Raw genomic sequence first — 56,260 nt, 5'->3', positions numbered from 1 at the left:
GACGCCATCCGTGCCGCGCTCGCGGTGACCGTCGACGGCGAGCCCCTTTTCCGCACCGTGCAGTCGACGTACAACGTGCTGGACATCTCCGCCGGGCCCGCGCTGGCCGAGGCGCACGAGGCCGGACTCACCGTGATCGTCAAGGAGGGCATGGCCAACGGCCGCCTCGCGGAACCCCACGCGCCCGGCGCCCTCAAGGCCGTCGCGGAGGAGACGGCCCTGGGCTGCGACGCGGTCGCTCTCGCGATGGTCCTGCGGCAGCCCTGGGCCGGTGTCGTCCTCTCCGGCGCCGCGACCGTGAACCAGCTCGGCTCGAACCTGCACGCCGCGGTCGTCGACCTCGACGACGACCAGGTGGCCCGCCTCGGCGCACTCGTCGAGGAACCGCGCGCCTACTGGGAGCGGCGCGGGCAGCTGCCCTGGCACTGAGCCTTCACCGAAGGGCGCTGCCGAGCAGGCGGCCCCCGCCCACCCACCGTGACTGACCCCGAGAGATGAGAGGTGAGTCACGCACATCCCGGGTGAGACGAAGATATCTCACGTGGGTTATCGTTGTCTCATGGCTGTTGATCGAGACCAGGTGCTGCGCAGCGCCGCGGCCCTGCTGACCCGCAGGGCCACCGCGACCATGGACGAGGTCGCCAGGGCTGCCGGGCTGAGCCGGGCCACGCTGCACCGGCACTTCGCCGGACGTGACGCCCTCGTCCGGGCGCTGGAGTCGCTCGGTATCGCCGAGTGCGAGGCCGCCCTCGACGCGGCCCGTCTGGACGACGGGCCGGCGACCGACGCGGTGCGCCGGCTCGTGCGCGAGATCGAGTCCGCCGCCGGTCTGCTCGCCTTCCTCTACACCGAGAACCAGCTGTTCGAGGGCGAGGAGCAGAACGAGGGCTGGGCCCGCATCGACGCCCGGCTGGCCGCGGTCTTCCGCCGTGGCCAGGAGAGCGGCGAGTTCCGCATCGACCTCACCCCGGCCTGGCTCACCGAGGCGCTCTACGGCCTGCTGGCCTCCGGCGCCTGGGCGGTGACCGAGGGCCGCGTGGCCCGCAACGACATGTCCCACATGGTCGTCGAGCTGCTGCTCGGCGGCGCTGTCCGAAGAGAGAAACCATGACCCGCACCCTGCAGCCGGACCGTCCGACCGAGGCGGTGAAGCGTCCCGGCCGCTGGCTCGCGCTGTCCGTCCTCGTGCTGGCCGTGCTGCTGGTGGCCGTCGACGCGACCGTGCTCGGTCTCGCGACCCCCTACATCAGTGAGGACCTCGCACCCACCGGCACCCAGCTGCTCTGGATCGGCGACGTCTACTCCTTCGTCATCGCCGGTCTGCTCGTCTCCATGGGCAGCCTCGGCGACCGCATCGGCCGCAAGCGGATCCTGCTCATCGGCGCCACGGCGTTCGGCGCCATATCCGTGCTCAACGCCTACGCGTCCACGCCCGAGCTGATGATCCTCGCCCGGGCCCTGCTCGGCGTCGCGGGCGCCACCCTGATGCCCGCGACCCTCGCCCTGATCCGCAACCTCTTCCACGACCCGCGCGAACGCAGCCTCGCCATCGGCATCTGGGGCGCCGCGGCCTCCGCCGGCATGGCGGTCGGCCCGGTCGTCGGCGGATTCCTGCTGGAGCACTTCTGGTGGGGCTCGGTCTTCCTGATCAACCTGCCCGTGATGGCCGTCCTGGTCGTCGTCGGCGTCAAGCTGCTGCCCGAGTCGCGCAACCCGAATCCGGGCCCGTGGGACCTGCTCAGCGTCACCCTCTCCCTGGCCGGCATGGTCGGCATCGTGTACGCCGTCAAGGAGGCCGCCGCGCACGGCTTCGCGTGGGCCACGCTCGCCGCGGGGCTGCTGGGCGCCGCCGCGCTCTACGGGTTCATCCGCCGTCAGCTGACCATGCCGACACCGCTGCTCGACATGCGGCTGTTCCGCAGCCGTGGTTTCAGCGGCGCGGTGCTGGCCGACCTGCTGACCATCCTGGGCCTGTCGGGGCTGGTGTTCTTCCTCTCCCAGTACCTGCAACTCGTGCAGGGCAGGCGTCCGTTCGAGGCGGGCCTGGCCGAACTGCCCGCCGCAGTCGGCGCGGTGGTGGCCGGTCTGATCGCCGGCCGCGCGGCCCGGCGCTTCTCGGTGCGTGCCGTGGTCTCCGGCGGACTCGCCGCCGTCGGTCTCGCGCTCGCCGCGCTGACCGTCATCGACCAGAACACCGGCTATCCGCTGCTCGGCGGGGTCCTGCTGGTCGTCGGTGTCGGCGCCGGATTCGCGTTCACCGTCACCGCCGACGTGATCCTCTCCAGCGTGCCCAAGGAGCAGGCGGGCGCCGCCTCCGCGGTCTCCGAGACGGCGTACGAACTCGGCGCCGCCCTCGGCATCGCCGTGCTCGGCTCGATCGTGACCGGCGTCTACCGCGGCTTCACCGGCCCGGACGGCACCCCGGCCGCGGCGCACGAGTCGCTGGGCGGCGCGGTGGAGGCGGCCTCCGGCCTCCCGGCCCAGCCGGCCGAGGCCCTGCTGGACGCCGCCCGCCAGGCCTTCGTCGACGGCCTGACCCTCGCGGCGGGCGTCGGCGCGGCCGTCCTCCTGGCCGCCGCGGTGGCCTCCTGGTTCCTGCTGCGGGGCCAGCGCCTGGAGGACGGGGTGGAGCACCCGTAGCGGTACTGCGCGTACGGGGGGCGACACGCTCACCGGCACATCGGCACCCCGGCGTTCGGCACACGAAGACGGCGGGTCGCTCACCGAGCGACCCGCCGTCTTCGTGTCCGTCCGCGTCCGTACGTTCCGCCGGCCTACGCCGCCTTCGCCTTGCTCGCGTACATGTCCACGTACTCCTGGCCGGACAGCCGCATGACCTCGGTCATCACGGAGTCGGTCACGGCCCGCAGGACGTAGCGGTCGCGGTCCATGCCCTCGTAGCGCGAGAACTCCATCGCCTCGCCGAAGCGCACCGTGACCTTGCCCGGCCGGGGCAGGCCGGCGCCGCCCGGCTGGAGCTTGTCGGTGCCGATCACGGCGAACGGGACGACGGGGGCGCCGGTCATCAGGGTGAGCCGGGCGATGCCGGTGCGGCCGCGGTAGAGACGGCCGTCGGGGGAGCGGGTGCCCTCGGGGTAGATGCCGAAGACCTTGCCCTCGTCCAGTACGCGGCGGCCGGTCATCAGGGCCGCGACTCCGCCCCGCCCGCCGTCGCGGTCGACCGGGATCATGCCGACGCCGGTGAAGAACCAGGCCATCAGCCGGCCCTTGGGGCCCTTGCCGGTGACGTACTCGTCCTTGCCGATGAAGAAGACCTGCCGGTCGCAGGTCAGGGGCATGATCACCGAGTCGATGAAGGTGAGGTGGTTGCCGGCCAGGATCACCGGGCCGTCGCCCGGGATGTTCTCCACGCCCTCCACCCGTGGGCGGAACATCAGGCGCATGATCGGGCCGAGCACTGCCTTGATGAGCGCGAAGCGGGACAACGGGTCCTCCGGTGTCGGGGATGCGGTATGAGTCTGTGCAGGTGAGGACATTACTCGCGGCCGAGGGGGTCACGCACGTCGGGTCATCCGGGTCTTACCCGGTGTTGACGTGCGTTCACCTGCGGTGCAAGGTGTTGCGGCGTCGTAACGCCCACAAGAGGATGTGAGGCAGGTCGCGTCCGCAGGGGTGGGAACCGCGTGTTCGTCCTCGCCGCGCTCGCCGTGCTCTGTGTGGTCATGGCCGCCGCCGTCACCGTCCTGGTCCGCAGGGACCGGCGTCGTTGGTCCGGGGGTCCGGATACCGCACGGATCGAAGCACGGGCGACCAGCGGACTGCGCGAGGCGCGCCGCTGGAGCCGTGCCGCCGACCCCTTCTCCGTGGCCACGGGGCTCGTCCGGCACCGCCACGACGAACGCGGCCACTGACCGCGTACCCCAACCGGCCGCCGTGAAGCCGACGGCGCGTCAGACATCCTGCCCCGCCCCGCCCACCGGCCCCTCCACGCCCATACGACATCCCCGGGCACCCGCGTGTTCCGGTCGCGGTCTCCCGCTCGTCATGTACGCGCCCCTACGATCGGCCCGCACTGACGGTCAACGGCAGGAGGGCCCTGATGGGAACGCAGGAGTCGGACGAGCAGGCGGGCGGCACCGGACGGCGGGCACTTCTCGGAGCGGCGGTGCTCGGCGCGGGCGGAGCCGTAATCGGCCTGTCCGGTACGGCGAGAGCCGCCGACACCCGGCACGGCGGCGGACGCGGCGGGCACGGCGGCGGCGTGAAGAGCCTGCCCGTCCCGACGGTCATCGGACACCGCGGCGCCAGCGGCCACCGCCCCGAGCACACCTTCGGCGCCTACGAGCTGGCCCTCGACATGGGCGCCGACATCGTCGAGGCGGGTGACCTGGTCCCCACCAAGGACGGTCACCTCGTCTGCCGGCACGAGCCCGAGATCGGCGGCACCACGGACGTCGCGGACCACCCCGAGTTCGCCGACCGCGAGCGCACCAAGCGGCTCGACGGCGTCTCGGTCACCGGCTGGTTCACCGAGGACTTCACGCTCGCCGAGCTCAAGACCCTCCGCGCCACCGAGCGCATCCCGGCCAACCGCCCGCACAACACCCTCTACGACGGCCGCTGGGAGATCCCCACCTTCGAGGAGGTGCTGCGCTGGCAGAACGAGCAGACACGCAGGCGCGGCAAGCAGGTCTGGATCTACCCCGAACTCAAGCACCCCACCTACTTCCGGGGGCTGGGCCTCGGTACGGAGGAGCGCCTGGCGCGGCTGCTGCGCAAGTACGGCAAGGACCGGAAGAACTCGCCCGTCATCATCCAGTCCTTCGAACCCACCAGCATCCAGCGGATGAACCGGCTCGTCGGCAACCCCCTCGCCGTCCTGCTGTCCGGCGCGAACAGCCGCCCCTGGGACTTCGTCGAGACCGGCGACCCGCGCACCACGGCCGACCTCGTCACGCCGAAGGGCCTCAAGGAGATCGCCTCCTACGCGCAGGGCATCGGCCCGACCCTGGACCTGATCATCCCGAAGGACTCGTCCGGCCGGCTCACCGAGCCGACCACGCTGGTGCGCGACGCACACCGCGCGGGCCTGATCCTGCACCCGTACACCATGCGCAACGAGAACCCCTTCCTCCCCGTCGACTTCCGCAAGGGCAGCGACCCGGACGCCTACGGCTACGTCTTCGGCGCGTTCCGGACGTACTTCGCCACCGGCATCGACGGGATCTTCACCGACCACCCGGACACGGGCGTGCTGGCCCGCGAGGACTTCGTCAACAAGTGAGCGAGAGTCCCCAGTTGGGGTGATCTCCGGCCGCCCGGGCAACCGCGTCCCGGGCGGCCGCGTCGACCTGCATATGACGCACGACCTGGTCACCTCCCTGCGCCCCCTGCTCACCGCCGAGGTCTCCGCCGAGGCATATGCGTCCGGAGCCGAACCCGGCGACCTCGAACAGGCGGTCTGGCTACGCCTTCTGGAACGCCTGGAGGCCGACGGCCCGCCCCGCGACCTCCGCCGCTGGCTGCGCAGCGCCGTCCGCATCGAGGCCCGCCGCACCCGCCGTACGAACCGCGACGAGCGGCCGTACGAGACCGAACCCGCCGGCGCCGCCGAGCACGAGCCCGAGCAGCTCGCGCTCACCGCGGCCCGCCACCGCGCCCTGCGCGACGCCGTGCGCCGGCTGCCCGGCCGCTGCCCCCGGCTGATCGAGGCCCTGCTGTCGCCGAAGGACCTCACATACCGGGAGATCGCGGGGGAGTTGGGTATCTCACAAGGCAGTCTTGGGCCGGAACGTTCCCGATGTCTGGGATGTCTGCGCCGATTGCTGACGCCGGAGGTTGCGGCCCGCTGAGGACGGGGATAGGAGTGGGGGACCACAGGTGATCAGGTGAGCGGGAGGCATGCGCACATGGGCATGAGCGTGACCATCTCGGCGGCGTCCGAGCAGGACGCCGAGCAGATCTTCCGGCTGCAGTACCTCTGTTTCCAGAGCGAGGCGGCGCTGTACGGCAACTACCGCATCGACCCGCTCGTCCAGACCCTCGACTCCGTGCGCGAGGAGGTCGCCGACGACTGCGTGTTCGTGGCGCGGCTCGGTGACGAGGTCGTCGGCTCGGTGCGCGGCCGGGCGAGCGAGGACGGGGCCGCGTCCATCGGCAAGCTGTGCGTGCACCCCCGGCTCCAGGGGCACGGGATCGGCGCCCGTCTGCTGCGGGCCGCCGAGTCCGCCCTCGCCGAGGAGCGCGGCGCCAAGCGCTTCCGTCTGCACACCGGGCACCGCAGCGAGAGCAACCTGCGGCTCTACCGGCGGGTCGGCTACGAGAGGGTGGGCACCGCGCGGGGCGCGGACGGCGTGGCCATGATCGTCCTGGAGAAGCCGGCCGGGACGTACGCGACCACGGCCTGAGACGCCGGCGGCATCCGGGCCCGGCCGCCGCTACGCGGCGCGGGCCCGGCGCAGCCAGTACAGGGCCGACAGCGGCAGCAGCACGGGAATGAAGAGATACCCCATCCCGAAGTCCGACCACACGGTCGTGTCGGGGAAGGCGGACGGTTCCAGCAGGGTCCAGGTGCCGACCGTCAGGACGCCCACGAGTTCGGCGGCGCAGCACACCAGCGCCGCCCTGCGGGCCGTCTCGCCGCCGCGCACCAGGGTGTACGTGATGAAGCCGTAGACGACGCCCGCGACGGCCGACAGTGTGTAGGGGAGCGGCGCCCGGTCGAACTCGGTCGCGATCTGGTACGCGGACCGGGACACGGCGCCGACGACCATCACCCCGTACAGCCACACCAGCAGGACGCCCGGCCCGCCGATCAGCCGCTGCCGGGCCGGCTTCTCCTCCGTGGCCACCATCTCAGCCTCCCCAGATGTCGTACAGCCGCACCTCGAGGACGGCGAGGACGACACCGCCGGCGGCGACCGTCACCGAACCCCAGCGGGTGCGCTCGGCCAGCGACATGAACCCCGCCGCCGGGACGCAGGCGAAGGCGCCCAGCAGATACGACACGAAGATCGTCGTGCCCTGCCCCGGCTCGTCGCCACCGGCCAGCCGCACGATTCCGACCACCAGCTGGATCAGCGCCAGCACCGAGACCACGGCCATGCCGATGAAGTGCCAGTCCTTCGTCGGTTGGTCACGGTAGGCCGCCCAGCCGCACCAGGCGGCGAGCAGCAGCGCGGCGACGCCGGTCACCAGCGTCAGGACGTCAAGCATGGCAGCGACCCTATTACGCCCCAAAAGCCCCGCCGCCCCCGGCCCCGCCCGTCCCGGCCCCGCTCGCCGCCGCTCCGTACCGTCCGCCCGGGTGGGGCCGCAACGGAGGGGTCCCGCGCTTCGGGTCTCCTGCCGCGAGGAACGAGACGTTGGTCCCGTCCGGCGAGGACCTCTCGCGCCGTAGGGTCGAAGGCATGAAGATCCACGCACAAGCCCTCCTGTTCGACAACGACGGAACCCTTGTCTCCTCCCTCGAGTCCGTGCGCCGCTGCTGGACGCGGTGGGCCGGTGAGTACGGGATCACGGCTCAGGAGTTCGCGCGGGTCGAGCTGCACGGGCGGCCGGCCGCGGAGATAGCCGCCGACCTGCTGCCCGCGGACGTGGTGCCCAAGGCCGTGGCGCGGATCGAGCAGCTGGAGGTCGAGGACGTACCGGGCGGGGGCGTGCGCCTGCTGCCCGGCACCTGGGAGTTCCTCGACGCGCTGCCCGCCGACCGCTGGGCGGTGGTCACCTCGGCGACCCGCCGGCTCGCCGAGGCCCGGCTCGGCGCCGTCGGCATCCTGCCGAAGGCACTCGTCGCCGCCGACGACATCACCCGCGGCAAGCCCGACCCCGAGCCCTACCTTCTCGGCGCCCGCGCCCTCGGCGTCGACCCGGCCGCCTGCGTCGTCTTCGAGGACGCCCCCGCCGGACTCCAGGCCGGCCGCGCCGCCGGCATGACCACCGTGGCGTTGGCCACAACCCACCGGGCCGACGAACTCGACGCCGACCTCGTGGTCACCGACCTGTCGGCCCTGTCGGCACTGGTCACCGACGCCGGAGTCGAGATCTCCGTCCGGGGCTGAGCCACGCCTCCGGGGCCGTCCGCCGACCGGCCACCGTCCATGGGTGTCCAGCATCCGGACGGCGGTGTCCGATCAGGAGTACACGTCTGCTTTACTGATCGCATGAGCACGACGAGCGACCGCACCCCTGCGACCGAGGCGACGATGACGCCCGGTGCTCGTTGTATGTGTCGAATGTGCGCCTTCTAGAGGGCCCCCGCACCACCTGAGCCTCGCGCCCCGAAGCGAGCGCCCGCTCATGTCCGCCACCGCGCCCCGCGCACGCGGCTGAGTCATGCCCCGCGCACACGTTTCTCCCAGGTTTCACCGCCACCGCGCATCGCCACCGCGAGAACCGTGCCGCGTTCCGAAGGACCCCAAGCCTCCGAAGAACAACGCCCCGTGCCCGGCGCACAGCACCGCGCCGCGCACTCGACAGTGACGGAAACCCACGTGATCACCACATCGGGCCTTACCAAGGTCTACCGCTCACGCGGCCGCGAGGTCACCGCCCTGGACGGCGTCGACCTGCATGTCCGCGAGGGCGAGGTGTACGGCGTCATCGGCCAGTCCGGCGCCGGCAAGTCCTCGCTCATCCGCTGCGTCAACCTCCTGGAGCGCCCCACCGCCGGCACGGTCACCGTCGCCGGCCAGGACCTCACCGCGCTGGCCGGCCGGGGCCCCCGGGCCGGCAAGGAGCTGCGGCAGGCGCGCAGCCGTATCGGCATGGTCTTCCAGCACTTCAACCTGCTCTCCACCCGGACCGTGCGGGACAACGTCGAACTGCCGCTGGAAATCCTCGGCAAGTCCGGGAAGGAACGTTCCCGCAAGGCGTTGGAACTGCTCGACCTCGTCGGTCTCGCCGACAAGGCGGGGGCCTACCCCGCCCAGCTCTCCGGCGGCCAGAAGCAGCGCGTCGGCATCGCCCGCGCCCTGGCCGGCGACCCCAAGGTCCTGCTCTCCGACGAGGCCACCAGCGCCCTCGACCCGGAGACCACCCGCTCCATCCTCCAGCTGCTCCGCGACCTGAACCGGCAGCTCGGGCTGACCGTCCTGCTCATCACCCACGAGATGGACGTCGTCAAGAACGTCTGCGACTCGGCCGCCCTCATGGACCGGGGCCGCATCGTCGAGTCCGGCACGGTCGGCGAGCTGCTCGCCACCCCGGGCTCCGAGCTCGCCGCCGCCCTCTTCCCGGTCGGCGGCGACGCGTCCGGGGACGACCGCACCGTCCTCGACGTCACCTTCCACGGCGACGCCGCCACCCAGCCCGTCATCTCCCAGCTGTCCCGCACCTACAACATCGACATATCGATCCTCGGTGCCGCCATCGACACCGTCGGCGGCCTCCAGGTCGGCCGGATGCGCATCGAGCTGCCCGGCCGCTACGAGGACAACGTCGTGCCCGTCGGCTTCCTGCGCGAGCAGGGTCTCCAGATCGACGTGATCAGCGACGAGCCGTCGCTACTGGTGAAGGAAGGTGCCAAGTGACCTGGTCCGAGATGCAGCCACTGCTGGAGCAGGCGTCCTGGGAGACCCTGATCATGGTCGGCTGGTCCACCCTGATCGCCGTGGTGGCCGGGCTCCCGCTCGGCGTGCTCCTCGTCCTCACGGACCGGGGCGGCCTGCTGCAGAACGTCGTGGTCAACAAGGTCATCGGGCAGATCGTGAACATCGGCCGGTCCATGCCGTTCATCATCCTCATGGTCGCGCTGATGAGCTTCACCCGCTGGGTCACCGGGACGACCATCGGCAGCGAGGCCGCCATCGTTCCACTCGCCATCGGCGGCATCCCCTTCTTCGCGAGGCTCGTCGAGACAGCCGTCCGCGAGGTCGACGGAGGGCTCGTCGAGGCCGTCCAGTCCATGGGCGGCAACACCTGGACCATCGTCCGCAAGGTCCTGGTCCCCGAGGCGCTCCCGTCGCTGATCGCCAGCACCACGACCACGATCATCGCGCTCATCGGCTACTCCGCCATGGCCGGCACCGTCGGCGGCGGCGGCCTCGGCGACCTCGCCGTCCGCATCGGTTACCAGCGCTTCGAGACCGGAATGATGTGGATCACCGTCGCGATCCTCGCCGTCGTCATCTCCGCCATCCAGTTCGCCGGTGACTACGCGGCCCGCACCCTGCACCGCCGCGGCGGCCGCGGGGGCACGGCCCCCCGGCTCCGGCTGCTCAAGGCCAAGGAGCCCGCGGCCGCCGACGTGAGCAAGGTCGCGTAACCCGCACCCCCCAGACTCCCCGTCTCCACCCAGGACGGGGTCGCACCACCTCAGGAAAGGCACTTTTCGTGCGTAACACCGCCAAGATCACCACCGCGGTCCTCGCCGCCGGAGCCCTCACCCTCGGCCTGACCGCCTGCGGCTCGGACAAGGACTCCGCCTCCGACACCTCCGGCCCGCTGGTCGTCGCCGCGACGCCCGTCCCGCACGCCGAGATCCTCACCTACGTCAAGGACAACCTGGCGGAGAAGGAGGGCCTCGACCTGCAGGTCAAGGAGTTCACCGACTACGTCACGCCGAACACGGCGACGGAGGACGGCTCGGTGGGCGCGAACTACTTCCAGACCGAGCCCTACCTCGCGGACTTCAACAAGAAGAACGGCACCCACCTGAAGTCCGTCGTCTCGGTGCACCTGGAGCCCCTCGGCCTCTACTCGAAGAAGGCCGAGAACGCCGGCGACCTGAAGAACGGCGCGACCATAGCCCTCCCCAACGACACCGTCACCGAGGCCCGCGCCCTGCAGCTGCTCGCCTCGGAGGGCCTGATCACCCTCAAGGAGGGTGCCGGCAACTCGGCCACCCCCGCCGACATCACCAAGAACCCGAAGGACCTCGAGTTCAAGGAACTGGAGGCGGCCCAGACCGCGCGTTCCCTGGGCGACGTCGACGCGGCGGTGATCAACGGCAACTACGCCCTGGAGGCCGACCTCAAGCCGGCGAAAGACGCCCTCGTCCTGGAGTCCGCCGAGGACAACCCGAACGTCAACCTCCTCGTCGTCAAGGAGGGCCAGGAGGACGACCCGCGCGTGAAGAAGCTCGCGAGGCTCCTCACCTCGCCCGAGGTCGAGAAGTTCATCAAGGACAACTACGCCGGGTCCGTGCTCCCCACCTTCTGATTCGAGCCCCACGTCCCCACCGGGTCCGCTCCGAACCGGGGCGGACCCAGTGGTGTGGTCGCATGCCCGCATGCTGCATGCTGGGCAGTTCGAGCAGGCCCTGACGGTTACACAGGTTACGGAGCGGCGCATGACGAGCACCTTCCCCAACATCTCCATCAGCACGGAGCGGTTGGTGCTGCGCCCCCTCGAAGAGGACGACGTCCCCGCCCTGGCCGCCATGATGAACGACGAGCAGGTCGCCGCCTGGACCCACGTCCCGCAGCCCTTCACCGAGCAGGGCGCACACACCTGGATCGGCGAGTACGCGCCCGCCCAGCGCACGGCCGGCCGCGGACTCGACCTCGCCGTCACCGAGTTCCTCACCCAGCGGCTGGTCGGCATCATTCAGCTGACCAGAACCGACTGGCACGTACGGGCCACCGAGCTGTCCTACATCGTCGCCCCCTGGGCCCGGGGCGAGGGGTACGCCTCCGAGGCGGCGCTGGCCACCGCGCAATGGCTCTTCGCCGACCAGAAGTTCGAACGCATCGAGCTGCGCACCGCCGCCGACAACACCGCCTCCCAGCAGGTCGCCCAGCGGATCGGCTGCATCAGCGAGGGCGTCCTGCGCAACGCCTGCATAGCCCGCGTCCGTACCGACGACGGTGTCTGGACGGACGTACGCACCGACTTCATCGTGTGGAGCCTGCTGCCGGAGGACCTCGAGGGCGCGGCCGGGCCACTGACCGACGAAAACGGTTTCACCACCTTCACCGACTGGAACTGATACACCGGGGCCCGACCGCGCCGCCACCCCGCCGCCGGGCCGCACCAGGTACCCTCACGGGGCGCGCCCCCGAACGGTCCCGCGACCACGACCCGCGAACACCCTGGAGACTGACGACGATGGCCGACCGGGTCACGGTGATCGGCTGGGACGGTTCGCCGCTGACCGCCGCGGCACGCTCCGCACTCGGCGCCGCCACACTGGTGGCCGGCGCCGCCCACCACCTGGCACTTCCCGAGGTACCGCCCGCGGCCGAGCGCATCCGTCTCGGCAGTGTCGCCCTCGCCGCCCGCCGCGTCGCCGCCCACCGCGGCACGGCGGTCGTGCTCGCCGACGGCGACCCCGGCTTCTTCGGCGTCGTCCGCACCCTGCGCGATCCCGAGTTCGGCCTGGAGGTGGAAGTCGTCCCGGCGGTCTCCTCCGTGGCCACCGCCTTCGCGCGCGCCGGTATGCCCTGGGACGACGCCCATGTGGTCGTCGCCCACCCCCGCACCCTGCGACGCGCGGTGAACGTATGCCGGGCCCACACCAAGGTCGCGGTCCTCACCTCCCCGGGCGCCGGACCCGCCGAACTCGGCCTGCTGATGGAGGGCGTCCACCGCACCTTCGTCATCTGCGAAGAGCTCGGCACCACCCGCGAACGGGTCACCGTCGTCACCTCCGACAAGGCCGCCGACCACACCTGGCGCGACCCGAACGTCGTCATCGTCGTCGGCGGGAGCGTCGGCCCCGGCACCGCGACCGACGGCGCCGGCTGGATCGCCGGCCGCGACCCCGCCGCCGGGCCGCGCGGCTGGGCCCTGCCCGCCGAGGCGTACGGCGCCGGCCTCGGCGAGGGCGAGACCGACCTGCTGCGCACGGCCCAACTGGCCCGGCTCGGACCGCGCCTCGGCGACCTGGTGTGGGACATCGGCTGCGGCAGCGGCGCCTTCGCCACCGAGGCCGCCCGCGCGGGCGCCGCCGTCATCGCGGTCGACCGCGCCCAGGACGCCTGCGCCCGCACCGAGGCCACCGCGCGTCACTTCGGCGCCCAGCTCCAGATCGTGCACGGCACCGCCCCGCACGTCCTGGAGGACCTCCCCGAACCCGACGTCGTCCGGGTCGGCGGCGGGGGCGCGGCCGTGGTCTCCGCGGTCGCCGACCGGCGGCCGCAGCGCATCGTCGCGCACGCCGCGACCCGTGACGCGGCCGAACTGGTCGGCAGGGACCTGACGGAGCACGGCTACCGGGTCGAGTGCGCTCTGCTGCAGTCCGTCGGACTCGACACCCGGGCCTGGACGGAGACGGAGCGGAGCGTCGCGTTCCTACTCACCGGGGAAATCGTGCGGCGCGAAGCGTCTCGTTGAGGGGGCGGCGGCCGGGCGACGGGTGGGACTTCGTGACCGCGCCCCGTGATCGGGTTGTCATACAGCGCGGGGTAGGCTGGCGGATTGTTGTACCGCGTTCGGACACCCGGCACTTCGTCGGTCAATGTCCGTAAAAACCGGCCCGTTCCGGGCTGGACGTGGTAGGGCAGAACCGGAGGACGCGCAACGTGGCGCAGTCCACAGCGGGCCGTCGCGGATCAGGCTGTCGTGACGGGGGAACGACCGCGACAATGCCACTCAATGGCTTTGTCGTCTTTTCCGGCGGGTCGTTCGTGCCGCTGGGCACGCACGCTCGTTCTTCACTGCGGGGCGGTCGGTGCGCCGTCCCGGGTGTAGCTGGTCGTAGAAGCACTAACCGATGGGCGAGGGGTTACGCATGACCGACACCGGCCAGATCCCGGGCGAGGGGCTGCCGGAGAACGCAGGCATGGTGGAGCAGCCGGGCGTCCCCGCACCCGGCGCGTACACCTACCTCTCCGAGACCACCGCCGAGGACGAGGACCTGTTGTTGCTGCCGGGAGCCCAGAGTGCCTGGGGCAATGAGGTCGCGCCGCCCGCGCCGGAGCCGGTCGTCGAGACCGTGCACCAGCCGGGCGCGCACGAGATGTCAGGCCGCGACAGCGGCTCGGTCGACCTCGGTGGCGTCCGCCTGCCGGAGCCGGCGTCGGAGCCCGCCTCCGCCCCGGTACCGCCGCGCAGACCGCTGCACCTGGGTCCGCCGATTCCCGACACCTCCGCGAGCCCGGTCCGCTCCCTCGCCGACCGCGGCCCGGCCGACGTGCCTGCCCGGCACGCGGGTGGGCCGACCGCCGGTCCCGAGTACCTCGACGTCCCGCAGGCCGCCGCGATGCCGCCGCGGGGGGCGGCGCCCTGGGGCGCGCAGGCTGCTCCGCAGGCGCCGGAGGCTCCGGAGAACTCCGGGGCCGTGTATGCGGAAACGGTTGCTCCGGTACCGGAACAGGCGCAGGCGCCGGTGCCGGAACCCGTACAGGTGCCCGAGCCGGTGGGCGCGGCCCAGGCGCTCGTGACCCGCGTGGCGACGGAGGCCGTGACGGCGACGGGCGGGGCGACCGGGGAGACCGAGACGCAGGCCGGGGGCGTCCCTGCCCTTGCCGAGGCTCGGACCGAGACCGAGACCGAGACCGTGGCCGTGGCCGGTGAGCCCGACGGTTCTGACACCGTGCCGGGCGACGAGGTGACGCACGGCCCGGAGACGCCGGTCGTCGGTGACCAGGGGCAGGAGCCCGTGGCCGTGGACCTGGCCGAGACCGGCCCGGGTGAGGCGCCCGCGCCGGAGGCGGTGCCGGTGCCGGAGGCGGAGCATGCCACCGCGCTGCCCGCTCCGGAGGCGGAAGCCGAGCAGGTGGCCGAGCCCGGCCCGGCTCCCACCCCCACCCCCGCCCCCGCCCCCGCCGAAGAAGCCGTACCGGCTCCCGAGGTGGTCACACCGGAGCCCGCGCCCGAGCCCGTGCAGCCGCTCCAGCAGTCCCGCGAGATCGCCGAACAGCCCGTGCCGGAGGAGCCCCAGGTCGCCGAGACGACCGAGGCACCCGCGCCCGAGCCCGTCCAGGCGGTCGAGCCGGCCGAGGCTCTCGAGCCGCAGGAACCCACGCTCGCCGAGGCCTCCGTGGCCTTGGACGTCCAGGAGCCCGACGTACCCGCGGTTGTCCAGGCCCCCGACGCGGTCACCCCAGAGCCCGCTGCGTCCGCACCGTCCTCGGAGGCACCGGCCGCCACGGAGCAGCCCGCACCGGTACGGGAAGCGGCCGTACAGCCCGAGCCGGCCGTACGGCCCGAGCCGGCCGTACGGCCCGAGCCGGCCGTACGGCCCGAGCCGGCCGTACGGCCCGAGCCGGCCGTACGGCCCGAGCCGGCCGTACGGCCCGAGCCGGCCGTACGGCCCGAGCCGGCCGTACAGCCCGAGCCGTCCCTGAAGTCCGAGCCCGCCGTCCAGTCAGCGGATGCGGATACGCACCCGCAGCCGGACATGCAGCCCGCACCGCAGCCGTCCGCCACGCAGGGTGTCGCCGCACCGCAACCGGACGGTCGGCCCACGGCTCAGGACCAGTCGGCCTTCCAGCCCGCCACCGCGCACCAGCCGGACGACCGGACCGCCGCCGAACACCAGCCCCCCGTCCCGGACGACCCGCAGCCCGCTCAGGGCCCCCAGTCCCTCGTGGACGCCGGTGTACCGCACGTAGCGGACATGCCCTTCAGCGCGCCCGAGCTTTCGGAATCCGACGCGGCCCCCACGGGCGCCACCGACCCGGAAGCGGCTCACCCCGACCAGTCCGTGGGCCAGAACCCCGACCAGTCCGTGGGCCAGAACCCCGGCCAGTCCGTGGGCCAGAACCCCGGCCAGTCCGTGGGCGAGAACCCCGACCAGTCCGTGGGCCAAGACCTCGACCAGGCCGAAGGCCAGCACCCGGACCAAGCGGTAGGGACGCACCCCGACCAGTCCGCGGGCCAGTTCGTGCCGGTCGACGGCGGCCAGGTGCCCACCGCGCCGCACCTCGCCCCGACACCGCCCGAGGCTCTCGTCCCCCCCCTGGAGTCTCAGGTATCCCAGGTACCCCGGGTGCCCCAGGCGGCAGCGCAGGGGCCGGACCCCGTCGTCCCGATCCCCGCCCCGCGCGAGGCCGACCCCGAACTCGTCCAGAACGCCGACGACCTCGACACCCACGCCGCCGACCAGGAAGCCCCCGCGGCGCAGGCCGCCGAGGCGGAGCGGGCCGGCGATGCGCTGCGGGCAGCCGGCGAAGTCCAGGCAGACCCGCACGACGTGAGCACGGCCGCGGTGGCCGAAGTACGCCGGTCCACCGGCCCGGCGGCACCCGCCTACGACGACGCCGAACGCGAGGCCGTCCTGAAGGTCATGCGGGAACGCCGTGACATCCGCAACGGCTTCCGCAGCGACCCCATCCCGCACGAGGTGCTGCTCCGGGTCCTGGAGGCCGCCCACACGGCGCCCTCCGTCGGCCACTCGCAGCCCTGGGACTTCGTCGTCATCCGCTCCGCCGACACCCGCCGCGCGATGCACGAACTGGCGACGCGTCAGCGCGACGCGTACGCGAAGTCCCTTCCCAAGGGCCGGGCCAAGCAGTTCAAGGAACTGAAGATCGAGGCCATCCTCGACACCCCGGTCAACATCGTCGTCACCGCCGACCAGACCCGCGGCGGCCGGCACACCCTGGGCCGGCACACCCAGCCCCAGATGGCGCCGTACTCCTCCGCGCTCGCCGTCGAGAACCTCTGGCTCGCCGCCCGCGCCGAAGGCCTCGGCGTCGGCTGGGTCAGCTTCTTCGACGAGCGCGAGATGGTCCGCGCCCTGGGCCTGCCCGAACACCTGGACGTCGTCGCCTACCTGTGCGTCGGCTACGTCGACGAGTTCCCGGACGAGCCCGAGCTGATGCAGGCCGGCTGGTCCAAGCGCCGCCCGCTGTCGTGGGTCGTGCACGAAGAGACGTACGGCCGCCGCGCCCTGCCCGGAGAGGAACCCCACGACCTGCTTGCCGAGACCGTCGCACAGATCCGCCCGCTCGACGCCAAGGCACTCGGCGAAGCCTGGGAGCGGCAGAAGCGCATGACCAAGCCGGCCGGCGCGCTCGGCATGCTGGAGATCATCTCCGCCCAGTTGTCCGGCCTGTCCCGCCAGTGCCCGCCGCCGATCCCGGAGCCCGCGGCCGTCGCGGTCTTCGCCGGCGACCACGGGGTGCACGCCCAGGGCGTCACCCCCTGGCCGCAGGAGGTCACCGCCCAGATGGTGGCCAACTTCCTGGGCGGGGGAGCGGTCTGCAACGCCTTCGCCACCCAGGTCGGCGCCGAGGTGTGCGTCGTGGACGTCGGAGTCGCCACCGACCTGCCCGCCACGCCCGGTCTGCTGCCCCGCAAGGTCCGCGCGGGCACGTCCGACATGACCGCCGGCCCCGCGATGACCCGCGAGGAGGCCAAGCAGGCCATCGAGGTCGGCATCGAGACCGCCCGCGACCTGGTGGCGGCCGGCAACAAGGCGCTGCTCACCGGCGAGATGGGTATCGCGAACACCACCGCGTCCGCCGCGCTCATCTCCGTCTTCACCGGCGCGGACCCCGCCGAGGTCACCGGCCGGGGCACCGGCATCAACGACGAGACCCTGGTCCGCAAGACCGAGGTCGTGCGCCGGGCGCTCGAGGTCCACCAGCCCGACCCGGCCGATCCGGTCGGCGTCCTCGCCGCGGTCGGCGGCTTCGAGCACGCGGCCATGGTCGGCCTGCTGCTCGGCGGTGCCTCCCTGCGCACGCCGGTGATCCTGGACGGCGTCAGCGCCGGCGCCGCCGCCCTGGTGGCCCGCGCCATCGCACCCGAGGTCCTCGCGGCCTGCATCGCCGGCCACCGCAGCGCCGAGCCCGGACACGTCGCCGCGCTCAACAAACTGGGCCTGCGCCCCCTGGTCGACCTCGACCTCCGCCTCGGCGAGGGCACCGGCGCACTGCTCGCCCTGCCGATGGTGCAGAGCACCGCGCGGGCGATGCACGAGGTGGCGACGTTCGACTCGGCGGGTGTCACCGAGAAGTAGCCCCGCGGCGGGGGAGGGACGGCACGGCGGAGAACCGTCGCCGCCGCCCCACCCCCGCCGTACGCCGGACCCGCGTCACCAGGGACCCGGGTCCGCGGGGGCCCGTGGACCACCGCGCGTCGGCGAGTCTCACGGATACCCGCGCATCCGCACGTCTCATAGAATCCGCACGTCAGGGCCGCTCCAGAGTCGCAGCGCCCACCGCACGCGCACCGCCAGGACGAGGAGCCTCCCTCATGGCCGAACACCCCGCCTACCCCGTAGGCCTCCGCCTCACCGGCCGTCGCGTGGTCGTCCTCGGCGGAGGCCAGGTCGCCCAGCGCCGCCTGCCCGCCCTCATCGCGGCGGGCGCGGACATCCGCCTCGTCTCCCCGGAGGCGACTCCGTCGGTGGAAGCCATGGCGGACGCGGGCGAGATCGCCTGGGAGCGGCGCGTGTACGCGGAGGGCGACCTCGCGGACGCCTGGTACGCCCTGATCGCGACCAGCGACACCGAGGCCAACGCCGCCGCCTCCACCGAGGCCGAGCGGCACCGCGTGTGGTGCGTCCGCTCCGACGACGCCGACCGGGCCACGGCATGGACCCCGGCGACCGGCCACAGCGAGGGCGTCACCGTCGCGGTGCTCACCACGAACGCGCGTGGCCGCGACCCCCGCCACACCGCCGCCATCCGTGACGCGGTCGTCGAGGGCCTGCGGGACGGCACCCTCGTCGCCCCCCACCACCGCACCCGCACCGCCGGAGTCGCCCTGGTGGGCGGCGGCCCCGGCGACCCGGACCTGATCACCGTCCGCGGCCGCCGCCTGCTCGCCGAGGCCGACGTCGTCATCGCCGACCGGCTCGGCCCGCGCGACCTGCTCGCCGAGCTGCCTCCGCACGTCGAGGTCATCGACGCGGCGAAGATCCCGTACGGCCGTTTCATGGCCCAGGAGGCCATCAACAACGCGCTGATCGAGCACGCCAAGCAGGGCAAGGCGGTCGTACGGCTGAAGGGCGGCGACCCGTTCGTCTTCGGCCGGGGCATGGAGGAGGCGCAGGCGCTGGCCGACGCGGGCATCCCGTGCACCGTCGTCCCCGGCATCTCCAGCTCGATCTCGGTTCCCGGCGCGGCCGGTATCCCGGTCACCCACCGAGGCGTCGCCCACGAGTTCACCGTGGTCAGCGGGCATGTCGCCCCCGACGACGAGCGCTCCCTCGTCGACTGGCCGTCTCTCGCCAAGCTCACCGGCACGCTCGTCATCCTGATGGGCGTCGACAAGATCGGCCGGATCGCCGAGACCCTCGTCGCGCACGGCAAGTCCCCGAAGACGCCGGTCGCCCTCGTCCAGGAGGGCACGACGGCAGCCCAGCGCCGGGTCGACGCGACCCTCGCCACGGTGGCCGAGACGGTCGTCGCGCAGGAGGTCAGGCCGCCCGCCGTCATCGTCGTCGGCGAGGTCGTCGGTGTCGGCCCGCACGGGACGGTCTGACATGGGCGAACTCATCACGATCGACAACCCCGACGACCCGCGCCTGCACGACTACACCGGCCTGACCGACGTCGAACTGCGCCGTCGACGCGAACCCGCCGAGGGCCTGTTCATCGCCGAGGGCGAGAAGGTCATCCGGCGGGCCGGCGAGGCCGGCTACGCGATGCGGTCGATGCTGCTCTCGGCCAAGTGGGTCGACACCATGCGCGACATCATCGACGAGGCCCCCGCCCCGGTCTACGTCGTCGCCCCGGCGCTCGCCGAACGCGTCACCGGCTACCACGTGCACCGCGGCGCGCTCGCCTCCATGCGGCGCGAGCCACTGCCGACGGCGGCCGACCTGCTGCGCACCGCCCGTCGCGTCGTCGTCATGGAGTCGGTCAACGACCACACCAACATCGGCGCCATCTTCCGCTCCGCCGCCGCCCTCGGCATGGACGCGGTCCTGCTCTCGCCGGACTGTGCGGACCCCCTGTACCGGCGCAGTGTGAAGGTGTCGATGGGCGCGGTCTTCTCCGTGCCGTACGCCCGTCTCGACAGGTGGCCGGCCGGCCTGGAGACGGTCCGCGAGGCGGGCTTCACGCTCCTCGCCCTCACCCCCGACGAGCGGGCCAAGGCCCTCGACGAGGTCGCCCCGCACCGGATGGACCGGGTGGCCCTCTTGCTGGGCGCCGAGGGCGACGGCCTGTCCCGGCGGGCCCTGGCGGCGTCCGACGAGTGGGTCCGCATCCCGATGTCCCACGGCGTCGATTCCCTGAACGTGGGCGCGGCGGCAGCGGTCGCCTTCTACGCGGTGGCAACGGGCCGACCCTCGGCGTAGTCCCCGCCGGCCTGCCCGGCCCCGGCGGGCTGCGGGCCGGCCGTCCACTCGGCCTACGGCTGCCTTCAGTCCGGACGCCTTCGGTCCGGGCGCCTTCAGCTTGGGCGCTTATACCGAGGTGCCTACAGTCTGGGTACCTACAGCCTGGGTACCGACAGCCCGAGTGCCTGCCGTCCGGGAGCGTCGCTCCGTACGTCCGTCTGTTCCTGCTGTGTCCGGACGCCGGTCCGATCGTCGCCGAGCCCCTGCGACGGCCCCTGGCAGCCCTGCGCCGCGGCGATTCCCAGCGCGACCAGCAGCGTCACGACCACGAACACGAACAGGCGCTGCCGCAGCAGCCGCGGGTTGGCGGGCCGCCGCCAGCGGGTCCCCGTGGTCCTCGGCGCCGTTCGACCGGCTCCGCTGCGTGGGGCGGGTCGGCCGCCGCCGTCGTTGCGGGAGGTGTTCCGGCCGGTGTTGTCGCGGGAGGCGGGTGTGGGCCGTGATCCGGACCGTGCCCCCGTTCCGCCGCCACGCGAGGCGCTCTTGCCCCGGGCGGCGGATCCGTTGCGTGACGGTGTACCACCGCGCGAGGGCGTGCCGCCGCGCGACGGTGTGCCACCACGAGATGGCGTGCCACCACGCGAGGGTTCGGCACCGCGTGACGGATCACCGCCGCGCGAGGGTGCGGGGCCCCGGGCCCCCGACGTGCTCCGCGGCGCGGGCGTGCCCTGAGCGCCCGGCCGGCCCTGCGGACGTCGCTGCGTACGCTCCGGGTAGGTGTCGGCGAGCCGTCCCGTGGGAATGTCCGCCTCTCCGCCGCGCGGCGCGGGCGGCCGTACGTCGGCCAGGCCCTGGGCCTCCCGGGTGGCGATCTCTTTCAGCCGCAGCGACAGTTGCAGCGTGCTGGGCCGTTCCTCGGGATCCTTGGCCAGGCACGCCCGCACCAGCGGGGCGACGGCGTCGGGTACACCGTGCAACTGGGCCTCCTCGTGCACCACGCGGTAGAGCATCACCTCGGAACTGCCGTGGCCGAAGGGTGAGTCTCCCATCGACGCGTACGCCAGTGTGGCGCCGAGCGAGAACACGTCCGTCGCCGGTGTGACCGCCGCCCCGCGCACCTGCTCCGGCGCGAGGAACCCGGGGGAGCCGACCGCGGTGCCGACGTGCGTGAGCGTCGAGGCGCCCGTCGCCCAGGCGATGCCGAAGTCGATGATCCGCGGCCCCTTCGGGGACAGCAGGATGTTGGACGGCTTCAGATCCCGGTGCACCACCCCGGCCTCGTGCACCGCGACGAGCCCCTCGGACAGGGCGGCGCCCACGGCGGCGATGTCCGCCGCGCCGAGCGGGCCCCCGTCGGCGACCTTGTCGTGCAAGGACGGGCCGGGCACGTACTGCGTGGCGAACCAGGGCCGGTCCGCCTCCAGATCCGCGGCGACCAGCCGCGCGGTGCAGCCGCCCCGGATGCGCCGGGCCGCGGAGACCTCGCGGGCGAACCGCGAGCGGAACTCCTGGTCCTCGGCCAGATCCGGCCGGATGACCTTCAGCGCGACCCGTTGCCCCTTCTTGTCGGAGCCCAGGTAGACCACGCCCATTCCACCCGCGCCGAGCCGCCTGTGAAGCCTGAACGAGCCGACGACGCGCGGGTCCTCGCGCCTCAGGCGCATCATCGCCATGTTCATCCCCGCTGCCCGGTCCCTGTGACGAGCCACAGCTTACGTTTCCACGGCCGCCCGCGCGCAGAGGCCGCGCCCTCCGGGAGCGACGGATTGTCAGTGCGGGAGGGGAGAGTTGAGGGGCGGTCAGAGGTCGCGAGGGTGGGCCGGTCTCGATTCTCCGGCGATCTCAACCACCCGCCGAGGGCCGGGCATTGGACCGGGGGAGGACGCTCGGGGGGAGACGGTGGGAGCCGCCGCGCGGTCGCCCCGCCCGCATGGCGAGGTGGTGGACGGTGTGCCGCGCCGGGCGGGGACAGGGGTGCGCGGGGACCCGTCGGACGTGAGCGATGTCACCGGACAGCGCGGAGATACCGGGGCACGGCGGGCGCCCCCTCAGGGAAGACCCCGAGACCCGGGACCCGGTCTCCACCCAGGGGAGTACACCGCAGGTCATGGCTCATCCTCCGGGAGGCCCGGCATTCGGTACGAGGGCATGACGTCGGGCGATCGCCGGACGCATAGATTTGAGGTCAAGCGGCGGGTGCAGCACTCGTCCCCCGAGGTCAAACGCCCGCCGCTGCCAAAGACAACGGAATCGGTCAGGAGAGGGACCATGGCCCAGACGGTACCGCGGACGCTGGTCCGCACACGGGAAAGCCGCCGTCAGGGACGTCGCCATCCCTTGGTGGCGACGCTCATGGCCCTGCCCCTGGCGGCCCTGCTCCTCCTCGTCTTCGACGGGTGGGAGACAGTGGCCACACAGGCGTCGTCCGTGGGTGTGATGCTGGGGCGCTGAGCGGCGACCCCAGGCCCGGAAGAGCGGTCCGGGCGGGGACATCCATCCATGAAACCCCGTGGGGACGGGGGTGCGGCGGACGGCAAAATGCCGGCGCAGCTGGGGAGCTGCGCCGGCATTGCTCTTGCCACCGGAGCCGACGGGGCGGGGCGGGACGAGCGCTTGCGTACCACCGGGCCGCCGGGGCGGTGCGGGACGAGCGCCTGCGTACCCTCACTCCGTGACCACGGACGCCCTCCTCCCAGCCCTGACCGCCCGCGTCAGGGCGACGGCCCACACCCGGACCCCGGCCTGCCCCTGCGGCGCGACCACCCCTGCCGAGACCACCGTCTGCGACGTCACCCTCGCCGACCGCGCCGACGCCACCGTCGTCCGGCACGCCGGCACCGTCGCCAAGGCCCACGCGGCGGACGCCGACCCCGCCGAGCTGGCCCTCCGTGTCGCCGTCGCCGCGCGGCTCCCCGGCATCCTCCTGCCTCCGCTCCGCCCGACGCCCGTCACACTGCACGGGCGGCCCGTCACGTACTGGCCGTACGGCGCCCCCGTGGACCCGGAGGACCCGGACGCGGCGCCCTGGGAGGCCGCGGCCGCCCTTCTCGCCCGCCTCCACCGGGCGCCGGCCCCCGTCGCCGTACCCCCCATGCGCGGCCCCGCGAAGGCGGCCGGGGCCGTCGCCCGCCTCCGGGCCACCGCCGCGCACCACCCCGCCACCGCCCCCGTGCTGGATGCCTGGGCGGCCCTCCCCGCGTGGGCGCGCGGCGAGGAGGCCATGCCGGACACGGCCACCCTCTGCCACGGTGACCTCCATCTCGGCCAGCTCATACGCCACCCAGCGCCCGACGGGCCCTGGGTGCTGATAGACGTCGACGACCTCGGCACCGGCGTCCCGGCCTGGGACCTGGCCCGCCCGGCGGCCTGGTACGCCTGCGGACTGCTCGCCGCCGACGAGTGGCACCGCTTCCTCACCGCCTACCGCGCGGCCGGCGGCCCCGCCGTCCCCTCGCACGACGACCCCTGGCCCGCCCTGGACGTCCCGGCCCGCGCCCTCACCGCGCAGACCGCCGCCCGGGCCGTCGCCAAGGCGGTCGCGGAGGACCGGCCCCTGGACGAGGTGGACCGGTCGCTGGTCGACGCCTGCACGCGGATGGCCTCCGTCCGCCCTTCCGCCCCACGCGGTTGAGCAGAAGTTTCGCGAAGTAGGGTGCAACCGACCCGCAGCCGGACAGAGTCTGTCCTGGCGATACGCGAAGCAGGACCGACCGGCGAGGAGTTGAGCCGAGCATGCAGTGCCCCAAGTGCCACGCACCGATGCACACCTACAACCGCAACGGCGTTCAGATCGAGCAGTGCGGCGGCTGCCGCGGCATCTTTCTCGACTACGGCGAGCTGGAGTCGCTGACCCGACTGGAGGCCCAGTGGTCCCAGCCCGCTCCGCCGCCCCCGCCCGCCGCCCCGCAGGCCTACCCGGCAGCACCGGCTCCCGCCTGGGGAGCCCCGCACGCCGGCCATGGCCACCACGGTCACCACCGTCAGAAGGGCTTCGGCCGCATGCTCTTCTCCAGCTGAGCAGCTGAGCAGCTGAGCAGCTGAGCGCGGACACTGCCTGAGCAGGGGACAACCTGAGCAGGACACGACGAAGCCCCCGGCCGTACGAGACGGCCGGGGGCTTCGGTCAATGTGGACGATACTGGGATTGAACCAGTGACCTCTTCCGTGTCAGGGAAGCGCTCTCCCGCTGAGCTAATCGTCCTGGGAGTGCTACGAGTACTGCGTGCGCGATACTGGGATTGAACCAGTGACCTCTTCCGTGTCAGGGAAGCGCTCTCCCGCTGAGCTAATCGCGCGGGGATCCTCGCGGATCAGGTCCTTGCGGACCAGTGGACGATACTGGGATTGAACCAGTGACCTCTTCCGTGTCAGGGAAGCGCTCTCCCGCTGAGCTAATCGTCCTTGGAGGTGGAGACGGGATTTGAACCCGTGTAGACGGCTTTGCAGGCCGTTGCCTCGCCTCTCGGCCACTCCACCAGGTGTGGGGGCCCGAAGGCACCCTTTTCCTGCGAGCGGACGACGAGGTTCGAACTCGCGACCTCAACCTTGGCAAGGTTGCGCTCTACCAACTGAGCTACGTCCGCCTGTCGGTTCGGTCCGCTTCCGCGTCCCGGCGACGTCATGAACTCTAGCGGATTCCGGGGCCAGCACAAAAACGCGTTTGTGCAGCGTGCTGCGGTGCGGCCACGCGTGGTCCTGGTCAGGGCACCCGGAAGGACACGTTCGGGTCACCTCAGGGGCACCGGCCTAGACTCGACAACGTGCTCGACCTCCCCCCTCTCGCCCGCTTCGGCGACCGCCTCGCCACCGGCCTCCTCGACGTCACGAGCGATCCCGCCGCCCTGGACTCCAGCGGCTTCTGGGCCGTCTGCGCGGACTTCGAAGGCCGTCTGACCTGCGCACGCTTCGCGGAGGTGCGGACGGCACAGGTACCGGCGCCGATACCCGGCGGCTGGCGGGGGCCGGCCGTCGGCGACTGGACCTCCTCCCTCGACCGCGCCGCGTACACGGCGGCAGTACGGCGCGTCCGCCGGCACATAGCCGCCGGCGAGGTCTACCAGGCCAACCTCTGCCGGGTGCTCTCCGCGCCCGTCGCCCCCGACGCCGACGTGGACGCCCTCACCGCCCTGCTGGCCCGCGGCAACCCGGCACCGTACGCCGGAACGATCCGGCTGCCCGGGCACGGCGTCGAGATCGCCACGGCGTCGCCCGAGCTGTTCCTGCGCCGGGCCGGCCGGGTCGTCGAGTCGGGGCCGATCAAGGGCACCGGGCGGACCGAGGCCGACCTGCTGGAGAAGGACTACGCCGAGAACGTGATGATCGTGGACCTGGTCCGCAACGACATCGGGCGGATCTGCGCCACGGGGACCGTGACCGTGCCCGACCTGTGCGCCGTCGAGAAGCACCCGGGTCTCGTGCACCTCGTGTCGACCGTACGCGGCGTACTGCGCGCGGACGCCGGCTGGCCGGAGCTGCTCGACGCGGCGTTTCCGCCCGGATCCGTCACGGGAGCGCCCAAGTCGAGCGCCCTGCGGATCATCGACGCGCTGGAGACCGCGCCCCGGGGCCCGTACTGCGGGGGCATCGGCTGGGTCGACGCCGACCGGGGGACCGGCGAGCTGGCCGTCGGCATCCGTACCTTCTGGCTCGACCGCGCCGCGGGCCTGCTGCGCTTCGGCACCGGCGCCGGCATCACCTGGGGCTCCGACCCCGAGGGGGAGTGGCGGGAGACCGAACTCAAGGCGTCCCGGCTGCTCGCGGTAGCGTCGGGTGCGTACGAGGCGAACGGAAGCGGAGAGGCGCTACTGACGTGAAGATCTGGCTCGACGGCGGGCTGCAGGACCTCGAGTCCGCCCGCGTCTCCGTCCTCGACCACGGACTGACCGTGGGCGACGGCATCTTCGAGACGGTGAAGGCGGTGGACGGCAGGCCGTTCGCGCTGACCCGGCACCTCGACCGGCTGACCCGGTCGGCCCGCGGCCTGGGGCTGCCCGATCCCGACCTCGACGAGGTGCGCCGCGCCTGCGTCGCCGTCCTCGAAGCCAACCCCATGCCGCTGGGCCGGCTGCGCGTCACCTACACCGGCGGCCACGGCCCGCTCGGCTCCGACCGCGGTGAGCACGGCCCGACCCTCGTCGTCGCCCTCGGCGAGACCGGCCGCCGCCCCGACTCCACGGCCGTCATCACAGTGCCCTGGACCCGCAACGAACGCGGCGCGCTCACCGGCCTGAAGACCACCTCCTACGCCGAGAACGTCGTCGCCCTCGCCCGGGCCCGCGAACAGGGCGCCACGGAGGCGCTGTTCGGTAACACGGTGGGGCAACTGTGCGAGGGCACCGGATCGAACGTCTTCGTCGTCCTCGACGGCGAGATCCACACCCCGCCGGTCGCCTCCGGCTGCCTCGCCGGCATCACCCGTGCCCTGGCCGTCGAGTGGACCGGCGCCCGCGAGACCGATCTCCCGCTGGACGTCCTGGACCGCGCCGACGAGGTCTTCCTGACCTCCACCCTGCGGGACGTCCAGGCCGTGCACCGCGTCGACGACCGTGAACTGCCGGGCGCACCGGGACCGGTGACCGCCAAGGCCATGCGGATCTTCGACGAGCGGGCCGGGGACGACCTCGATCCGTGACCGTGGACGCAAGGCTGCCGATATTCGGCTGCCCTTCGCCTCTCCGGCGGGTAGAACACCCGTGATGACCACGACCCTGCGGCCGACCGAGCCGCTTCAGCGCGCCGCCGACGGGACGCGTTCACGCCGCTACCAGGTGTGCGTGAACAGCCGTCCCGTCGGCGCGATACACCTCGGCACCTCGCACGCCTTCGGCGACTCGGTGGCCGTGATCCGCGAGCTGCGCATCGACGAACCGGACCGCCGGCGAGGCCGGGGCACGGTGGCCGCGCTCGCGGCCGAGGAGGTCGCGCGGGGCTGGGGCTGCCGGCAGATCGAGGCGAGCGTCGAACCGGGCACCGAGGCGGGCCTGCGGCTGGCCCAGGCGCTGGGCTACGTCCTGCGCACCCGCGGCATGACCAAGCCGCTCGGCGACACCCCGCCCGCCCTGCCCGCGGACAGCCACGCACGACCCATGAGACCGGACGAGTTCGACGCCTGGCACGCCTACGGGTCGGAGCAGTACGCCCGTACCTGGATCGAGAGGGGCGTGCCCGAGGCCGAGGCGTACGCGAAGGCGCGCAGCGACCACGAGACGCTCCTGCCGCAGGGCCTGGACACCGAGAACATGATGTTCAGTGTGCTGGAGCACGAGGGGACGCGGGTCGGCGTCCTGTGGCTGGCACTGTGGCAGGAGCAGGCCTACGTCTTCGATGTCGAGGCCGACGCGGCCCACCGGGGCCGGGGGCACGGCCGAACGCTGATGCTGCTGGCCGAGGCTCAGGCGATCGCCGCCGGCCGGCCGCTGATCGGCCTCAACGTCTTCGCGGGGAACACCCCGGCCGAGCGGCTCTACGAGTCGCTCGGCTACGGGACCACGCGGTACAGCTTCTACAAACCGTTCCTTGTGACTGAGCAGAAGTGAGTCCGCTCAGCCGCACACCCCGAACGGTCTTGGGTGCACTGGTCCCCGGCGTACTCGACCCCAGTGCGGCGACACGGATCCTGTCCGTGGTCCGGTCCCCGGGAGGCCAGTTCCCTGACGACCTGGCCAAGTGAGTACGGCCAGAGGCGGCGGGGAGGCCCCGAACCATCACTCCGGTGGAGCGGGAGCCCCGCACACTGGCGCCGTACCCGGCGTCCCAGATCGTGCTGATTACGCTAGCCCAGTCGGCCGACGACAGCGCAAGCGCGCGAGCACACCATCACACGATCGAGCTAAACCGACCTCACGCACGCTACCCCACGAACAGTTCCCCCCTGCTGTGACGGCGATGGCCGGCCGGGCCCCGGCCGGCCACCGGCTCAGCCTCGCGTGCAGCCCTCCTGCTCGGCCAGCAGCCGGTCCGCGATCTCCTCGACGCGCGTCCGCAGCCCTTCCTGGCTCTTGCCGCCGTCGAGGCGCTCGCCGCCGATCACGTACGTGGGGGTGCCGGTCACGCCGATCGCCTTGCCCTCGGCCTGGTCGGCGTCGACGATCAGGATGTGCCGGCCGTCGATCAGCGCCGTGTCGAACTCCTCCGCGTCCAGTCCCAGCTCGCGGGCCACCTCGACCAACAGGGGTTCTCCCTTACGGTCAAGCTCCGCGACCCGGTCCAGGACGGCCTCGGCGTACGGCCAGCCCATCCCCTGGGCCATCGCCTCCTCGGCGGCCTGGGCCGCGGCGAAGGAGTGCTTGTGCTTCTCCAGGGGGAAATGCCGCAGCCGCAGTTCCAGACGGTCGCCGTAGCGGGCGCGCAGGGCGCGGAGGTCGTCCAGGGCGGTGTGGCAGTCCGGGCACTGGAGCTCGCACCAGACGTCGAGGACGGGCGCGGCGGGACGGGCGGGGGAGGAGTCGCTCATGGTCCCCATTCTCCCAGCCCACGGGACGGCGCCCCGACCACCGTCGTACGCCAGGTCACCGGCACCTGGGGAGGAGCCGACCCCGAGATCTCCCTGATCTCGGGGTCGGGGCATGGCCTCACGGTGCTCGGACGGTGCAGGATGGAAGGGACAGAAGTACTCATGCCCGACCGAGCCCAGCCTGGAGGACCGGATGATTGCCGAGACCGTCTGCTCCGCGGTGTCCGCGGCGGGCCTGGGCATCGCGGCGGTCGCCGCGTACCGCAGGCGTTTCCTCACCGCGGCCCGCATCGCCGCCTACTCACTCGTCCCGGTCGGCCTGGTGATGACCGGGGTCGTCGAGTGGCTGGCCGACACGGCCTTCAGCCCGGTGGCCTGGGCGGGCTTCGCGGTGCTGGGGGTGTCGTGGCTCCTCTTCATGACCACGCGCACCGTGGAGCGCCGCCGCGGCGGCACCCGTAAGGAACGCAAGGAGGCCCGTGCCGCCGCGCAGCGCGACGCGGTGGCTCCGTCGGCCTCGGAACCTTCCCTCGGCCCTGGTGCCCGCCCGGCAGCCCGGCCCGCTGCCAAGCCTGCGACCACCTCCCGGGGCGATGAAGACTTCAGCGACATCGAGGCCATCTTGAAGAAGCACGGGATATGACCGCCGGCTGACCGTCGCCTCCCCGGACCGGCACGACCTCCGGACCGGAACGCACCAGCGGTCCCAGGCCGTCAGCGCCCGCTCCGGAATGATCACGATCCGACCGGACATTGCGACATTCAACGAACACCCGGTCTTTACGGGCGTGTTGATCGCCCGGGTCCCGCGTACTGCGTCATGATCGCGGCGAGATGCCGGACACCACTCAGCTGGATACCCAGCTGGATACGAGACAGAGCGAAACCGCGCCAACGCAGAGCGAACCGCGCGGCTGCCTCTTCGCCCTTTCCCAGCCACCGCTCATGATCTTCCTTGCGGTGATCGGGTGTCTGCTGCTCATGGCTTCGTTGCACGACCTGCTGTTGCTGTGAGCCGTACCCGCGTTCCCCGGCGCCACCCGCCGGGGACCGCGTCGCCACCGAGGCATCGATGACGGCAGTACCGGTCCGCAGCGGCTGCGTCAGCCCGCCGCCTCCTTGCGTCGCGCGCGGTACGCGGCCACGTGCAAGCGGTTTCCGCAGGTGCGGCTGTCGCAGTACCGCCGAGAGCGGTTCCGGGAGAGGTCGACGAAGGCGCGGCGGCAGTCGGGAGCCTCGCACCGCCGCAGCCGCTCCTGCTCCCCGGCGACCACGAAGAACGCCAGCGCCATCCCACAGTCGGCGGCCAGGTGGTCGGCGACGGAGGCGCCGGGTGCGAAGTAGTGGATGTGCCAGTCGTAGCCGTCGTGGTCGGTGAGCCGCGGGGTGGTTCCGGCAGCGGCGACCAGGTCGTTGATCAACCCCGCCGCGATCCGCGCCTCGGGGGCCGCGAAGACAGCCGCGAACCGGCCGCGGATCTTGCGCACCGCCGAGAGGTCGAGTTCCGAGAGCACGCCGACGTCGCTGATTTCGTGCGTTCCCACGAATTCCTGGAGGGTCGCGACGTCCGGCAGTCCGTCCGGCGCCGATTCGTCCTCCGGCATGGTGTTCACCAGATCCACCACGGTGTCGAGGGCGCACCGGGTGTCGTGGGTGATCAGCACATTTCGCTCCCTGGCCTGGGGTCGGGCGGGCGCCCGCCGATGCTGGCCGATGGTAGTGGCTTCCGCGGCGGGCGAACCGGCCCAGATCCCGGTCCCACCGTCGGGTGCCCGTACAACGGCGAGTGACCGGCCTTCGTTCCCCGCCAGGAGGAGCCAGGAGGAGCCAGGAGGAGCCAGGAGGAGCCAGGAGGAGCCAGGAGGAGCCAGGAGGAGCCAGGGGTCGGCCCGGGCCCGCTGGGGTCGGCCGGGGTCGGCCGGGCGGGGAGGCGTCGCGCCGGGCCGGGCCTGCCGCCGCGCGCACCGGCGCCGCCTCCGCGGAGGTCCGCGGCGACGACGCCGGTGTGTGCCGTATGCGGTTGTCCGGGCCCGTGCCGTCACCCCGAGTCGACGGCGACGGGCGGCTTCACGGGGCCTCGCCCTAGCTTTCCGCCAGGATGTGCGAGAGCTCCTGATCGAGATCGAAATGCCGGTGTTCCGTGCCGGGCGGCACGGCGGCGTCTGTGCGCTTCAGGAAGGACTCCAGAGCCCTCGCCGGGGCCTCGAGCAGTGCCTCGCCCTCCGGAGAGCTCAGGGCGATGCACACGACGCCCTGGCCGTGGCTGCGGGACGGCCAGACGCGGACGTCGCCGGTACCGGTGGGGCGGTGGAGGCCTTCGGCGAGGAGGTCGCGGGCGAACACCCACTCGACGGTCTCCTCGGCTCCGGTGTGGAAGGTGGCGTGCACGGCGTAGGGGTCGGCCGTGTCGTACCGCAGGCCTGCGGGGACAGGCAGGGAGGACTCGCTCGACACAACGAGGCGCAGGTGCAGCTCGCAGCTGACCGTGGTGTTCATAAGCGCCAGGGCCTTTCGCTCAGTGTGCGCTCGGGGATTCGCACGTCGGCGAAATCGACATGCCACCTACGGTGCCGTTGTAAACCCCTCTGAGTGTTTTGCGTGTGTTTACGTAACTCTTCCGGCCGAGAGATCGTTCGGGTCATGCGCCCATTCCGGTGACAGGTTTCGCTCCGGTAGTGTTTGGCTGTATGAACACGGGGAGTAACAAGCCCGGCGAGGCAGCCGTGGCGGAAGACCGTACGGGGACGGACGAGGCCGCGGCCGAGCGCGCGCTCGGGTCGCGAGCACCGGATTTCATCAAGGCGCGCCGCGCCCTCCACCTGAGCTGGCAGGTCGGCGTCTTCATCGTCGGCCTGGCGGTCGTCGTCGCCGGCGCCGCCATGCTGGTGCTGCCCGGTCCGGGCTGGGTCGTGATCTTCGGGGGCATGGCGATCTGGGCGACCGAGTTCGTCTGGGCCCAGATCGTCCTGCGCTGGACCAAGCGCAAGGTCACCGAGGCGGCACAGCGCGCCCTCGATCCCAAAGTGCGGCGTCGGAACATCATCCTGACCTCGATCGGTCTGGTGATCGTGGCCGCGCTGGCAGGGGTCTACCTGTGGAAGTTCGGCCTTCAGATGCCCTGGAAGATCGAGGACCAGTGATCCGCGGCGGGGGCCGCCGACCAGGCCCCCGCTGATCGCGGGCAGCGTCACGGGCACCCCCTGACATGGGGTAATGTTCTTCCTGCGTCCGGGCGATTAGCTCAGTGGGAGAGCGCTTCGTTCACACCGAAGAGGTCACTGGTTCGAACCCAGTATCGCCCACCGGATCATCAGGCGGCCCGGCTCACGATCGTGAGCCGGGCCGCTTTGTCGTGCGGGTGCGCCCGGACGGCGGCAGCAGGCCCGGGCGCACCTGGGAGTGCCGAAGCGTCCCGTGCGGTGCCTCCGGGGGGCTGTACGGCGGCTTCGAAGCGCCCGTTGTGCGGCGTGCCCGGGCCGACGGCGCTGCCCGTGGCCGAGCGCACTGTCCATCCCGAGCCGACCGGCCCCCACCACCCACCCCGGCCGACCGCATTGTGTGCAGCAGGCCGGGCGCGCCGAGCGCCCTGAGCCGTCCCGTCCCCGCCCTGGTCAGCGACGCCGCGCGCCTCCGGCCGACCGGGTGCCCGTCCTGGGCCGACCGCGCGGCGTGCCCAGGGCCGACCGTCCCCGCCCCGGTCTGCGACGCCGCGCGCCTCCGGCCGACCGGGTGCCCGTCCTGGGCCGACCGCGCGGCGTGCCCAGGGCCGACCGTCCCCGCCCTGGTCAGCGACGCTGTGCGCCCCCCCGGCCTGCCCCCGCCCTGGTCAGCGACCTGGGCCGACCGAGCCATGCTGCCTGGGCCGATCGAGCCCCGCCCGGGCCGACCGGCCTCCTCGTGGCCAGCCGCGCGCTGTGCGCGCCGGGCTGACCGTGCGGGGCGCGTCCCGAGACCGGCTGGTCACGTCCCGGAACGGCCGGGCGGCGCGCCCCGGCCGGCCGCACGGCCGTTCCGCTTCCGCGCGTCTTCACCCAACCGTGACCTTCCGTGCCGCCCGCCCCCGCGAGCCCTCCGACGTTCGGTCTGTCGGTCACGCCGCGCCGACCTGGGTATTTTCCCCGGCTGTCAGCGGCGGGGCCGGAGTGGTCGGCGCCGACCACTCCGCCCGGCTCCCATCAATTCCTGTCCGAATCATTGACGCGCCCCTGGGCCCTCCGTAACTTGTGCCAGCAAGCGCTTACTTGAAACGATTCAGGGGCGGACGCAACGTCGCGGGGAGGCTCGTATGCAGCAGGGCGGGAAAGTGGAGAGGCGGACGATCCTCAAGGCGGCGGGGGCCTCGCTGGCCGTCGCGGGGCTGGGCGCGACGGCCACCGCGTGCGGTGGTGGCAGCGGCTCGGGGGACGGAACGGTGACGATCCGTTACTCGTGGTGGGGTGCCGAGGACCGGGCCGAACGTATCAACAAGACCATCGCGCTCTTCGAGAAGAAGTACCCCAAGATAAAGGTCAAGACCGACTTCCAGCCGTATACCGACTTCTGGAAGAAGTTCAACACGCAGGCCTCCGGAGGGAATCCGCCGGACGTCTTCCAGAATGCCATCGGATTCCTGCGCAAATACGACGCGAAGAATGTCCTGCTCGACCTGAGCCAGCAGGTCGAGGCCGGCAACCTCTCCATGGACGGGTTCCGGGCCGGCCTGGAGAAGTTCGGTGAGATCGACGGCAAACTCCTCGGTGTGCCGGTCGGTTCGAACTCGATGGCACTGGTCATCGACAAGCCCGTCTTCACCCGGGCCGGCGCCAAGCCCGAGCAGGGCTGGACCTGGGACGACTTCGACGACGCGATGACGAGGATCCGGGACAGGACCGGTCGGGCCGGGGACAGCGGCATGTACGGCGTGATGTACCTCTACGACCTGTACCTGCGGCAGAACGGCAAGGCCTTCTTCACCGAGGACGGGCTCGGCTTCTCCGAGGCGGATCTGACCCGGTGGTGGGACAAGGCGGAGAAGGGCGTGAAGTCCGGCCTGTTCGCCGACCCCAAGAAGGTCGCCCAGATCAAGCCCAAGTCGGCGCTCTCCGCTGAGCTCGCCGGCAGCGAGTTCACCTGGGACAACTTCACCGTCCGCTACACCTCCGAGGGCAAGAGCGAGTACGGTCTCGCGCCGATCCCCACCACGGACGGCAAGAGGACCGGCCAGTACCTCGGCTCGCTGATGCTCAGTGGCTACAAGCGCACCGAGCACCCCAAGGAAGTCGCCCAGTTCATCGACTTCATGGTCCACGACCCGGAGGTCGCCAAGATCATGGGCTACGACCGCGGCGTCCCGACGACGCAGGCCCAGTACGACGCGTACCAGCCGGCCGACCCGGTCAACAAGGCGATCGCCGCCTACGAGGAGTCCCTCGTCGAGGCGGGCGTCCTGGAGCAGATCACCCCGCACCCGAACGGTGCCGACATCTGCGAGGCCGCCTTCCTGCGCATCGCCGAGGAGATGGCGCTCGGTGAGCGGTCCGTCGACGACGCCGTGAAGCAGTTCTTCTCCGAGTCGAAGACGGCTCTCGCCGGCTGATGGGAAACGCCGTGACACACGCCCCTGCGACGGAGGACCTGGCCAAGGGCTCCGAGCCGCGGCACGGTCCGGTGAAGTCCCCGCGCTCCGCCGAGCTGAAGCGGCGGGGCCGCCGGGAGAACCTGGCCGGCTACCTCTTCATGTCCCCCTGGATCGCCGGATTCCTGCTGCTGACGGCGGGGCCGATGGTCGCCTCGCTCTACTTCGCGTTCACCGACTACAACCTGTTCGACGCCCCCCGGTGGATCGGGCTGGACAACTTCTCCGAGATGTTCGGCGACCCGCGCTGGCGCCACTCGGTCGAGGTGACGCTGTGGTATGTCGTCGTCGGCACGCCGATCAAGCTGATCGCGGCGCTCGGCGTCGCGCTGCTGCTGGCGCAGAAGCGGCGCGGGCAGGCCTTCTACCGGGCCGCCTTCTACGCGCCGTCACTGATCGGCGCGAGCGTGTCCGTCGCCATCGTGTGGAAGGCGATCTTCTCGGACGACGCGGTCGTCGACCGTACGCAGCAGCTCTTCGGGATCGGCGCCGGCGGCTGGACCGGTGACCCGGACCTGATCATCTACAGCCTGGTGGCCCTGACCGTCTGGCAGTTCGGCGCCCCCATGGTCATCTTCCTGGCCGGCCTCAAGCAGGTGCCGCGCGAACTGTACGAGGCGGCCGACGTCGACGGGGCGAGCAAGGTCCGGCAGTTCTGGAACATCACTCTGCCGATGATTTCCCCGGTCCTCTTCTTCAACGTCCTGCTGGAGACCATCCACTCCTTCCAGATCTTCAGCTCCGCCTACATCGTCGGCGGCGGTGCCGGAGGCAACGCCTGCGGTCCCGCGGACGGAACGATGGTCTACACCTGCTATCTGTACGTCCAGGGCTTCGAGAACAGCCGGATGGGCCTGGCCTCCGCCATGGCCTGGATGCTGCTGGTCGCGGTCGCCCTGGTCACCGCGGTGCTGTTCTGGTCCCAGAAGCGCTGGGTGCACTACGAGGAGGGCGGCCGATGAGCACGCAGGCCACCGGCGTCACCACGCAGACAACCGATGTCACACCGCCCCCGTCCACGAGGAACCCGTCCACCAGGGCGGCCGCGTTCCGGCGCAAGCTGCCCGGATCGCTCGCCTGGCATCTCGGGTCGCTGGCGATCCTCGCGGTGATCCTCTACCCGGTGCTCTGGGTGATCGGCGGCTCCTTCAAGGAGAGCGGGGACATCGTCGGCAGCCTGGACCTCTTCCCGGCCGACCCGATCATCTCCAACTACACGAGCCTCGCCGACGGCATCGCGGACATCTCGATCTCCACGTTCTTCTTCAACTCGCTCTTCCTCGCCGTCGGTTCGGTGATCGGGATCGTCGTGTCCTGCTCGCTGACCGCCTACGCCTTCGCGAAGATCAGGTTCGCGGGCCGCAATCTGCTGTTCACGCTGATGATCGGCACGCTGCTGCTGCCGTACCACGTGCTGCTGATCCCGCAGTACGTGCTGTTCCGCAACATGGACATGATCAACACGTACACTCCGCTGCTGCTGGGGAAGTACCTGGCCACGGAGGCGTTCTTCGTCTTCCTGATGGTGCAGTTCATGCGGAATCTGCCCAAGGAGCTCGACGAGGCGGCCCGCCTCGACGGCTGCGGGCACTTCCGCATCTACTGGTCGATCGTGTTGCCGCTGTGCCGGCCGGCCCTGATCACCAGCGCGATCTTCACCTTCATCAACTCCTGGAACGACTTCATGGGCCCGCTGATCTACCTCAACGAGCCCGGCAAGTACACCGTCTCCCTCGGTCTGAAGATGTTCGTGGACCAGGAAGGGCTGGCGAACTACGGCGGCATGATCGCCATGTCGCTCGTCGCGCTGCTGCCCGTACTCGCCTTCTTCCTGGCCTTCCAGCGCTACCTGATCGACGGCATGGCGACGTCCGGTCTGAAGGGCTGAGGTGGGCCGACCATGACCGAAGTGGACCGACCGTGACCGAGGTGAATCGATCATGACCGAGGCGCGCGCCAAGGCCCGCACGGAGCGGGGGGAGTCACGGTTCGCCGAGGGGTTCGCCCTGTTCGCCGAGTGCCTGCTCACCGGAGTGTGGATCGCGGTGGCCTCGCTGCCGCTGGTCACCTATCCCGCCGCGTTCGCGGCCGGCGCGCGGCACCTCGGGCGCCGGCTCGCCCACGAGCGCGGCGGCTGGCGGGAGTTCACGGCCGACTTCCGGGCGGCGGTGCGCCGCGGGTGGCTCGTCGGGGTCGCCGGGTGGGCCGCCCTGGCCGCGGTGTGGGTGGATGTGCAGGCCGTGCGCAGCGGTCTGCCGGGCGGCCCGTTCGTGGGCGCTGTCGGGGTGTCCGCCCTGATCGGCGCGGCCGTGGCCGGGCTGCGCGCGGCGGCGTCATGGCGGCCCGGCGCCTCCTGGCGTTCCCTGCTCGCGCAGGCCGGGCGCCGTACCGTGCTCGATCCCGCCGGTTCGTTCCTGATCGTCGGCGGACTGGCCGTCGTGGTCTGCTCCGCCTGGTTCAGCGCGCCGCTGGCGGTCGCCGTCCTCGGCGCCGTCGCGGCGGCGGCCGTCGCCGTGGAGGAGCGCTACCGGCGCCGCTGACGGGTGGTGCCGGGGCACCTGGGCCGGCGCCCCGGCGGCACCCGCCCTGTCATGCCCCTGACATCCAGATCGTGACCAGCCACATCAGAGCCATGCCTTGGACACCTCCCGCACCCGCACGGAACGGAAAGGAAAGGCCATGTCCCCCATCCCCCGCAGGTCCCTCCTCAAGGCGGCCGCCGTCGCCGGCGCCGCCGCCCAGTTCAGCTGGGCGCTGGGCGCGAAGAGCGCACAGGCCGCACCCGCCGCCAAGGACGCCGACGCCGACCCGGTCTCCCTGACCTGGCTCGAGGACGGCGGCCTGGGCGCCGCCCCCGGCTCCACCGTCGGCGTCCCCTGGCCCAAGGGCACCTACCGGCAGGACCAGTCCTTCGCCGTCACGGACGCGGACGGCAAGGCCGTACCCACCCAGTCCTGGCCACTCGCCTACTGGCCGGACGGCTCCCTGAAGTGGACCGCGCACGCCGTCGGTTCCGGCAACGGCAAGCTCACCCTGACCGCCGGCACCCCCGCCGCGCCCCCGAAGAAGGTCACCGTCGACCGGCGCGGCGGCACCATCGACATATCGACCGGTGTCATCACCGCGAGAATCGGCAAGTCGGGATCGACCCTGATCAAGGCGGTCACCAGAGGATCCACCGAGATCGCGAAGAACGGCCGTCTCGTCCTGCTGCGCCAGCCCGAGATCGAGGACGGCGACCAGGGCGCGGTGAAGTACGAACGCTTCGACGGCGCGATCGACGAGGTGAAGGTCGAGCAGGAGGGCCCGGTCCGCGCCGTCGTCCGCGTCGACGGCAAGCACCGCAAGGGAGGCCGGAGCTGGCTGCCCTTCTCCATCCGCCTCTACTTCTACGCGGGCGCCGACTCCTTCCGCATGGTGCACACCATCACGTTCGACGGGAAGCAGGAGCCCGGCAAGGCGAGCGGCGACTTCATCCGCGGCCTCGGTGTCCGCTTCACCGTCCCGATGCGCGACGAGTCCTACGACCGGCACATCCGCATCGGCGGCGAGGGCACCGGCCTGCTCCGCGAGGCCGTCAAGGGCATCACCGGCCTGCGCCGCGACCCCGGCGCGGCCGTACAGGCGGCGCAGTTCGCGGGGGAGAAGCTGCCCGGCCCGTCCACCTGGGACCAGCGGGTCACCACCCGCCTGAAGTACATCCCCGAATGGGGCGACTACACCCTCTCCCAGCTCTCCGCCGACGGCTTCTCCCTGCGCAAGCGCACCAAGAAGGGCCACGGCTGGATCGGCGCCGGCGGCGGCCGGCGCGCATCCGGCTTCGGCTACGTCGGCGGAGCGAGCGGCGGACTCTCCTTCGGCCTGCGCGACTTCTGGGAGAAGCACCCCGCCCAGCTCGACATCCGCGACGCCCAGACCGACGAGGCCGAGGTCACCCTCTGGCTCTGGTCGCCCGAGGCCCAGCCCATGGACCTGCGCTTCTACCACGACGGCATGGGCCAGGACACCTTCCCCGAGCAGATCGAGGGCCTCAACATCACCTACGAGGACTACGAGCCCGGCTTCGGCACCCCCTACGGCATCGCCCGCACCTCGGAGCTGCTGTTCTGGGCCAACGCCGCCACCCCGAGCGGGGAGAAGCTGGCCGAACAGGTCGAGGCCGTGCGCGTACTGCCCCAGCTGGCCGCCCCACCCAAGCAGCTCATCAGGTCCAAGGTCTTCGGCCCCGGCCTCTACTCCGAGCCCGACCGCTCCACGCCCGCCAAGGCGAAGATCGAGGACCACCTCGACTTCCTCTTCACCTACTACAAGGACCAGGTGGAGCAGCGCCGCTGGTACGGCTTCTGGGACTACGGCGACGTCATGCACTCCTACGACACCGCCCGCCACCAGTGGCGCTACGACGTCGGCGGCTACGCCTGGGACAACTCCGAGCTCTCCCCGGACCTCTGGCTCTGGTACGCCTACCTGCGCTCCGGCCGCGCCGACATCTTCCGCTTCGCCGAGGCCATGACCCGGCACACCGGCGAGGTCGACGTCTACCACCTCGGCGAATGGGCCGGCCTCGGCACCCGCCACGGCGTCCAGCACTACGCCGACAGCGCCAAGCAGCAGCGCATCGCCAACACCACCTACCGGCGCTACTACTACTTCCTCACCGCCGACGAACGCGTCGGCGACCTCATGCACGCCAACGTCGACTCCGACGAGACCTTCCTCGCCCTCGACCCGCTCCGCAAGATCCGCACCGAGCCCTACACCCCCGACCGCAACGCCCTGTCGGTCGGCTTCGGCACCGCCTGGAGCGGCCTGGTCTCGGCGTGGCTGACCGAGTGGGAACGCAAGGGCCCCAAGTGGGAGAAGGCCAAGGCGCGCGTCCTGTCCACCATGGAGACCATCGCCGCCCAGCCCAACGGCTTCGTCCAGGGCAGCGGCCTGTACGACCTGGACACCGGCCGGTTCGCGATCGCCGACACCCCGAAGGTCGAGGTCTCCCACCTGTCGGCCGTCTTCGGCCTGAACGAACTGTGCGCCGAACTCATCGACCTGGTCGACATGCCGGCGTTCAACGAGGCGTACTACGACTACTGCCGCTACTTCAACGCCTCCAAGACCGAACAGGCGGCCCGCTACGGCAGCAACTTCGGCAGCCTCATCCTCTTCCAGGGCCACTCGCGCCTCGACGCCTACGCGGCCGTACAGACCGGGGACGAGAAGCTCGCCACGCGCGCGTGGCAGAAGTTCTACGACTCCGACGGCTACAAGGAGTCGGCCCCCTGGCAGACCGAGAAGCTGAGCGGCCCGGTCACGCTGGTGCCGGGCGCCGAAGCGACCTGGGTCTCCACCAACGACACCGCGCTCTACGGTCTCGCCGCCATCGAGAACCTGGCACTTCTGGGCGACAGGATGCCGTAACCGGCACGTGACGGACGCGGGTGAGGGCACACTCCACAGGTGGACTGGAACCATTACCGATTCCGCAGCCTGTGGGCACTGCCCGAGCCCGTCCCGGCCGTCTACCGCGCGCTGGAACGGATCGAGGACTACCCCCGCTGGTGGCCCCAGGTGCGCGAGGTCACGCGGCTCGACGACACCAGCGGGATCGTCCGGTTCCGCTCACTCCTCCCGTACGACCTGACCACGACCCTGCGCGAGGGACGGCGCGATATGGGGGCGGGGGTGCTGGAAGTCGCGATGAGTGGCGACATGGACGGCTGGGCGCGCTGGACGGTCACCCCGCGCGGCCCCGGCGCCCTCGTCCGCTACGACCAGGAGGTCGACGTACGCAAGCCGCTGCTGCGCCGCCTCGCCGTGCCCGGGCGTCCCCTGTTCCGGGCCAACCACCGCCTGATGATGCGGGCGGGACGGCGCGGACTGGCGGCCCACCTGGAAAGCGGTCATCAAGCGGTTTGAAGGAAACGTGCCGGGCCCTGTATTGTTCAGTGCGTTCCCGGGCGATTAGCTCAGTGGGAGAGCGCTTCGTTCACACCGAAGAGGTCACTGGTTCGAACCCAGTATCGCCCACGCTCGCGAGAGCGACGTGAGTCCGCAGACAACGCGGACCACGTCGCTCTCTTCGTTTTCTGCGCGGCTTCGCCGCGCGAAGTGGGGGCTCCGCCACCCACACCCCCGTGCCCGGCGTCGCCCTCGGCCGGGGTGGTGCGCTCACGCCGCCGCGGGCAGGTCCGGCCGCAGCGGCCAGGCCGGGTCCACCGCCTCCTCCGTCCCGTTGAGCGCGAACCACGCCTGCAGCCCCCGGGCCTGCCCCGCGTGCCACACCGCCTGAAGGGTGTGCAGCTCGGCGGCGGACAGACGCTCCAGCCGCCCCGGGAAGCGGCGCCCCACCGCCCGTACGACCTCCAGCGCCGCCTGCGCGTCGGCCGCCGCGTCGTGCGCGCCCTCCAGCTCGACGCCGTAGTGCGCGCACAGATCGGTGAGGGTGCGGCGGCCCTTGCGGTAGCGGTCCAGGTGTTTGTCGAGCACGCGCGGGTCGAGGACGTGCAGCGACGTCCGCTCCACCCAGCGGCCGAGCGAGGAGGCGCGGTGCCGGCGCAACTCCCGGTCCAGCAGCGTGAGGTCGAACGGCGCGTTCATCACCACCAGCGGACGCCCGACGCGGGCCTGCTCGGCGAGCGCCTCCGCTATCTCGTACATCACCGGCGCCGGCCAGCGGCCGTGGCGCCGCACATGCTCCTCCGTCAGCCCGTGCACCGCCGTCGCCGCCTCGGGCACCGGCACGCCCGGGTTCACCAGCCACCGGGTCACGCGCGGCCGAAGCCCCGGCGCGTCCTGGACGACGAGGGCCGCCGACACGATCCGGTCGGTCTCGACGTCCACGCCCGTCGTCTCCGTGTCGAAGGCGGCCAGCGGCCCCTCGAACCAGCTCGTCATAGGGCACTCAACTCCTCGTCCGAGTACGGCGGCTGACGCGCCGTCTTCTGTCCCGGTTCGGTGATACCCGGGCTGTTTGCGACGTACGCCGCAAGGACACAACAGGAGTACGGGTCTTCGCAGTTCAGCGACCCACAGTGGGGATACACCAGTTCTGGAAGGCTGTTGGCCATGGCCATAGCGCAGCCCGAAAGGGGCGGGCTGCTGCCCGAGCGCACAGCGCCCTCTCGCGGCTCCCTCGCCACCACCGCCTGCATGGAGACCTTGCAGGTCGGCTACCTCCACGCGGTCGCCGCGGCGGCGGGCTGCTCGCTCTCCCAGCCCTTCCCGGACAACGGCATCGACTGGCACGTCAGCCACAGCGCCCCCGGGCACACGGTCGACGACGAGGTCACCATCAAGGTGCAGCTCAAGGCGACGTACCAGATCCCGCCGAGCCCGCCCGGCCGCTTCTTCTCCTTCACCCTCGACAACGACCACCTGACGAAACTCGCCCGCACCCCGGTCTCCGTGCACAAGATCCTCGTCGTGATGATCGTCCCCCGGTCCCGGGACCAGTGGCTGCGCGCCGGCCACGACCGGCTCGACCTGAGGCACTGCTGCTACTGGACCAACCTCGCCGGACATCCGGTCACCGGCCGGCGGCGCACCACCGTGCGGATACCGACCGCGCGGGTCTTCGACGACCGGGCGCTGTGCGAGATCATGACGCGGGTCGGGACGGGAGGGAAACCATGACGCACCGCCCGACCGGCGAACCCCTGCGGCCCGTGCGGCCACACCCCGCCGAGACCGTGGCCGACACCACCTGGGACGACGGCCGCCCGCCCGGCTCGGACACCGTGGACCCGGCCGTGCTGACCGCCCTTCTGCACCGGCACGGCTGGCGGCGGCGCGGCGGCGCCCCGGGCCGCTACGGCCGCTGGACCCCACCGGGCCCGGGTGCCGGAGCCACCAGCCTGCTGGTGCCCGTCAGCCGCGCCTTCCCCGACAGCGACGACCTGCTCGGCGAGGCGCTGCTCGCCCTCTCCCGCAGCGGGACGCCCTCCGCCCGCGAGATCCTCGTCTCCCTCGCCGTACCCAGCGACGAGATCCGCTGGGGGCGCGACGTGCCGGCCGGGCCCGGCGACACCGCCTCCTGGACCGCGGAGGAGCAGCTGCGCTCCGCCGCCCGGCGGATGCTGCTCGCCGGAGCGCTCGCCACGCGCGCGCGTGCGGGCTACTACGGCGCCCGGCACCGGCGCGCCGCCACCGCGTCCCTGGAGAGCGTCCTGGTCGGCCCCGCCCCCGGCGGGCGCCGGCTCACCGCGTTCGTGCCCGTCACCACCGGCCGCCCCCTCGCCGTACGCCTCCACCACGCGCTGTACGCCACCCGCGAGGCCGTCGACTACCGGCGGGCCACCGGCGGCATGGAGGCCTTCGACACGGCCGTCGCGGCGGGCGTCAGCCACGAGCTCACCGAGGCCCTCGTCGCCCTGGTCCGCGGCACGCAGGGCGCCAGGATCACCGTCGACTGGTCGCCCGCCGCCGGAGTCCCCGAGGGCTGCGCCGCCCTCGCCGAGCCGGTCGAGTTCTCGCCCGGCGACCTGCCCGCCCTGCGCGAGGCCGCCGCCCGCTACCTGCGCGTGGAGCCGTCCGTGCCGGTGCGGATCACCGGCACCGTCGTCCGCATGCGCCGGCCCGGGCCGCGCGGCGTGGGCACCGTACGGCTGCGGGTGCTGGCCGGCGCCGAGGTCCCGCACGTACGGATCACGCTGGACGAGGAGGCCTACCGCATCGCCGGGCACGCGCATCTCGTCGGGCTGCCGGTGCGTGTGCTCGGCCGGCTGGAGAGCCGGGGCGGGTTCCGCCGGCTGACCGGCGCCTGTGAGATCGCCCCCGTACAGGTCGACGACGCGGAGCGGGACCGGCTGCTGAAGGCGGTCCAGGAGCACGTGGAGGTGGCGGCCTTCCTCGAGGAGGCCTGCGGAGGGGACTGCGAGGACTGACCACCGGGGCCGACGGCGGGAATGATTTCGCGATGCACGGGCCCGGGTCGGTACGATCGCCCTCATGCGTGCGCTTTGGTATGGCGCCGCGGCCCCACTTCAGTCAGGAGAGACCGGTGTCAGACGTCCGTGTGATCATCCAACGCGATTCCGAGCGGGAAGAACGCGTGGTGACGACGGGGACTACGGCCGCCGAGCTCTTCGCGGGAGAGCGCTCGATCGTCGCCGCCCGGGTGTCCGGTGAGCTGAGGGACCTCGCCTACGAACTCAAGGACGGCGAGAGTGTCGAGGGCGTCGAGATCTCCTCCGAGGACGGCCTGGACATCCTGCGCCACTCCACCGCGCACGTCATGGCGCAGGCCGTGCAGGAGCTGTTCCCCGAGGCCAAGCTGGGCATCGGCCCGCCGGTCAAGGACGGCTTCTACTACGACTTCGACGTCGAGAAGCCCTTCCACCCCGATGACCTCAAGGCCATCGAGAAGAAGATGCAGGAGATCCAGAAGCGCGGCCAGCGCTTCTCGCGCCGTGTCGTCACCGACGACGCCGCCCGCGAGGAGCTCGCCGACGAGCCGTACAAGCTGGAGCTGATCGGCCTCAAGGGCTCAGCGTCGCACGACGACGGCGCGGACGTCGAGGTCGGCGCCGGCGAGCTGACGATCTACGACAACCTGGACGCCAAGACCGGCGAGCTGTGCTGGAAGGACCTCTGCCGCGGTCCCCACCTGCCCACCACCCGGAACATCCCCGCGTTCAAGCTGATGCGCAACGCGGCCGCCTACTGGCGCGGCAGCGAGAAGAACCCGATGCTCCAGCGCATCTACGGCACCGCCTGGCCCACCAAGGACGAGCTGAAGGCGCACCTGGAGTTCCTCGCCGAGGCCGAGAAGCGCGACCACCGCAGGCTCGGCAGCGAGCTGGACCTGTTCTCCATCCCGGAGCAGATCGGCTCCGGCCTCGCCGTCTTCCACCCCAAGGGCGGCATCATCCGCCGGGTCATGGAGGACTACTCGCGGCGCCGCCACGAGGAGGAGGGGTACGAGTTCGTCTACACCCCGCACGCGACGAAGGGGAAGCTCTTCGAGACCTCGGGCCACCTGGACTGGTACGCCGACGGCATGTACCCGCCCATGCAGCTCGACGAGGGCGTGGACTACTACCTCAAGCCCATGAACTGCCCGATGCACAACCTGATCTTCGACGCGCGCGGTCGCTCCTACCGTGAGCTGCCGCTGCGCCTGTTCGAGTTCGGGACCGTGTACCGGTACGAGAAGTCCGGCGTCGTGCACGGCCTGACCCGGGCCCGCGGCTTCACCCAGGACGACGCGCACATCTACTGCACCCGCGAGCAGATGTCGGAGGAGCTCGACAAGACACTCACCTTCGTCCTGAACCTGCTGCGCGACTACGGTCTGACCGACTTCTACCTGGAGCTGTCCACCAAGGACCCGGAGAAGTTCGTCGGCTCCGACGAGGCGTGGGAAGAGGCCACCGAGACGCTGCGCCAGGTCGCCGAGAAGCAGAACCTGGAGCTCGTGGCGGACCCGGGCGGCGCCGCGTTCTACGGCCCGAAGATCTCCGTCCAGGCCCGTGATGCCATCGGCCGCACCTGGCAGATGTCGACCATCCAGCTCGACTTCAACCTGCCCGAGCGCTTCGACCTGGAGTACACGGCCGCGGACGGCACCAAGACCCAGCCGGTCATGATCCACCGCGCGCTGTTCGGCTCCATCGAGCGGTTCTTCGCGGTGCTCCTGGAGCACTACGCGGGGGCCTTCCCGGCGTGGCTCGCGCCGGTGCAGGCGGTGGGCATCCCGGTGGGCGACGCCCACGTCCAGTACCTGGAGGAGTTCGCGGCTGAGGCACGGCGGAAGGGGCTGCGCGTCGACGTGGATTCCTCCTCGGACCGGATGCAGAAGAAGATCCGCACGCAGCAGAAGCAGAAGGTTCCGTTCATGATCATCGTCGGTGACGAGGACATGCACGGGGGCACGGTGTCGTTCCGCTACCGCGACGGTTCGCAGGAGAACGGCATTCCGCGTGACCAAGCCATCGCCAAGCTCGTTGACGTGGTGGAGCGCCGCGTGCAGGTGTAGTGCTCCCCGCCGACGCGGGGACGATCCGAAGATCCGCAAGGCGCACAAGCACAAGGTGTCGTGGTCCCCGCGTATGCGGGGTTCTGGCCCCCGGGGAGATCCGGGGGCCTTTCCATGCCGCCGCACCCGACGCCATATGCTTCACGCATGACGAGTGAGCCGGAACAGCAGCTGGGAGTGGGAACGCCCGACGCGTTCCAGCGTCTGTGGACGCCCCACCGGATGGCCTACATCCAGGGCGAGAGCAAGCCGAGTGGTCCCGGCGCCGACGACGGCTGCCCCTTCTGCTCGATCCCGGCCAAGTCCGACGAGGACGGGCTGGTCGTGCGGCGCGGCGAGCACGTGTACGCGGTGCTCAACCTGTACCCGTACAACGGCGGCCACCTGATGACCGTCCCGTACCGGCACGTCGCCGACTACACGGAGCTGTCCGGCGTGGAGACCGCGGAGCTCGCCGACCTGACCAAGCAGGCGATGACGGCCCTGCGCACCGCGTCCGGCGCCCACGGCTTCAACATCGGCATGAACCAGGGCACGGTGGCCGGCGCGGGCATCGCCGCCCATCTGCACCAGCACATCGTGCCCCGCTGGGGCGGCGACACGAACTTCATGCCGGTGGTCGGCCACACGAAGGTGCTGCCGCAGCTGCTGGGGGACACGCGCAAGATGCTCGCGGAGGCCTGGCCGGCATCATCCGGTCCGTCCGGCGTTTGAGGACGGGGCCGTCCAGGCCGAAGCGGGGCCTGGGGGCCGCAGCCCCCAGCCAGGGTCACGCCGACGCGCCCGCCCGACCGCCGGCGGCCTACGCGTCGTAGACGTCGGCCTTCTTGGGCGCCGCGTCCTGGACGGCTCCGCTCAGGCCCCCCGCGCGGGCGCCGAACTTCTCCGTGTCCACGCCGTTCTCCTCGAGCACCTTGATCGCCGCCGAGTGCACCACCCGGAGCACCGGCGTCGCCGCCCGCAACGCGTCGTCGGCCATGAAGCGGTGCCGCCACGGCTGGTCCGCCCACGCGTGCCGCAGTCCGAACGGCTCCGGCAGCCCGATCGAGCCGCCGAGCCAGTTCAGCAACGGCGGATACCAGCCGAGCGGTGCGCGGACGGCGAGCCGTACCACCTCGTTCGCGGGGACCAGCGGGAGCATCACCTTGCGCTTCTCCCACGGCTTGAACGACTTGGTGACCTCCTTGGAGGGCGCCTCGGGCTTGGACATGAAGAGTGAGTTCACCGGGCCCAGGGCGTGACCGGTGACCTCGATGCGCAGTGTCGAGTGCAGCACGGTCACCGTGGTCAGCAGCGTGATCACCAGCTGACCGTCCCACAGCGTCCACTGGACGCCCAGGTAGTGCCGGTCACCGGCGCCGAACTGCTGCTTGTTGCAGATCTCCTGCACGGCGTGCGGTTTGACCTGGTAGGCCTCGACGTCCGTCCCCTCCGGACGCGACACGTCCTTGGCGTTCTCCCCGACCGGCGTGACGATCCAGTGGCGCACGGACGGCTTCGGGAAGCCGCCCGTGTTCAACGGGCCGCGCTCCAGCATGCGCAGTTGGTCGTGGACGGCCCGGATGACGTCCCAGCTGCGGAAGGGATGGATCTCCCGGGTCGGGTCGGCCGGTACCAGGTCTTCGGCGAGCTGCCAGCTGCCCCAGCGGGTACCCATGCCGAGGATGCCCTTGGGGCCGGCGTAGAAGACGGAGTTGGACTGCTGCTCGGCGCCGAGCCTGGCCAGGGACTGGCGCAGTTCCTCGGCCGCCGTCTCGCCCGGGTTGCTGGGCACCGCCTCGGGCACCTTGGCGCCGACGCCGCTGCCCGAGAGGAGACCCGCCCAGCGCTCCCGCAGGTCCTTGGCCGTGCTCTCGCAGATCCGCTTGGCCCAGAACCAGCCGACGACCGGCATGACGACGGCCGCGCGCGCGTACCAGGCCCAGAAGCCGGAGAAGGGCATCTTGACGAGGAACAGCACGGCGAGTGCGGCTATCGCCACGAGCACCGCGGTGCCCAGCGCTCCGGCCTGCTTGTTCTCCGCCTTGGCGACGGTGGTGCGGATCTGGAAGCCGATCAGCCAGATCAGCATGCCGGGCAGGAACAGCAGGCCGCACACCACGATCACCATGGACAGCCGGGCGTCGCGCGACTTGCGGATGCCGTTGGCCGCCAGGCAGTGCTCGACGACCACCTGCGGCTCGGCCCCGAAGGACTGGATGAGGGGCTTGCGGCCGCTGCCCAGCATGCGGCCGGCCACCGCGTTGGAGAAGGCCTCGCCGAGGTTGGGGCGGAAGATCGTGGCCCAGGAGCGGCCCTCGTTGACGGATGACTGGTGCCACTCGTTGTCGGCCTTCTTCAGGTCCTCCATCGGACCGTCCCGGTAGGCGGCCGAGGCCAGCGCGAAGGTGGGCGCCTGCCCCCCGCCGTCCGTACGAGGCACCTGCGGCCCGAAGAAGTCCGCGTAACCGCCGTCAACGGTCATTCCCGCCCCCGATCGCCACCACTGTCGTTCTGCGGCCTTCCCGACTTCCCTGCCCCGCACACCTGTTGATCAGGTCATCAGCGTATCCGCCCCCACCGGCATGCGTCACCGGACGTGGAAAGACGCCCCCGCGTGCGCGGGTTGACCCCGAGGTGCGCCGTCGCGCGCCGGGTGGGCGCGCCTGCGGCGCGGAGGAGACCCGCGCCGGTCCTGGCGACGCTACGACGCGGTCCGCAGCTCCTCCCGCAGACGTTCCGCGATCTGCGGCGGCATCGGTTCGTGCCGCGCGTAACGGCGGCCGAAGCGCGCGGTGCCGTGCGACAGGGAGCGCAGGTCCACCGCGTACCGGCCGATCTCGATCTCCGGTACCTCGGCCCGGATCAGGGTCCGCCCGCCGCTCGTCTGCTCGGTGCCGAGCACCTTGCCGCGGCGGCCGGACAGGTCGCTCATCACGGCGCCCACGTAGTCGTCGCCGATCAGCACGTTCACCTCCGCCACCGGCTCCAGCAGATGGATCCTCGCCGCGGCCGCGGCCTCCCGCAGAGCCAGCGCGCCGGCCGTCTGGAAGGCGGCGTCGGAGGAGTCCACCGAGTGTGCCTTGCCGTCCCGCAGCGTCACCCGCACGTCGATCAGCGGATGGCCGGCGGCGACGCCCTTCGCGGCCTGAGCGCGCACGCCCTTCTCGACGGACGGGATGAACTGCCGGGGCACCGCGCCGCCGACCACCTTGTCCACGAACTCGATGCCCGAACCGCCCGGCAGCGGCTCCACGTCGATCTCGCAGACGGCGTACTGACCGTGCCCGCCGGACTGCTTCACGTGCCGCCCGCGCCCGGCCGCCTTGTCGCCGAAGGTCTCCCGCAGGGAAACCCGGTGGGGTACGACGTCGACCTGGACGCCGTAGCGGCTGCGCAGCCGTTCCAGCGCCACGTCGGCGTGGGCCTCGCCCAGACACCACAGGACCACCTGGTGGGTGTCCTGGTTGTGCTCCAGGCGCATCGTCGGATCCTCGGCGACCAGCCGCGCGAGCCCCTGCGAGAGCTTGTCCTCGTCGGGTTTGCTGTGCGCCTGGATGGCGAGCGGCAGCAGCGGGTCGGGCATCTCCCAGGGAGCCATCAGCAGCGGGTCGTCCTTGGCCGAGAGCGTGTCCCCGGTCTCCGCGCGGCTCAGCTTCGCCACGCACGCCAGGTCGCCCGCGATCACGTGCGAGACCGGCCGCTGCTGTTTGCCGAACGGCGTCGACAGGGCGCCGATCCGCTCGTCGACGTCGTGGTCCTCGTGGCCGCGGTCGGCCAGCCCGTGCCCGGAGACGTGCACCGTCTGGTCGGCGCGCAGCGTGCCGGAGAAGACGCGGACCAGCGAGATCCGGCCGACGTACGGGTCGGAGGACGTCTTGACGACCTCCGCGGCCAGCGACTCGTCGGGATCGCACATCCGCAGCTCGCGCGGGGTGCCGTCGGGCGTGGTGACCAGGGGCGCCGCGCGCTCCAGGGGGGTCGGGAAGCCGCGAGTGATCAGTTCCAGCAGCTCGACCGTGCCCAGCCCCTGCCGGGCGCCCTCGGCCGCCGGGGCGGCGGCCAGGACGGGGAAGAACACCCCGCGCGCCACGGCCCGTTCGAGGTCCTCGACGAGCGTCTTGACGTCGACCTGTTCGCCGCCGAGATAGCGCTCCATGAGGGTCTCGTCCTCGCTCTCCGAGATGATCCCCTCGATCAGCATGGAGCGGGCCTCGTCGATCAGCGGTACCTGCTCCTCGCCCGGCTCGGACTCCGCGCGCTCGCCGGAGGAGTAGTCGAACAGCTTCCGGGTCAGCAGCCCGATGAGCCCCGTCACGGGCGCGTGCCCGTCGGGCGCCTGCGGCCCGCGCAGCGGCAGGTACAGCGGCAGCACGGCGTCGGGGTCGTCCCCGCCGAACGCGTCCGCGCAGATCCGCGTCATCTCCTCGAAGTCGGCGCGGGCGGCCTCCAGGTGTGTGATCACGATGGCGCGCGGCATGCCGACGGCGGCGCACTCGTCCCACACCATGCGGGTCGAGCCGTCCACCCCGTCGGAGGCCGAGACGACGAAGAGGGCCGCGTCCGCCGCCCGCAGACCGGCCCTCAGCTCACCGACGAAGTCGGCGTACCCGGGAGTGTCCAAAAGGTTGATCTTGATGCCGTCCCATTCGACGGGCACCAGGGAGAGCTGTACGGAACGCTGCTGCCGGTGTTCCATCTCGTCGTAGTCCGAGACGCAGCCGCCGTCCTCCACGCGGCCCGCCCGGTTCAGTGCCCCCGCCGTCAGCGCGAGAGCTTCCACCAGGGTCGTCTTGCCCGATCCGGCGTGGCCGACCAGCACCACATTCCGTACGGACGCGGGGTGGTCGGCCGCCGTTGCCCTTCCGGCGGCTCCGGGGTGGGTGTGTGCCTTGTCGCCCATGTCCTTGCCTCCCGTGCGCGGTGAGGTCGCTGTGGGCGCGGACACGCGGGACCGCGTGCACTGGCGGCTCCGGCGACGCCCGCGGTTCTTCGAGCTTTCCACTCCCGTCACGCCGCGTCCATACGACGGACCCGATGCCGCCGCCCGTCGGCCGCTCCACCAGGGGGTCAGGGTGCCCGTCCGTCGCCCACGCGCGCGCGTGGCTACGATGGGCCAGCCGGTGGCCAGCAGGGGCCGCGGCCACACCGACCGTCGGGAAGGCCATGCTGAACAAGTACGCGCGTGCATTTTTTACGCGTGTCCTCACACCGTTCGCCGCGTTTCTCATCCGCCGGGGCGTCAGCCCGGACACGGTCACACTGATCGGCACCGCCGGTGTGGTGGCGGGTGCGCTGGTCTTCTACCCCATGGGTGAGTTCTTCTGGGGCACGGTCGTGATCACGCTCTTCGTCTTCTCCGACCTCGTCGACGGCAACATGGCGCGGCAGCTCGGCCGCTCCAGCCGCTGGGGCGCGTTCCTGGACTCCACGCTGGACCGCGTCGCCGACGGGGCGGTCTTCGGCGGATTCGCGCTCTGGTACGCGGGCGGCGGCGACAACATCGCGCTGTGCGCCGTGTCGATCTTCTGCCTGGCCAGCGGTCAGGTGGTGTCGTACACCAAGGCGCGCGGCGAGTCGATCGGCCTGCCGGTCGCCGTCAACGGACTGGTCGAGCGCGCGGAGCGGCTCGTCGTCTCGCTGGTCGCGGCCGGTCTCGCGGGACTGCACACGTTCGGTGTGCCGGGTATCCAGTACCTGCTGCCGATCGCGCTGTGGATCGTCGCGGTCGGCAGCCTCGTCACGCTGGTCCAGCGGGTCGTCACGGTCCGCCGGGAGGCCGCCGAGGCGGACGCCGCCGCGCAGGAGAGCCAGGGTACCGAGGCGGCGAAGTGAGCGCTCGGGACCGGCTGACCGACGCCCTGTACGGCGCGGGCTGGAGCACCGTGAAGAAGCTCCCCGAGCCTGCCGCCGTACGGCTCGGCCGCACGGTCGCGGACGTCGCCTGGAAGCAGCGCGGCACGGGCGTGCGGCGGCTGGAGAGCAACTACGCGCGCGTGGTGCCGGATGCGGGCCCGGAGCGGCTCGCCGCTCTCTCGCGCGCGGGCATGCGCTCGTACCTGCGCTACTGGATGGAGTCCTTCCGCCTCCCGGCGTGGAGCACCGAGCGGATCAGGGCCGGTTTCGCCGCCGAGGACCTGCACCACCTCACCGACGGCATGGACGCGGGCAAGGGCGTGGTCCTCGCCCTGCCGCACCTGGCCAACTGGGATCTCGCGGGTGCCTGGGTCACCACCAGTCTGGGCATTCCGTTCACCACGGTCGCCGAACGCCTCAAGCCGGAGACCCTCTACGACCGCTTCGTCGCCTACCGCGAGGGCCTCGGCATGGAGGTCCTGCCGCACAGCGGCGGCACGGCCTTCGGCACGCTGGCCCGGCGGCTGCGCGACGGCGGCCTGGTCTGCCTGGTCGCCGACCGCGATCTGTCCGCCTCCGGCGTGGAGGTCGACTTCTTCGGCGAGACGGCGCGGATGCCCGCCGGGCCCGCCCTGCTGGCGCTGCAGACCGGCGCACGGCTGCTGCCGGTGACGCTCTGGTACGACGAGTCGCCCGTCATGAAGGGCCGGGTGCATCCGCCGGTCGAGGTCCCCGAGTCAGGTACCCGGGCCGAGAAGACGTCTGTCATGACACAGGCGCTGGCCGATGCCTTCGCCACGGGGATCGCGGACCATCCGGAGGACTGGCACATGCTCCAGCGCTTGTGGCTGAAGGACCTCGACCCCGCCAAGGCCCCCGCGGCGGCCGACGGGCAGGGCGCCTCGTGAGGATCGGCATCGTCTGCCCGTACTCCTGGGACGTGCCGGGCGGCGTCCAGTTCCACATCCGGGACCTGGCCGAGTACTTCCTCCGTCTCGGCCACGAGGTCTCCGTCCTCGCCCCCGCCGACGACGACACCCCGCTGCCGCCGTACGTCGTCTCGGCCGGCCGCGCGGTGCCGGTGCCGTACAACGGCTCGGTGGCCCGGCTGAACTTCGGCTTCCTTTCGGCGGCCCGGGTACGGCGCTGGCTGCACGACGGCGCCTTCGACGTCATCCACATCCACGAGCCGACCTCGCCCTCGCTCGGCCTGCTCACCTGCTGGGCGGCGCAGGGCCCGATCGTGGCGACCTTCCACACGTCCAACCCGCGCTCCCGCGCGATGATCGCCGCGTACTCGATCCTCCAGGCCGCCCTGGAGAAGATCAGCGCCCGGATCGCGGTGAGCGAGTACGCCCGCCGCACCCTCGTCGAGCACCTCGGCGGGGACGCGGTCGTCATCCCCAACGGGGTCGACGTCGACTTCTTCGCCGACGCCGAGCCCAATCCCGAGTGGCAGGGCGACACGATCGGCTTCATAGGGCGCATCGACGAGCCCCGCAAGGGCCTGCCGGTGCTGATGGGGGCGCTGCCGAAGATCCTCGCCGCCCGCCCGGGGACCCGGCTGCTCGTCGCCGGGCGCGGCGACGAGAAGGAGGCGGTGGCGTCGCTGCCCGCCGAGCTGCGTTCCCGGGTGGAGTTCCTCGGCATGATCAGCGACGAGGACAAGGCCCGCTTCCTGCGCAGCGTCGACCTGTACGTGGCGCCCAACACCGGCGGCGAGAGCTTCGGCATCATCCTGGTCGAGGCCATGTCGGCCGGCGCCCCCGTGCTCGCCTCTGACCTGGACGCCTTCGCCCAGGTCCTCGACCGGGGGGCGGCCGGCGAACTGTTCCCCAACGAGGACGCCGACGCCCTGGCCGACGCCGCCGTCCGGCTGCTGGCGGACCCGGAGCGCCGGACCGCGCTGCGGGAGCGGGGCAGCGCCCACGTACGGCGCTTCGACTGGTCCACCGTCGGCGCGGACATCCTGTCGGTCTACGAAACGGTCACGGCGGGCGCGGCGGCGGTGGCGACGGACGACCGGGCGACGGGGCTGAGGGCGCGATTCGGCCTGGCGCGGGACTGAGACCGGACCTCTCAGCCGACATCCCCAGCCCGTCCGGCGTTTGAGGACGAGGCCGTCCAGGCCGAAGGGGGGTCTGGGGGCGCAGCCCCCAGTGACGCCCACCGGAGGCACGGCCCAACCCAGCGGAGCGCCCCCGTAGGCTTGCGCCCCGTGACCGCAACCCTCATCTGGATCCTGGTCGTCCTCGTCGCGATCGGCCTGTACCTGAGCTGGACGGCGGGGCGGCTGGACCGGCTGCACGCCCGGATCGACGCCGCCCGTGCCGCACTCGACGCGCAACTGCTGCGCAGGGCGTCCGTGGCCCAGGAGCTGGCCACCTCGGGCGTGCTCGACCCGGCCGCCTCCATCGTCCTGTACGAGGCCGCGCACGCCGCGCGGCAGGCCGAGGAGGAGCAGCGGGAGGTCGCCGAGAGCGAGCTGAGCCAGGCGTTGCGGGCCGTGTTCGCCGATCCGCCGCAGGTGGACGCCCTGCGCGAGGCACCCGGGGGAGAGGAGGCGGCCCACGAGCTGGCCGAGGCCGTGCGGCGCGTCCCGATGGCCCGGCGTTTCCACAACGACGCGGTGGGAGCCGCGCGCAGGCTGCGCGAGCACCGCAAGGTCCGCTGGTTCCGTCTCGCCGGGCACGCGCCCTTCCCGTTGGCCTTCGAGATGGACGACGAGTCGCCGGCGGCCCTGGTGGACAGGGCGGCGTAGCGGCGAGGCCCCTCGGCCCGTTGGTGACCAGGCCCCCCGGCCCAAAACGATCCACCGGCTACCCATTGGCCCTTGCTGTGGCCTGCTTCCTTCACGTTTCCTCGGAGCTGCAGAAATCACCCTTCCCTTCAGCGAGGTACCCGTGGCCAGCACGCTCTTCGAAAACCAGTCCCCCGAGACCGGCACCGCCCGTGTGAAGCGCGGCATGGCCGAGCAGCTCAAGGGCGGCGTGATCATGGACGTCGTCACGCCGGAGCAGGCGAAGATCGCCGAGGACGCGGGCGCCGTCGCGGTCATGGCCCTGGAGCGGGTCCCGGCCGACATCCGCAAGGACGGCGGCGTGGCCCGGATGTCCGACCCGGACATGATCGAGGGCATCATCGGCGCCGTCTCCATCCCGGTGATGGCCAAGTCCCGCATCGGCCACTTCGTCGAGGCCCAGGTCCTGCAGTCCCTCGGCGTCGACTACATCGACGAGTCCGAGGTCCTCACCCCGGCCGACGAGGTCAACCACAGCGACAAGTTCGCCTTCACGACCCCCTTCGTCTGCGGCGCCACCAACCTGGGCGAGGCCCTGCGCCGGATCGCCGAGGGCGCGGCGATGATCCGCTCCAAGGGCGAGGCCGGCACCGGCAACGTCGTCGAGGCCGTCCGCCACCTGCGCCAGATCAAGAACGAGATCGCCCGGCTGCGCGGCTACGACAACAACGAGCTGTACGCCGCCGCCAAGGAACTGCGCGCCCCCTACGAGCTGGTCCGGGAGGTCGCCGAGCTGGGCAAGCTCCCGGTGGTCCTCTTCTCCGCCGGCGGTGTCGCCACTCCGGCCGACGCCGCGCTCATGCGCCAGCTCGGCGCCGAGGGCGTCTTCGTGGGCTCCGGCATCTTCAAGTCCGGCGACCCCGCCAAGCGCGCCGCCGCCATCGTGAAGGCGACCACCTTCTACGACGACCCGAAGGTCATCGCGGAGGCGTCCCGCAACCTCGGCGAGGCCATGGTCGGCATCAACTGCGACACTCTCCCCGAGACCGAGCGCTACGCCAACCGCGGCTGGTAGGACGAGGACACCGAAGACGTGGAAGACATGAGCGAGACCCCCGTCATCGGCGTCCTGGCCCTGCAGGGCGACGTACGGGAGCACCTCGTCGCCCTGGCCGCGGCCGACGCCGTGGCCAGGCCGGTCAGGCGCCCCGAGGAACTCGCGGGACTGGACGGACTGGTCCTGCCCGGCGGCGAGTCCACGACCATCTCCAAACTGGCCGTCCTCTTCGGAGTGATGGAGCCCCTCCGCGCGCGCGTGCGGGACGGTCTGCCCGTCTACGGCACCTGCGCCGGCATGATCCTGCTGGCCGACAGGATCCTCGACCCGCGCTCCGGACAGGAGACGGTCGGCGGCATCGACATGATCGTGCGCCGCAACGCCTTCGGACGGCAGAACGAGTCCTTCGAGGCGGCCGTCGACCTCAAGGGCGTCGAGGGCGACCCCGTGGAGGGCGTCTTCATCCGCGCACCCTGGGTGGAGTCCGTGGGCGCCGCCACCGAGGTGCTCGCCGAGCACGACGGTCACGTCGTCGCGGTCCGCCAGGGCAACGCGCTGGCCACGTCGTTCCACCCGGAACTGACCGGCGACCACCGCGTGCACCGCCTCTTCGCCGACATGGTGCGCGCGAACCGGGCGGCGGAGTCCTTGTAGGATTCCTGCGTTCGTTCGTTCAAAGACGGGTTACGCGAAGGAGACAGGCAGATGTCCGGCCACTCTAAATGGGCCACGACGAAGCACAAGAAGGCCGTCATCGACGCCAAGCGCGGCAAGCTCTTCGCGAAGCTGATCAAGAACATCGAGGTCGCGGCGCGCATGGGCGGCGTCGACATCGAGGGCAACCCGACGCTCTACGACGCCATCCAGAAGGCGAAGAAGCAGTCGGTCCCGAACAAGAACATCGACTCCGCGGTCAAGCGGGGCGGTGGCCTCGAGGCCGGCGGCGCCGACTACGAGACGATCATGTACGAGGGGTACGGCCCCAACGGTGTCGCGGTGCTCATCGAGTGCCTCACCGACAACCGCAACCGCGCCGCCTCCGACGTCCGCGTCGCCATGACCCGCAACGGCGGCTCCATGGCCGACCCGGGTTCGGTGTCGTACCTGTTCAACCGCAAGGGCGTCGTGATCGTCCCCAAGGGCGAGCTGGCCGAGGACGACGTCCTCGCCGCCGTCCTGGACGCGGGCGCCGAGGAGGTCAACGACCTCGGCGAGACCTTCGAGGTCCTCAGCGAGGCCACCGACCTGGTCGCGGTCCGCACCGCCCTCCAGGGCGCCGGCATCGACTACGAGTCCGCCGACGCGAACTTCGTCCCGACCATGCAGGTCGAGCTGGACGAGGACGGCGCCCGGAAGATCTTCAAGCTGATCGACGCCCTGGAGGACAGCGACGACGTGCAGAACGTCTTCGCCAACTTCGACGTCAGCGACGAGGTCATGGAGAAGGTCGACGCGTAGCGCCGCCGCGCACACGACGATTCCGGCGGGCCGGTGGGGACACGTCCCC

General features: G+C 71.8%; 52 protein-coding genes and 7 tRNA genes (1 of these 59 cut by a window edge). 44 read left to right on the top strand and 15 right to left on the bottom strand.

The genetic code is table 11. The features are described 5' to 3' along the window. The 3 genes from QC283_RS31170 to QC283_RS31160 form a co-directional block, all read left to right on the top strand. Positions 1-429, top strand: partial view of an aldo/keto reductase gene (locus QC283_RS31170; RefSeq protein WP_279565081.1) — the 3' portion only. Its footprint begins 543 nt before the window's first position; only the last 429 of its 972 coding nucleotides appear in the window; its start codon lies off the left edge, out of view; its stop codon occupies positions 427-429. Between the two features lie 130 nt (positions 430-559). After that, positions 560-1,111 (top strand): TetR/AcrR family transcriptional regulator, encoded by a 552-nt coding sequence (locus QC283_RS31165; protein ID WP_279565080.1) that lies wholly within the window; start codon positions 560-562, stop codon positions 1,109-1,111. Further along, positions 1,108-2,640, top strand: coding sequence for an MFS transporter (locus QC283_RS31160; protein ID WP_279565079.1), 1,533 nt, complete (start codon positions 1,108-1,110; stop codon positions 2,638-2,640). Before QC283_RS31165 ends, QC283_RS31160 begins: the two co-directional genes overlap by 4 nt. A gap of 134 nt (positions 2,641-2,774) precedes the next feature. Here the strand turns inward: QC283_RS31160 and QC283_RS31155 are convergent, their stop codons facing one another. Then, entirely contained in the window at positions 2,775-3,446 is a 672-nt protein-coding gene (locus tag QC283_RS31155; RefSeq protein WP_279565078.1) for a lysophospholipid acyltransferase family protein, read from the bottom strand. Between the two features lie 198 nt (positions 3,447-3,644). On the opposite strand from QC283_RS31155, the gene QC283_RS31150 reads away from it, so the two are divergent. The 4 genes from QC283_RS31150 (at position 3,645) to QC283_RS31135 (ending at position 6,368) form a co-directional block, all read left to right on the top strand. Then, the gene (locus tag QC283_RS31150) at positions 3,645-3,872 is read left to right on the top strand and encodes a hypothetical protein (RefSeq protein ID WP_279565077.1); all 228 of its coding nucleotides are present in this window, start codon (positions 3,645-3,647) and stop codon (positions 3,870-3,872) included. Positions 3,873-4,060: 188 nt separating this feature from the next. Then, positions 4,061-5,245: a glycerophosphodiester phosphodiesterase gene (locus QC283_RS31145; protein ID WP_279565076.1), complete on the top strand. Its 1,185-nt coding sequence runs from the start codon at positions 4,061-4,063 to the stop codon at positions 5,243-5,245. A 73-nt stretch (positions 5,246-5,318) separates the two neighbouring features. Then, the gene (locus QC283_RS31140) at positions 5,319-5,813 is read left to right on the top strand and encodes an RNA polymerase sigma factor (RefSeq protein ID WP_279565154.1); all 495 of its coding nucleotides are present in this window, start codon (positions 5,319-5,321) and stop codon (positions 5,811-5,813) included. Between the two features lie 57 nt (positions 5,814-5,870). Further along, positions 5,871-6,368 (top strand): GNAT family N-acetyltransferase, encoded by a 498-nt coding sequence (locus QC283_RS31135; protein ID WP_279565153.1) that lies wholly within the window; start codon positions 5,871-5,873, stop codon positions 6,366-6,368. A gap of 30 nt (positions 6,369-6,398) precedes the next feature. Here QC283_RS31135 and QC283_RS31130 read toward each other — a convergent pair whose 3' ends face one another. Next, positions 6,399-6,815, bottom strand: coding sequence for a hypothetical protein (locus tag QC283_RS31130; protein WP_279565075.1), 417 nt, complete (start codon positions 6,813-6,815; stop codon positions 6,399-6,401). A gap of 1 nt (position 6,816) precedes the next feature. Next, the gene (locus QC283_RS31125) at positions 6,817-7,176 is read right to left on the bottom strand and encodes a hypothetical protein (RefSeq protein ID WP_279565074.1); all 360 of its coding nucleotides are present in this window, start codon (positions 7,174-7,176) and stop codon (positions 6,817-6,819) included. 194 nt (positions 7,177-7,370) lie between these two features. On the opposite strand from QC283_RS31125, the gene QC283_RS31120 reads away from it, so the two are divergent. From QC283_RS31120 to QC283_RS31080, 9 genes are all read left to right on the top strand, one after another. Beyond that, on the top strand, positions 7,371-8,021 hold the full coding sequence (locus tag QC283_RS31120; protein ID WP_279565073.1) for an HAD family hydrolase: 651 nt from the start codon (positions 7,371-7,373) through the stop codon (positions 8,019-8,021). A gap of 432 nt (positions 8,022-8,453) precedes the next feature. Further along, positions 8,454-9,491 carry a methionine ABC transporter ATP-binding protein gene (locus tag QC283_RS31115; RefSeq protein ID WP_279565072.1) on the top strand — a complete coding sequence of 346 codons (1,038 nt, stop codon included), beginning with the start codon at positions 8,454-8,456 and terminating at the stop codon, positions 9,489-9,491. After that, complete coding sequence (locus QC283_RS31110) at positions 9,488-10,225, top strand: methionine ABC transporter permease (RefSeq protein ID WP_279565071.1); 738 nt, start codon at positions 9,488-9,490, stop codon at positions 10,223-10,225. The genes QC283_RS31115 and QC283_RS31110 overlap by 4 nt, the downstream gene beginning before the upstream one ends. 68 nt (positions 10,226-10,293) lie before the next feature. After that, positions 10,294-11,121: a MetQ/NlpA family ABC transporter substrate-binding protein gene (locus QC283_RS31105; RefSeq protein ID WP_279565070.1), complete on the top strand. Its 828-nt coding sequence runs from the start codon at positions 10,294-10,296 to the stop codon at positions 11,119-11,121. Positions 11,122-11,251: 130 nt separating this feature from the next. Then, positions 11,252-11,890, top strand: a complete 639-nt coding sequence (locus QC283_RS31100) for a GNAT family N-acetyltransferase (RefSeq protein ID WP_279565069.1) — start codon at positions 11,252-11,254, stop codon at positions 11,888-11,890. A gap of 119 nt (positions 11,891-12,009) precedes the next feature. Beyond that, the gene (gene cbiE / locus QC283_RS31095; RefSeq protein WP_279565068.1) at positions 12,010-13,236 is read left to right on the top strand and encodes a precorrin-6y C5,15-methyltransferase (decarboxylating) subunit CbiE; all 1,227 of its coding nucleotides are present in this window, start codon (positions 12,010-12,012) and stop codon (positions 13,234-13,236) included. A gap of 397 nt (positions 13,237-13,633) precedes the next feature. After that, positions 13,634-17,812, top strand: coding sequence for a nicotinate-nucleotide--dimethylbenzimidazole phosphoribosyltransferase (gene cobT, locus QC283_RS31090; RefSeq protein ID WP_279565067.1), 4,179 nt, complete (start codon positions 13,634-13,636; stop codon positions 17,810-17,812). A 236-nt stretch (positions 17,813-18,048) separates the two neighbouring features. Then, on the top strand, positions 18,049-19,281 hold the full coding sequence (gene cobA / locus QC283_RS31085; RefSeq protein ID WP_279565066.1) for a uroporphyrinogen-III C-methyltransferase: 1,233 nt from the start codon (positions 18,049-18,051) through the stop codon (positions 19,279-19,281). 1 nt (position 19,282) lies between these two features. Next, positions 19,283-20,101, top strand: coding sequence for a TrmH family RNA methyltransferase (locus QC283_RS31080; RefSeq protein WP_279565065.1), 819 nt, complete (start codon positions 19,283-19,285; stop codon positions 20,099-20,101). 137 nt (positions 20,102-20,238) lie between these two features. Here the strand turns inward: QC283_RS31080 and QC283_RS31075 are convergent, their stop codons facing one another. Next, positions 20,239-21,762, bottom strand: coding sequence for a serine/threonine-protein kinase (locus tag QC283_RS31075; RefSeq protein WP_279565152.1), 1,524 nt, complete (start codon positions 21,760-21,762; stop codon positions 20,239-20,241). Between the two features lie 589 nt (positions 21,763-22,351). Here QC283_RS31075 and QC283_RS31070 point away from each other — a divergent pair. The 3 genes from QC283_RS31070 to QC283_RS31060 all read left to right on the top strand — a co-directional run bounded on the left by QC283_RS31070 (position 22,352) and on the right by QC283_RS31060 (position 24,100). Beyond that, positions 22,352-22,534: a hypothetical protein gene (locus tag QC283_RS31070; RefSeq protein ID WP_279565064.1), complete on the top strand. Its 183-nt coding sequence runs from the start codon at positions 22,352-22,354 to the stop codon at positions 22,532-22,534. 220 nt (positions 22,535-22,754) lie between these two features. After that, positions 22,755-23,714 carry a phosphotransferase gene (locus tag QC283_RS31065; RefSeq protein ID WP_279565063.1) on the top strand — a complete coding sequence of 320 codons (960 nt, stop codon included), beginning with the start codon at positions 22,755-22,757 and terminating at the stop codon, positions 23,712-23,714. A gap of 101 nt (positions 23,715-23,815) precedes the next feature. Then, positions 23,816-24,100 carry a TFIIB-type zinc ribbon-containing protein gene (locus QC283_RS31060; protein ID WP_279565062.1) on the top strand — a complete coding sequence of 95 codons (285 nt, stop codon included), beginning with the start codon at positions 23,816-23,818 and terminating at the stop codon, positions 24,098-24,100. Between the two features lie 112 nt (positions 24,101-24,212). Here the strand turns inward: QC283_RS31060 and QC283_RS31055 are convergent. From QC283_RS31055 to QC283_RS31035, 5 genes are all read right to left on the bottom strand, one after another. Then, positions 24,213-24,284, bottom strand: a tRNA-Val gene (locus tag QC283_RS31055). Between the two features lie 22 nt (positions 24,285-24,306). Beyond that, positions 24,307-24,378, bottom strand: a tRNA-Val gene (locus tag QC283_RS31050). Between the two features lie 34 nt (positions 24,379-24,412). After that, a tRNA-Val gene (locus QC283_RS31045) sits at positions 24,413-24,484 on the bottom strand. Position 24,485: 1 nt separating this feature from the next. Beyond that, positions 24,486-24,559 (bottom strand) — tRNA-Cys (locus tag QC283_RS31040). Positions 24,560-24,593: 34 nt separating this feature from the next. Then, positions 24,594-24,666, bottom strand: a tRNA-Gly gene (locus tag QC283_RS31035). Positions 24,667-24,843: 177 nt separating this feature from the next. Between QC283_RS31035 and QC283_RS31030 the strand changes: the two genes are divergently transcribed. The 3 genes from QC283_RS31030 (at position 24,844) to QC283_RS31020 (ending at position 27,618) form a co-directional block, all read left to right on the top strand. Then, on the top strand, positions 24,844-25,896 hold the full coding sequence (locus tag QC283_RS31030; protein WP_279565061.1) for a chorismate-binding protein: 1,053 nt from the start codon (positions 24,844-24,846) through the stop codon (positions 25,894-25,896). Beyond that, positions 25,893-26,714, top strand: a complete 822-nt coding sequence (locus QC283_RS31025) for an aminotransferase class IV (protein ID WP_279565060.1) — start codon at positions 25,893-25,895, stop codon at positions 26,712-26,714. The genes QC283_RS31030 and QC283_RS31025 overlap by 4 nt, the downstream gene beginning before the upstream one ends. 64 nt (positions 26,715-26,778) lie before the next feature. Then, a complete protein-coding gene (locus QC283_RS31020; RefSeq protein ID WP_279565059.1) occupies positions 26,779-27,618 on the top strand; it encodes a GNAT family N-acetyltransferase in 840 nt (279 codons plus the stop codon). A gap of 380 nt (positions 27,619-27,998) precedes the next feature. On the opposite strand, the gene QC283_RS31015 is transcribed toward QC283_RS31020, so the two are convergent. Then, on the bottom strand, positions 27,999-28,535 hold the full coding sequence (locus QC283_RS31015; protein WP_279565058.1) for a DsbA family protein: 537 nt from the start codon (positions 28,533-28,535) through the stop codon (positions 27,999-28,001). Between the two features lie 193 nt (positions 28,536-28,728). Between QC283_RS31015 and QC283_RS31010 the strand changes: the two genes are divergently transcribed. Further along, positions 28,729-29,178 carry a hypothetical protein gene (locus tag QC283_RS31010; RefSeq protein ID WP_279565057.1) on the top strand — a complete coding sequence of 150 codons (450 nt, stop codon included), beginning with the start codon at positions 28,729-28,731 and terminating at the stop codon, positions 29,176-29,178. 191 nt (positions 29,179-29,369) lie between these two features. Beyond that, complete coding sequence (locus QC283_RS31005; protein ID WP_279565056.1) at positions 29,370-29,549, top strand: hypothetical protein; 180 nt, start codon at positions 29,370-29,372, stop codon at positions 29,547-29,549. Between the two features lie 89 nt (positions 29,550-29,638). Here QC283_RS31005 and QC283_RS31000 read toward each other — a convergent pair whose 3' ends face one another. Together QC283_RS31000 and QC283_RS30995 are read right to left on the bottom strand one after the other, a co-directional pair. Then, complete coding sequence (locus QC283_RS31000) at positions 29,639-30,199, bottom strand: CGNR zinc finger domain-containing protein (RefSeq protein ID WP_279565055.1); 561 nt, start codon at positions 30,197-30,199, stop codon at positions 29,639-29,641. Between the two features lie 418 nt (positions 30,200-30,617). Beyond that, complete coding sequence (locus tag QC283_RS30995) at positions 30,618-31,031, bottom strand: SsgA family sporulation/cell division regulator (protein WP_004002642.1); 414 nt, start codon at positions 31,029-31,031, stop codon at positions 30,618-30,620. 191 nt (positions 31,032-31,222) lie between these two features. Between QC283_RS30995 and QC283_RS30990 the strand changes: the two genes are divergently transcribed. The 9 genes from QC283_RS30990 (at position 31,223) to QC283_RS30950 (ending at position 40,173) form a co-directional block, all read left to right on the top strand. Further along, positions 31,223-31,675: a TIGR02611 family protein gene (locus tag QC283_RS30990; RefSeq protein ID WP_279565054.1), complete on the top strand. Its 453-nt coding sequence runs from the start codon at positions 31,223-31,225 to the stop codon at positions 31,673-31,675. 90 nt (positions 31,676-31,765) lie between these two features. Then, positions 31,766-31,837 (top strand) — tRNA-Val (locus QC283_RS30985). A 983-nt stretch (positions 31,838-32,820) separates the two neighbouring features. Further along, a complete protein-coding gene (locus QC283_RS30980; protein ID WP_279565053.1) occupies positions 32,821-34,110 on the top strand; it encodes an ABC transporter substrate-binding protein in 1,290 nt (429 codons plus the stop codon). Next, positions 34,110-35,111: a carbohydrate ABC transporter permease gene (locus tag QC283_RS30975; RefSeq protein ID WP_279565052.1), complete on the top strand. Its 1,002-nt coding sequence runs from the start codon at positions 34,110-34,112 to the stop codon at positions 35,109-35,111. The genes QC283_RS30980 and QC283_RS30975 overlap by 1 nt, the downstream gene beginning before the upstream one ends. Continuing rightward, positions 35,108-36,037 carry a carbohydrate ABC transporter permease gene (locus QC283_RS30970; protein ID WP_279565050.1) on the top strand — a complete coding sequence of 310 codons (930 nt, stop codon included), beginning with the start codon at positions 35,108-35,110 and terminating at the stop codon, positions 36,035-36,037. The genes QC283_RS30975 and QC283_RS30970 overlap by 4 nt, the downstream gene beginning before the upstream one ends. A 52-nt stretch (positions 36,038-36,089) precedes the next feature. Next, positions 36,090-36,689, top strand: coding sequence for a hypothetical protein (locus QC283_RS30965; protein ID WP_279565049.1), 600 nt, complete (start codon positions 36,090-36,092; stop codon positions 36,687-36,689). Between the two features lie 139 nt (positions 36,690-36,828). After that, positions 36,829-39,564 carry an exo-rhamnogalacturonan lyase family protein gene (locus QC283_RS30960; RefSeq protein WP_279565048.1) on the top strand — a complete coding sequence of 912 codons (2,736 nt, stop codon included), beginning with the start codon at positions 36,829-36,831 and terminating at the stop codon, positions 39,562-39,564. A 39-nt stretch (positions 39,565-39,603) separates the two neighbouring features. Next, positions 39,604-40,062 (top strand): SRPBCC family protein, encoded by a 459-nt coding sequence (locus QC283_RS30955; RefSeq protein WP_279565047.1) that lies wholly within the window; start codon positions 39,604-39,606, stop codon positions 40,060-40,062. Positions 40,063-40,101: 39 nt separating this feature from the next. Next, positions 40,102-40,173, top strand: a tRNA-Val gene (locus QC283_RS30950). 141 nt (positions 40,174-40,314) lie between these two features. Here the strand turns inward: QC283_RS30950 and QC283_RS30945 are convergent. Further along, entirely contained in the window at positions 40,315-41,040 is a 726-nt protein-coding gene (locus QC283_RS30945) for a 3'-5' exonuclease (RefSeq protein WP_279565046.1), read from the bottom strand. A 171-nt stretch (positions 41,041-41,211) separates the two neighbouring features. On the opposite strand from QC283_RS30945, the gene QC283_RS30940 reads away from it, so the two are divergent. The 4 genes from QC283_RS30940 (at position 41,212) to QC283_RS30925 (ending at position 45,835) form a co-directional block, all read left to right on the top strand. Then, positions 41,212-41,778 (top strand): DUF4365 domain-containing protein, encoded by a 567-nt coding sequence (locus tag QC283_RS30940; RefSeq protein ID WP_279565045.1) that lies wholly within the window; start codon positions 41,212-41,214, stop codon positions 41,776-41,778. After that, complete coding sequence (locus tag QC283_RS30935) at positions 41,775-43,028, top strand: hypothetical protein (protein ID WP_279565044.1); 1,254 nt, start codon at positions 41,775-41,777, stop codon at positions 43,026-43,028. Before QC283_RS30940 ends, QC283_RS30935 begins: the two co-directional genes overlap by 4 nt. Positions 43,029-43,144: 116 nt before the next feature. After that, the gene (gene thrS / locus QC283_RS30930) at positions 43,145-45,121 is read left to right on the top strand and encodes a threonine--tRNA ligase (protein WP_279565043.1); all 1,977 of its coding nucleotides are present in this window, start codon (positions 43,145-43,147) and stop codon (positions 45,119-45,121) included. 147 nt (positions 45,122-45,268) lie between these two features. Beyond that, positions 45,269-45,835, top strand: coding sequence for an HIT family protein (locus QC283_RS30925; RefSeq protein WP_279565042.1), 567 nt, complete (start codon positions 45,269-45,271; stop codon positions 45,833-45,835). An 88-nt stretch (positions 45,836-45,923) separates the two neighbouring features. Here the strand turns inward: QC283_RS30925 and QC283_RS30920 are convergent, their stop codons facing one another. Continuing rightward, positions 45,924-47,585 carry a hypothetical protein gene (locus QC283_RS30920; RefSeq protein ID WP_279565041.1) on the bottom strand — a complete coding sequence of 554 codons (1,662 nt, stop codon included), beginning with the start codon at positions 47,583-47,585 and terminating at the stop codon, positions 45,924-45,926. Positions 47,586-47,804: 219 nt separating this feature from the next. After that, positions 47,805-50,003 (bottom strand): elongation factor G-like protein EF-G2, encoded by a 2,199-nt coding sequence (locus QC283_RS30915; protein ID WP_279565040.1) that lies wholly within the window; start codon positions 50,001-50,003, stop codon positions 47,805-47,807. Between the two features lie 263 nt (positions 50,004-50,266). Between QC283_RS30915 and pgsA the strand changes: the two genes are divergently transcribed. The 7 genes from pgsA to QC283_RS30880 all read left to right on the top strand — a co-directional run bounded on the left by pgsA (position 50,267) and on the right by QC283_RS30880 (position 56,211). After that, positions 50,267-50,935, top strand: coding sequence for a phosphatidylinositol phosphate synthase (gene pgsA / locus QC283_RS30910; protein ID WP_279565039.1), 669 nt, complete (start codon positions 50,267-50,269; stop codon positions 50,933-50,935). Further along, complete coding sequence (locus QC283_RS30905) at positions 50,932-51,864, top strand: phosphatidylinositol mannoside acyltransferase (protein WP_279565038.1); 933 nt, start codon at positions 50,932-50,934, stop codon at positions 51,862-51,864. Before pgsA ends, QC283_RS30905 begins: the two co-directional genes overlap by 4 nt. Beyond that, positions 51,861-53,024: a glycosyltransferase family 4 protein gene (locus tag QC283_RS30900; protein ID WP_279565037.1), complete on the top strand. Its 1,164-nt coding sequence runs from the start codon at positions 51,861-51,863 to the stop codon at positions 53,022-53,024. The genes QC283_RS30905 and QC283_RS30900 overlap by 4 nt, the downstream gene beginning before the upstream one ends. Before the next feature lie 150 nt (positions 53,025-53,174). Then, the gene (locus tag QC283_RS30895; RefSeq protein ID WP_279565036.1) at positions 53,175-53,717 is read left to right on the top strand and encodes a hypothetical protein; all 543 of its coding nucleotides are present in this window, start codon (positions 53,175-53,177) and stop codon (positions 53,715-53,717) included. Between the two features lie 142 nt (positions 53,718-53,859). Further along, on the top strand, positions 53,860-54,771 hold the full coding sequence (pdxS, locus tag QC283_RS30890) for a pyridoxal 5'-phosphate synthase lyase subunit PdxS (RefSeq protein ID WP_279565035.1): 912 nt from the start codon (positions 53,860-53,862) through the stop codon (positions 54,769-54,771). 27 nt (positions 54,772-54,798) lie between these two features. Beyond that, a complete protein-coding gene (gene pdxT, locus QC283_RS30885; protein ID WP_279565034.1) occupies positions 54,799-55,407 on the top strand; it encodes a pyridoxal 5'-phosphate synthase glutaminase subunit PdxT in 609 nt (202 codons plus the stop codon). A 51-nt stretch (positions 55,408-55,458) separates the two neighbouring features. Next, on the top strand, positions 55,459-56,211 hold the full coding sequence (locus tag QC283_RS30880; protein ID WP_279565033.1) for a YebC/PmpR family DNA-binding transcriptional regulator: 753 nt from the start codon (positions 55,459-55,461) through the stop codon (positions 56,209-56,211). The last annotated feature ends 49 nt before the right edge of the window (positions 56,212-56,260 follow it).

The organism is Streptomyces sp. DH41, from assembly GCF_029813785.1.
Taxonomy (GTDB): Bacteria; Actinomycetota; Actinomycetes; order Streptomycetales; family Streptomycetaceae; genus Streptomyces.
The sequence above is the reverse complement of the archived record's forward strand: the minus strand, read 5'-3'. Positions and strand labels throughout refer to the sequence as shown.

What these genes read in the sequence shown, in the direction of transcription:
- QC283_RS31165 (WP_279565080.1), top strand. Translation starts at nt 560, where the DNA reads ATGGCTGTTGATCGAGACCAGGTGCTGCGCAGCGCCGCGGCCCTGCTG.
- QC283_RS31160 (WP_279565079.1), top strand. Translation starts at nt 1,108, where the DNA reads ATGACCCGCACCCTGCAGCCGGACCGTCCGACCGAGGCGGTGAAGCGT.
- QC283_RS31145 (WP_279565076.1), top strand. Translation starts at nt 4,061, where the DNA reads ATGGGAACGCAGGAGTCGGACGAGCAGGCGGGCGGCACCGGACGGCGG.
- QC283_RS31140 (WP_279565154.1), top strand. Translation starts at nt 5,319, where the DNA reads ATGACGCACGACCTGGTCACCTCCCTGCGCCCCCTGCTCACCGCCGAG.
- QC283_RS31135 (WP_279565153.1), top strand. Translation starts at nt 5,871, where the DNA reads ATGGGCATGAGCGTGACCATCTCGGCGGCGTCCGAGCAGGACGCCGAG.
- QC283_RS31130 (WP_279565075.1), bottom strand. Translation starts at nt 6,815, where the DNA reads ATGGTGGCCACGGAGGAGAAGCCGGCCCGGCAGCGGCTGATCGGCGGG.
- QC283_RS31125 (WP_279565074.1), bottom strand. Translation starts at nt 7,176, where the DNA reads ATGCTTGACGTCCTGACGCTGGTGACCGGCGTCGCCGCGCTGCTGCTC.
- QC283_RS31120 (WP_279565073.1), top strand. Translation starts at nt 7,371, where the DNA reads ATGAAGATCCACGCACAAGCCCTCCTGTTCGACAACGACGGAACCCTT.
- QC283_RS31100 (WP_279565069.1), top strand. Translation starts at nt 11,252, where the DNA reads ATGACGAGCACCTTCCCCAACATCTCCATCAGCACGGAGCGGTTGGTG.
- cbiE (WP_279565068.1), top strand. Translation starts at nt 12,010, where the DNA reads ATGGCCGACCGGGTCACGGTGATCGGCTGGGACGGTTCGCCGCTGACC.
- cobT (WP_279565067.1), top strand. Translation starts at nt 13,634, where the DNA reads ATGACCGACACCGGCCAGATCCCGGGCGAGGGGCTGCCGGAGAACGCA.
- cobA (WP_279565066.1), top strand. Translation starts at nt 18,049, where the DNA reads ATGGCCGAACACCCCGCCTACCCCGTAGGCCTCCGCCTCACCGGCCGT.
- QC283_RS31080 (WP_279565065.1), top strand. Translation starts at nt 19,283, where the DNA reads ATGGGCGAACTCATCACGATCGACAACCCCGACGACCCGCGCCTGCAC.
- QC283_RS31075 (WP_279565152.1), bottom strand. Translation starts at nt 21,762, where the DNA reads ATGAACATGGCGATGATGCGCCTGAGGCGCGAGGACCCGCGCGTCGTC.
- QC283_RS31070 (WP_279565064.1), top strand. Translation starts at nt 22,352, where the DNA reads ATGGCCCAGACGGTACCGCGGACGCTGGTCCGCACACGGGAAAGCCGC.
- QC283_RS31060 (WP_279565062.1), top strand. Translation starts at nt 23,816, where the DNA reads ATGCAGTGCCCCAAGTGCCACGCACCGATGCACACCTACAACCGCAAC.
- QC283_RS31020 (WP_279565059.1), top strand. Translation starts at nt 26,779, where the DNA reads ATGACCACGACCCTGCGGCCGACCGAGCCGCTTCAGCGCGCCGCCGAC.
- QC283_RS31015 (WP_279565058.1), bottom strand. Translation starts at nt 28,535, where the DNA reads ATGAGCGACTCCTCCCCCGCCCGTCCCGCCGCGCCCGTCCTCGACGTC.
- QC283_RS31010 (WP_279565057.1), top strand. Translation starts at nt 28,729, where the DNA reads ATGATTGCCGAGACCGTCTGCTCCGCGGTGTCCGCGGCGGGCCTGGGC.
- QC283_RS31005 (WP_279565056.1), top strand. Translation starts at nt 29,370, where the DNA reads ATGCCGGACACCACTCAGCTGGATACCCAGCTGGATACGAGACAGAGC.
- QC283_RS30995 (WP_004002642.1), bottom strand. Translation starts at nt 31,031, where the DNA reads ATGAACACCACGGTCAGCTGCGAGCTGCACCTGCGCCTCGTTGTGTCG.
- QC283_RS30990 (WP_279565054.1), top strand. Translation starts at nt 31,223, where the DNA reads ATGAACACGGGGAGTAACAAGCCCGGCGAGGCAGCCGTGGCGGAAGAC.
- QC283_RS30980 (WP_279565053.1), top strand. Translation starts at nt 32,821, where the DNA reads ATGCAGCAGGGCGGGAAAGTGGAGAGGCGGACGATCCTCAAGGCGGCG.
- QC283_RS30975 (WP_279565052.1), top strand. Translation starts at nt 34,110, where the DNA reads ATGGGAAACGCCGTGACACACGCCCCTGCGACGGAGGACCTGGCCAAG.
- QC283_RS30970 (WP_279565050.1), top strand. Translation starts at nt 35,108, where the DNA reads ATGAGCACGCAGGCCACCGGCGTCACCACGCAGACAACCGATGTCACA.
- QC283_RS30965 (WP_279565049.1), top strand. Translation starts at nt 36,090, where the DNA reads ATGACCGAGGCGCGCGCCAAGGCCCGCACGGAGCGGGGGGAGTCACGG.
- QC283_RS30960 (WP_279565048.1), top strand. Translation starts at nt 36,829, where the DNA reads ATGTCCCCCATCCCCCGCAGGTCCCTCCTCAAGGCGGCCGCCGTCGCC.
- QC283_RS30945 (WP_279565046.1), bottom strand. Translation starts at nt 41,040, where the DNA reads ATGACGAGCTGGTTCGAGGGGCCGCTGGCCGCCTTCGACACGGAGACG.
- QC283_RS30940 (WP_279565045.1), top strand. Translation starts at nt 41,212, where the DNA reads ATGGCCATAGCGCAGCCCGAAAGGGGCGGGCTGCTGCCCGAGCGCACA.
- QC283_RS30935 (WP_279565044.1), top strand. Translation starts at nt 41,775, where the DNA reads ATGACGCACCGCCCGACCGGCGAACCCCTGCGGCCCGTGCGGCCACAC.
- QC283_RS30925 (WP_279565042.1), top strand. Translation starts at nt 45,269, where the DNA reads ATGACGAGTGAGCCGGAACAGCAGCTGGGAGTGGGAACGCCCGACGCG.
- QC283_RS30920 (WP_279565041.1), bottom strand. Translation starts at nt 47,585, where the DNA reads ATGACCGTTGACGGCGGTTACGCGGACTTCTTCGGGCCGCAGGTGCCT.
- QC283_RS30915 (WP_279565040.1), bottom strand. Translation starts at nt 50,003, where the DNA reads ATGGGCGACAAGGCACACACCCACCCCGGAGCCGCCGGAAGGGCAACG.
- pgsA (WP_279565039.1), top strand. Translation starts at nt 50,267, where the DNA reads ATGCTGAACAAGTACGCGCGTGCATTTTTTACGCGTGTCCTCACACCG.
- pdxT (WP_279565034.1), top strand. Translation starts at nt 54,799, where the DNA reads ATGAGCGAGACCCCCGTCATCGGCGTCCTGGCCCTGCAGGGCGACGTA.
- QC283_RS30880 (WP_279565033.1), top strand. Translation starts at nt 55,459, where the DNA reads ATGTCCGGCCACTCTAAATGGGCCACGACGAAGCACAAGAAGGCCGTC.